Genomic DNA, 57671 nt, shown 5'->3' on the forward strand with positions numbered 1-57671 from the left:
CAGCAGGAACCCGAGCCCCTGGTGGTCGATGATCCGCTTGCCGAACGTCTGGCGTTCCTTGGCGTAGGCCACGGCCTCGTCGAGCGCGGCCTGTGCGAGGCCGGTGGCGCAGGCGGCGATGCCGAGCCGCCCCGAGTCGAGCGCGCTGAAGGCGATCTGCAGCCCCTGGCCCTCCTCGCCGATCAGCCGGTCCTCCTCCAGGATCGCCCCGTCCCAGTGGGCGCTGGTGGTCGGTACGGCGTGCAGCCCCATCTTCTCCTCGGGCCGCCCGAACGTCAGCCCGTCGGCGGCCCCCGGCGCGAGGAAGCAGGAGATGCCCCGCGACCCCTCCCCGGTCCGGACGAAGAGCGCGTAGAAGTCGGCGAGGCCGCCGTGGGTGATCCACGCCTTGTTGCCGGTGATCCGGTAGCCGGTCTCCACCCGCTCCGCCTTGCAGGTCAGCGCCCCGGCGTCGGAGCCGGCCTGGGGCTCCGACAGGCTGTAGCCGCCGATCAGGCGCCCGGCCAGCATGTCGGGCAGCCACCGCTCGCGCTGCTCGGGGGTGCCGTAGGCGGAGACGGGGAAGCAGGCCAGGGTGTGCACGCTGGTGGCGACCGCGACGGCCGCCCACCGCATCGCCAGCTCCTCGATCACCTGCAGGTAGACCTCGTACGGCTGCCCGCCGCCGCCGAGCTCCTCCGGGTACGGCAGCCCGAGCAGCCCCGCCGCGCCCAGCGTGGCGAACAGCCCCTCCGGGTACGTCTCGGAGCGCTCGTGCTCGTCGACCCGGCGCGCGAGCTCCTTGTCGGCGATGTCGCGGGTCAGCTCGATGAGATCCCGGGCGTCCTGGTCGGGCAGCAGCCGGTCAACGGTCACGATCTCTCCTGGCTCGTAACGGGCTCGTCCAGCCGCGCGAGCGCGGCCTTGGCGCGGTCGCGGAACTCGGCGACCCGGGCGAGCTTGATGTCCTCGTACCCCCGGATCAGGTCGGGCAGGCCCGCGATCTCCGCGACCGTCTCGGCGCTGCCGGGCGTGAGCTTGTCCAGCGCGGTCCGCACCAGGTCGCGGTATTCGACGACCAGCTCGCGTTCGACGCGCCGTACGCGGGCGTGGCCGAAGACGTCGAACGTCGTGCCGCGCAGCACCCTGGCGGCCCGCAGCCCGCGGAACAGAACCCCGGCGGAACGGCGTACCTTGATCTTACGCTTGAGCCCCAGCGCCCGCAGCAGCGGCGGGTGCAGCAGCACCGACACGACCGCGTCCGGGCCGTACTCGCGCTCCCTCCGCTCCTTCTCCACGGGGTCGAGGTGCAGGCGGGCGACCTCGTACTCGTCCTTGTAGGCCATGAGCTTGTGCAGGGCGCGGGCGTACGCGAGCCCGATCCGGGCGCCCGCCTCCTCGCCCGCCAGCTTGACCGCGGTGTCCGCCACCTGCCGCACGTCCTCCTCGTACGAACGGGCGTAGGCGGCGTTCTGGTAGCCGGTCAGGTCGGCGACGCGGGTGGCCACCACCTCGTCCAGCCCCTCGGCGGCCGGCGACGGAGCGGGCTCCGCAGCGACCACGGTGGCGCGGCCCCAGCGGAAGGCGGCGAGGTTCTGCTCGACGGCGGCCCCGTTGAGCGTGATGGCCCGCTCGACGGCGGCGGCGGAGACCGGCAGGCAGCCGTGCTGGTAGGCGGCGCCGAGGAGGAGCAGGTTCACCGGCATGTGGTCGCCGAACAGACGCTCCGACAGCCCCTGGGCGTCCAGGCACTCGACGCGCCTGGCGGCGGACTCGACGCGGGCGACCGCGTCCGCGTGCCCCGGCACGACCGCGCGCCCGGTCACCATGGCGGCGGTGGGGACGACGGCGGTGTTCAGGATGGCGACGGTGCGTTCGGGCGAGGCCGTGGCCAGGTTCGACTCGGCCGCCGCGCCCAGCAGGTCGAACCCGATCAGCACGTCCGCGCTCCCCGGCGTGGCCCGCACGGAGCCCTCCAGGGGCCGCGCCGAGATCCGCACGTCGCTGACCACGGGGCCGCCCTTCTGCGCCAGCCCGGTCTGGTCGAGCCCGGACGCGTACAGGCCGTCGAGGTGGGCCGCCATCTGCAGGATCTGCGAGACGGTGACGACGCCGGTGCCGCCGATGCCGGGCATCCGGATCAGGGCCTCGACGGGCCGGCTCGCGGGCTCCGGCACCTCGGCGGGCGGCGGCGGGGCCTGGCGACGGCGTACGGTGCCCGGCTCCACCAGGAGGAACGACGGGCAGTCGCCCTTGAGGCAGCTCAGGTCGGAGTTGCAGGAGGCCTGGTGGATGCGGGTCTTGCGGCCGTACTCGGTCTCGACCGGCTGCACGGACAGGCAGGTCGACACCTCTCCGCAGTCGCCGCAGCCCTCGCAGACCCGCTCGTTGATCACGACCTTCTCCGTGGGCGTGGGCAGCTTGCCGCGCTTGCGCAGCCGCCGCTCCTCGGCCGCGCACCGGTCGTCGTGGATCAGCACGGTCACGCCGTCGAGGGCGGCCAGCTCCTTCTCCACCTCGGGCAGGTCGTCGCGGTGCCGCACCGACGCGATCCCCGCCAGCCGCACCCCCCGGTACGTCTCCGGCTCCGGCGAGGTGACCACGATCCGGCGCACACCCTCGATGGCCAGCTCGTGCGTCAGCGCCGGCACGTCCAGCCGGCCCTCGGCGCGCTGGCCGCCGGTCATGGCCACGGCGTCGTTGTAGAGCAGCTTGTACGTCATCGTCACCCCGGCGGCGACGGCGGCCCTGATCGCCAGGGAGCCGGAGTGGTGGAAGGTGCCGTCGCCGAGGTTCTGCACGAAGTGCCGGTCCTCGGTGAACGGCGCCAGCCCGAACCACTGCGCGCCCTCGCCGCCCATCTGCGTGAGGCCCACCTGGGTGCCGCGCCCGTGGCCGTCCAGGGCGATCATGGCGTGGCAGCCGATGCCGACACCGACCAGCGTGCCGTCGGAGGTGCGGGTGGAGGTGTTGTGGGGGCAGCCGGAGCAGAAGTACGGGGTGCGCGCGGCCACCAGGGGCAGCATGCGCCTCGGCCGGACCTTCGCGCGCGGGGCCAGGTCGATGTCCAGGCAGGCGGCGACGGCCTTGGCCACGTCCTCGGCACCCAGGGTGCCGCGGGCGGTCAGCAGGTCCCGGCCCACGACCGCCGGCATGCGCTCCCGCCCGTACAGGGCCTGCTTGAGCTGCCCCTCCAGGAACGGCACCTTGTCCTCGACCACCAGCACCTTGTCCAGGTCGGCGGTCATGGCGGCCAGGTCGTCGTAGGCGAGCGGGAACGGCATCCCGAGCTTGATCAGCCGGATCCCGCGCTCGTCCAGCGCCGCCTCGTCCAGGCCGAGGTCGGCCAGGGCGCGCAGGACCACCGCGTACGTGGTGCCGGAGGCCAGGATGCCCAGGGCGGTGTTGCCCGCTCCCGCCGTCACCCGGTTCAGGCCGTGCTCGCGGGCGTACTCGCGGGCCAGGTCGAGGCGGCGGGTGAGCATGTCGTGCTCGGCGTCCAGCGCGGCGGCGCCGAGCAGGAGAGGGGCCGCGCCGCGATCTCTCTTGTCGGGCATCGGGATGCCGGCGCGGAGCCGGCCGAGGTCCACCGTGGCGGACGCGTCGGCGATGTCCGCGACGATCTTCAGCCCCGCCCAGAGCCCGGTGGCGCGCGACAGGGCCACCGCGTGCAGCCCGAACTCGACGATCTCCGCGATCGAGCCGGGCGCGAGCAGCGGCATGGACAGGCTCTGGCACATGGGCTCGCACGTGCTGGGCAGCGTGGAGGACTTGCAGCCGGGGTCGTCGCCGATCCAGGCCACCGCGCCGCCCAGGGGCGCCGTGCCGGCCGTGTTGGCGTGCCGGATGGCGTCGGCGGCGCGGTCGAGGCCGGGGTTCTTGCCGTACCAGAATCCGGTGACGCCGTCGTGCCGGCGGCCCGGCACCTGGTCGAGCAGCTGGGTGCCGGCCACCGCCGTGGCGGCCAGCTCCTCGTTCAGGCCCGCCTGGAAGACCACGCCGGCCGGCTCCAGGAACCGCGCCGCCCGTTTCATCTCCAGGTCCACGCCTCCCAGCGGCGAACCCTGGTAGCCGGTGACGAACACACGCGTGTCCAGCCCGTGTTCCTCGTCCAGCCGGCGCTGCTCCAGCGTCAGGCGCACCAGGGCCTGGATGCCGGAGATGAGGACCCGGCCGTCATGTGCCGTGTACTTGTCGTCGAGCGACACTGTTGGCTCGCTCACGCTCGAACCTCCTGGCCTCGTACTTGTGTGCCAAGCACAGCAACGCGGGATGATATGCGCAAGTATTAGATGAGAAAGTGCCCGGAAGACGCAAACTATGTGAACACTTGGGCTTGGCGGCTGAGGTTCTTTGCGCCGGACGAAGGGGTTCTCGCATGCCTGATGTGGACGACGTCGACCACCGCATCCTCCGGCTGCTGCGGGAGGACGGGCGCAGGACGTTCTCGGAGATGGCGGACCTGGTGGGGCTGTCGGTCGCGGCGGTGAAGCGGCGGGTCGACCGGCTCAGGGATCTCGGCGTGATCACGGGGTTCACGGTGCAGATCGACTACGGCAAGCTGGGGTGGGGGATCGAGGCGTTCACGGAGCTACGTTATCCGGGCACGACTCCCGTGAGCGAGATCGTCCGCACCGCCACGGACGTGCCCGAGGTGCAGGCGGTGTTCACGATCGCGGGCGATCCGGACGCCCTGATCCACGTGCGGGTACGCGACCTCGGGCACCTGCAGCAGGTCATCGACCGGCTGCGGCGGGCCGGGGACGTGACCGGGACCAAGACGCTGCTGGTGCTCGGCTCGTGGACCCGCGAGGCGCTGTCCCCTCGCGCCCGCTGAGCCTCACCGCTTCTTGCCCGCTTCGGCGGGAGCCCGGTTGCGGGTACGGTCCCGGGCCTGCTCGCGGCGGGAGAAATGCCATACGAGCAGGCTGATCGCCAGGAGGACGGCGAAGCCCAGGCCGAGCCCCCAGCCCGACACGCCGGCCAGGGGGAGGTCGTCGGCCTCCGACTCCGGTTCCTCGCCGCCGGACTCCGGCCGGGACCCGCGATGGGCGGGTCCCCCGCCGACCCCCACCTGATATCCACCCTCATGGAGACCTTCCGGGTACGGCACCTGGCCGGGCCCGGCCTTCTCCCCGGGGCCCGGCTGACCGGGACCCGGCTGGACCGGCCCCTGGCCGGGGACGGGCTGGAGCGGATCCTGGCCGGGCAGGGGCGGAACGTAACCCTCACCGGGGACGGGCTGCGGAGGCCCGGCGTCGTCACCCGAAGTGGGGCCCGGAACGGGGCCCGGCTCCGCCGTGGCGGACGGCACCGGATCGGCCGTGGGCGCGGGGTCCGGTTCCTTGGGGGTGTCGGGGCTCGGCGTCGGCCGCGGAGCCGGGGCCGGATCGGGTACGGCGGACGCGCAGCCGCCACCCCCGGCGGGGCCCTCCACCGGCGCGTCCTCGGAACCGCCCGTGTTGCCGGGGGCGCAGTCGTCGACGGCGCCGCCGTCCGGGCCTGCGGCCTCCGGACGGCCCCCGACCCGCGCCCGGGTCGGGCTGACCATCCGCGTCGTGCCGCTGCCCATCCCCCAGGCCGTGACCTCGGCGCGGTTGAGGACGTGCGCGCCCTCCGGGATTCCCGGGTCGATCATGACCGGGATCTCGTAGCTCACGCTCTGCCCCGCGGGGAGCGTCAGCCCGGGCCCGCCGCAGGCGACGGCGCCGCCGTGCCTGATGAGGGCGCAGTCGTCGGGGATCGGGCCCGGGATCGCGTTGCGGTCCAGCGTGTCGATGACCGTCACGTTCTGGGCGGCCCGGTCCCCCGCGTTCGTGACGGTGACCGAGTAGACCGACTCCCCGCCGATGACCATCGGCTCCGGGCTGACGGTCCCGATGATCCGCAGGTCCGGGCTCCCGGGCACGTGGAACGCGGCCGGAACCGCGCCGGACAGCGGCGGCGGGGCGGAGCCGTACACTCCGGTCCACCCGCCTACGGCGAGGAGCGCGATGACCGCCGCGATCCCGGGCATGCCCATGTCGTCCCCCCGCCTGACCGCGCCGTGCCGCTCGACCGGGGACGATCCTCCTCTCACCCGCCCCGCCCACGGGGCGGCCCGACCGGAACCATGCGCCGCCATGGCGAACCCTTTGCCCGCCCGGCAGGCGTTCCGCGCTCGACGAACACCCGCCCGCCGCGGATCGAGGACGCGTACCGTCGGGGTCATGCCCGATGTCGCGCGCTACGACGAGATCGCCGACTTCTACGCCGCCGGCTGGACCGACGTCATCGACGACCCGGCCTCCGCGCGCCTGCTCGACCTGCTGGGGCCGGTCGGGGGCACGCGGGTGCTGGAGATCGCCTGCGGCCACGGCCGGGTCAGCCGCGAGCTGGCCCGCCGGGGCGCCGCCGTCGTGGGCGTGGACGTCTCACAGGCCCTGATCGCGAAGGCGAGGGCCGCCGAGCGCGACGCGCCGCTGGGCATCCGCTACCTCCACGCGGACGCCTCCCGGCCCGGCCTGCCGGATGCGTTCGACGCGGTGGTCTGCAACTTCGGCCTCTCCGACATCGACGAGCTCGAAGGCGCCGTCACGGCCGCCGCCGGCGCGTTGCGGCCCGGAGGGGTCTTCGCCTGCTCGATCCTGCACCCGTGCTTTCCCGGCGGCCCGGGGGTGTCCGGCTCCTGGCCGGGGGACGCGCGCTACCACGCCGAGGGCTGGTGGCGCGCCGACGGGGAGCTTTCCGCGCTGCGCCGCCAGGTGGGCGCCAACCACCGTACGCTCTCGACGTACGTCAACACCTTCCGCCGCCACGGCCTGTGGGTGGACGAGTTCGCCGAGCCCGAGCCGGCTCCCGAATGGGCGGCGAATCGACCGGAAGCGGCCCACTTCCCCGTGTTCCTCGTCATAAAGTGCGTCAAGGAATTACGGGAAACGGGGGCGTTGTCGTGAGAAATCCGGAGACCGCGGCTCAGTTGGCGGCGCACGGGACGTACAGGGTCGCGTGGATCAGCATGAGCGCCTTCACCGGCACCCTCGGAGCGTTCGCGATGCTCGCGAGCTTCATGCCGACCAATTACGACTGGGACCCCGAGATGCCGGATTACAGCGATCCGGACATGATGACGCTGGCGACCGCGGCGTCGGGTTCCGCCGTCCTCCTGACCCTGGCGGCGATGGCCTTCGTGTGGCGGAGCACGTCGGCGTTCGTCGTCTTCTCCCTCCTCCTCGCCGTCGACCTCTACCGGTTCACCATGCTGATCACTCACTGAGGCGGCGTGTAGGGCGGGAGGTTGAAGCGGGTGCGGATGGTCCGCTGGACCGTCGCCTTGTCCGACCGGGCGTCGACGGTCATCACGTACTCCTTGCCCCTGAACAGCTCCACCACGGGGTCGATCTTGCTGTGGTACTCGCGCAGGCGTCTGGCCAGGGCGTCCGGGGTGTCGTCGGCGCGGGAGACCAGCTCGCCGCCGCACACGTCGCAGCGGCCCTCCTCCGCCGGCCGGTGGGCGATCAGGTTGTAGTCCATGCCGCAGCGCGAGCACAGGCGGCGGGCCAGGACGCGGCGGCGCACCTCCTCGTCCGGCAGGTCCAGGTGGATCACCCCGTCGATGTCGTAGCTCTCCAGGAAGAACTCCGCCTGGCGGCGGTTGCGGGGGAAGCCGTCGATGATGAAGCCGTAGTTCCAGTCGTGCTGCTGGAGCCGGTCCCTGACCACGGCCTCCACCAGGTCGTCCCCCACCAGTTCGCCGGCCGCGACCAGGCGGCGGACCTGGGCGCCCAGCTTGGTGTGGTTCTTGACGTGCCAGCGGAAGATGTCGCCGACGCTGATGTGCACGAGGTCGAGGTCGCCGGCGAGCATGGCGCTCTGGGTGCCCTTGCCGCTGCCCTGGACGCCGAGGATCACGTATTTGCGCATATGCCCCACGTTCCCACAACCGACCCAGCGGGATCATGGTCGGGAAGGTGTGTGGTGTGGCGGCACCCGGAGCACACCACACCACACACGTCCATCACCGAGGGGTGAACTGCCAGTTTGCGGACATTTCCGAAATGTGTCAATGAATCATAGAAAGCTATCGGCCCTGGAGGCCGATGCCAACCGTAATAATCAGCCATAACTTGGGGAAACTCTCGCCGAAATATTTCGACACTCGTGAAACTTGCGCAGCGTGAGTTGATACGTAGATTTCCGGATGCTTCACACAGCGGTTGTGCCGGAAGGTGGGTTCATGCGCGCGCTGACCGTGTTCCTGTCCAGCCTGCTCCTCGCCACGACACTCTCCGCACCCGCCGGGGCGAAACCGCTCGCCCTGACGTCCGAGGTCGTCTTCCAGCGGGCCGACTTCGCCACCGGCACGTACGAGGGCACCACGGCCGGCGACGGCCTGTCGTTCGGCACGGCCGCCGGCACCGTCTCCTACACCGACGCGCTCGGCACCAAGAGCTGGGAGTACGCCCGCTGGACCGGCCCCGAGCGGACCATCGGGTTCGACGCCACCGAGCTGATCGCCTCCTGGACCGCGGACGTGCCCCCGGGCAGCTGGATGCAGGTCGAGGCCCGGGCCAGGAACGCCGAGGGGCTGACCAAGTGGTTCTCGCTCGGCCGCTGGGCGTACGCGGAGGGCGACATCCGCCGCACCTCCGTGCCGGGGCAGGGCGACGCTGACGCGAACGTCTCGGTTGACACGCTGGTCGCGGCGGCGGGCAAGCCCATCACCGCCTACCAGCTGCGCCTCACCCTCTACCGCGCGCCCGGCTCCGCGGTCACGCCGCGCGTGCGCACCTCCGGCGTCATGGCCTCCAACGTGCCCGACCGCAAGACCGTGCCGGTCAGCCCGGGCGGGGGCGCCTGGGGGACGGAGCTCGCCGTGCCGCGCCGCTCCCAGAACGTGCACCAGGGCCACTACCCCGAATGGGACGGCGGCGGCGAGGCCTGGTGCAGCCCGACCTCGACCACCATGGTCCTCGGCTACTGGGACAGGTGGCCGAGCGCGCAGGACACCTCCTGGGTCGACCCCTCCGACCCGAACCCCGAGGTCGACTACGCCGCCCGCTACACCTACGACCACGCCTACCAGGGCGCCGGCAACTGGCCGTTCAACACCGCCTACGCCGGACGCTACGGAATGGACGGGTTCGTCACGCGGCTGCGGTCGCTGACCGAGCTGGAGCAGCTGATCAAGGCGGGCATCCCGGTCATCACCTCGCAGTCGTTCAAGAAGGGCGAGCTGCCCGGCGCCGGCTACGGCACCAACGGGCACCTCATGGCGATCGTGGGCTTCACCTCGTCGGGTGACGTGATCGCCAACGACCCGGCGTCGTCCGGCAACGCCGCCGTGCGGCACGTCTATCCCCGGGCGGACTTCGAGAACGTGTGGCTGCGGAGCTCCAGCAGCGGCGGCGTGACGTACATCATCCACCCGCCCGGCCACGCTCTGCCCGCCACGACGCCGGGGCTGCCCGCCAACTGGTGATCCCCGGCACGGGATCTCGACGGAAGGTCGGAAGGGTGCGTACTCTGGCAACCGGGAGTTGTCGGGGGATCACGAGGCGCGCTCGGAGTGGCGCCTCCTAGTTCGTGCCGCCCGCCGACCTTCCTCGCCGTGGAGCGCCGGATGACCGACGACGAATCCGCAACCGTCGAGAGGCCTAGACCGCGCTGGAACGGTCCATCTCTTCTGCTGTCGTCCGGCGGCGCCCGTGTCCTGGTGGCGGGCACGGGGACGCATCGGCCCGGGTCGCCGCTGCCGGCGGTGCCCGCCGTGCCGACTACGGTCGCGGACGTCGGGCGCTGCCTGGTCGAGCGCGGCGGGCTGGCGCAGGCCCACCTGACCGTACGGCTGGACCCGGCGACCCCCGCCGACCTGGGGCAGGCGCTGGACCGGCTGGCCCAGGAGGCGACGTCCGTCCTGCTGTTCTACTACGTCGGCCACGGCCTCATCGGCCCGGACAACGAGCTGCACCTGGCCACCCGCGCCACCGTGGACCTCGGCCGCGGCGCGCCCGGGTACCAGGCGCTGCCGTACGGGGTCGTGCGCCAGATCCTGTCCGCGTCGCGGGCCGAGCTCGTCGTCGTGGTCCTCGACTGCTGCTTCGCCGGCCGCGCCCGCGGGGCGTCGTCGCAGGCGGTGGAGCGGGTGTTCGACTCGATGTGGCAGGGGGCGTACCTGCTCACGTCGTCGAGCAGGGACGAGAACTCCTGGGCGCTGCCCGGCGTCCGGCACACGGCCTTCAGCGGCGCGCTGCTGCGGCTGCTGAACGCGGGCGATCCGGCGGGGCCCTCGGTGTTCACCCTGGATCACGTCTACCACAGCCTCGCCCGCAGGCTCCCCGACGCCGGTTTCCCCCGGCCCCGCCGCCAGGCCACCGACCTGGGCGATCGCCGCGCGTTCGCGGTCAACCCGGCCTACCTGGCCCCGCGCTCCCGGCCGGTCCCGCCGGTCGCGGAGCCCGGCGACGAGGCCGGCCCGTACCGGGGACTGGCCGTGTACGGGCCCGAGGACGCGGAGGTGTTCTTCGGGCGGCAGGAGCTGACCAGGTCGCTGGTGGCGCGGGTGCGGGAGGCGTTCGGGAGCGGACGCCCGCTGATCGTGACGGGTCCTTCGGGGGCGGGGAAGTCGTCGGTGCTGCGGGCCGGGCTGATCCCGGCGCTGCGGCACCAGATGGCCGAGGAGCTGTCGTGCGTCGTACTGGCCCCGGGCGCGGATCCGCCGGCGGAGCTGGCCCGCAGGGTGGCTCCGGGCGACCGGCGGTTACTGCTGGTGGTGGACCAGTTCGAGGAGGTCTTCACCGCGTGCGCGGACGAGCCGGCCAGGCGGCGCTTCGTCGAGGAGCTGGTCGCGCTCTCCAGGACTGCGGCCGTGGTGGCCTCCGTCCGGGCCGACTTCTTCGGGCACTGCGCGTCGTACCCGGGGCTGCTGGAGGCGATGCAGCGGCCCGCGATCGTCGGGCCCATGACCGTGACGCAGTTGCGCGCCGCGATCGAGGGCCCGGCCGCGCGGGCGGGGCTCTCGCTGGAGCCGGGGCTCACCGACCTGCTGCTCGAAGACGTCGGAGCCGGTGACGTGGAGCGCTCCGGCGGCGTGCTGCCGCTGCTGTCCCACGCGCTGCTGGCCACCTGGCAGCGCCGTACGGAGCGAACGCTGACGATGGCCGCGTACCGGGCCTCGGGCGGCATCGCGCGGGCGCTGGCCACGAGCGCCGAGGAGACGCTGCGGCACCTCGGCGCGGACGTGGAGCCGATCGCACGGGACCTGCTGGTACGGCTGGTGCACCTCGACGAGCAGACCGACGACACGAGGAAGCGGGTGGCCCTGGCCGACCTGGCTCCCGCGGGCGTCCCGCGGCGGGTCCTGGACGAGTTCGTGCGCACGCGGCTCCTCACGGTGAACGAGGACGAGGCGGAGATCGCCCACGAGGCCCTCATCCGCGCCTGGCCCAGGCTCCGGAACTGGATCGAGACCAACCGGGTCGACCTGCTCGTCCGCCAGCGCCTGGCCGAGGACGCGGAGACGTGGCAGCGGCAGGGCAGGGACCCGGCGTACCTGTACGCGGACAGCCGCCTGGCGGCGGCACAGGCTGTCGCGCAGGACGCGCGATCGGCGACCGAGCGGGCGTTCCTCGACGCGGCGCTGCGGCGGCGCAGACGGCGGACCTGGATCGTCCGCCAGGTGATCGCCGCGCTCACGGTCCTCCTCCTCGCCGCCGTGACCGCCGGCGTCCTGGCCCTGCGGCAGACCTCCGAGGTGACCAGGCAACGTGACCAGGCCGTCTCCACGCAGGTCGCCGACTCCGCCAACGGCGCCGCCGACGCCTCGCTCGGCGCCCAGCTCTCCCTGGTCTCCTACCGCATCGCCGACACCCCGGAAGCCCGCGGCGCGCTGCTCGGCACGCTGGCGCACCCGGTCGGCGCCCGCCTGATCGGGCACCGGGGCCCGGTCGAGTGGGTGTCCTACCGCCCCGACGGCCGCATGATCGCCACCGCCTCCAGCGACGCCACCGCCCGGCTCTGGAACGTCTCGAACATCGCCCGCCCCAAGGCCGTGAGCGAGCTCAAGGGCCACGCCGCGAGCGTGGTGCGAGCGGTGTTCAGCCCGGACGGGCGGGTGCTCGCGACCGCGTCCGTGGACCGGACCGCCCGGCTCTGGGACGTCTCCGACCCGGCCAGACCACGGGTCCTCGCCACGCTCAAGGGCCACACGAACAAGGTGAGCTCGGTCGCGTTCAGCCCCAAAGGAGGCGTCCTGGCCACCGTCTCCTTCGACGGCACCACCCGGCTGTGGAACATCGCCGACCCCGCCCGGCCCGCCCAGATCGCCCTCCTGCGGCAGAAGTACGTGCTCAACGACGTCGCCTTCAGCCCCGACGGGCGGCTCCTGGCGACCGCGGCGGGCGACGGAAGCACCACGATCTGGGACGTGCTGGACCCAGCGCGGCCCGGCGACCCGACGGTGCTGAGCGCGCCGGACGGCGGCAGCACCTGGAGCGTGACCTTCGACCCCGCCGGCCGCCGGCTCGCCACCGCCTCCACCACCGGCACGCTGTACCTCTGGGACGTCACCGCGGCCAAGCGCGTCGGCACCGCGCGGGGCCAGGGCTCCTTCGTGTACGACGTCACGTTCAGCCCCGACGGCAAGCTGCTGGCCAGCGCCGCCACCGACGCCACCGTCACCCTGTGGGACGTCTCGAACCCGGCCGAGCCGCGGCGCACGACCGCCCTGACCGGGTTCGCGAACACGGTGACCGCCGCCGCGTTCAGCCCGGACGGCCGGACGCTCGCCACGTCGTCGGCGGACACCATGACCAGGCTGTGGAACGTCTCCGACCCCGCCCGCGTCTCCTACCGCGCCGGCCTCGGCGAGCACACCGGCCCCGTCAACGCGCTCTCGATCTCCCCGGACGGCCGCATCATGGCCACCGCGTCCGGCGACAAGACCGTCAAGCTCTGGGACGTCTCCGACCCGGGCCTGGCCAGGTCGCTGTCCACGCTGTCCGGTCACACGGACATCGTCCAGACGGTCCGTTTCAGCGCGGACGGCCGCATGCTCGTCAGCGGCTCCTCCGACAACACGGCCAAGCTGTGGGACGTCTCCCGGCCGGCCACGCCGAAGCTCCTGGCGACGATCAGGAAGCACGTGAACGTCGTGGAGGCCGGCGCCTTCAGCCCGGACGGGCGGACGGTGGTGACGACGTCGCGGGACGGCCGCACCTACCTGTGGGACCTGGCCGATCCCCGGGCTCCCAAGCTGGTCTCCTCGCCGGGCGACGCCGACAACTGGCTGAACGCCGCCATGTTCAGCCCCGACGGCCACATGCTCGCGATCGGCTCGGGGACCGGGGCCATCCGGCTCTGGGAGGTGTCCAAGCCCGCCGCTCCGCGACTGCTGGCCAACTACCCCGCGCACATCAACAGCGTGCTGGGGCTGACGTACAGCCGGGACGGGAGGACGCTGGCGTCGGTGGGCTCCGACGGGACGGCCCGGCTCTGGGACCTCACCCACCCCGAGCGGCCGGCGCAGGTCGCGGTCCTGCTGGGGCACACGGGCGCGGTGGGCAGCGTGGCCTTCGCCGCCGACGGGCGCAGGCTGGCCACGGGGGCGCGCGACGGCACCATCCGGATCTGGAACCTCGCCGACCGGACCCGGCCGGTCACGTGGGCGGTGCTCGCCGGGTCCAACTGGGTCAACGGAGTGGCGTTCACGCCAGACGGGAACGTGCTGGCCAGCGCGTCGGGCAACGGGACGGCGCAGCTCTGGAGCATGGACGTGGAGCAGGCGCGGCAGCACGTCTGCGAGGTGTCCGGAATGACCATCACCCGGAGCGAGTGGGCCCAGTACGTGCCCGGGCTCCCGTACAGCCCGCCCTGCCAGGCCGGGTGACGCCGGCCGTGGAGATCGCGCGTCTTGCGCCCGCGGATCTCCCTGGCCATAGACTTCGGTGAGATGGCGTAATCTCCCATGATCCACCCGCACTGCTCCGTCTGCCGAAAACCGTGAAGGGCCGACCTTGTCGCGAAAAGTAAGCACAAAAGGCGTGCTCACCGACGACGAGCGTGTCACGATCCGCGACGTGGCCGCCCGGGCAGGCGTGTCGGCCACCACGGTCTCCAGGGTGATCAAGGGTGACTACCCGGTCGCCCAGGCCACCAGGACGCGGGTGCTGCGGGCGATGCGCGACCTCGACTACGTGCTCAACGTGCACGCCCGCGCCCTGTCGGGGGCGAGCACGAAGACGGTGGCGTTCGTGCTGGACGACGTCACGGGGCCGTCCTTCGCATACGTGGCCAAGGGCGTCGAGCAGCAGGCCACCGCCGAGGGTCGGCTGTGCATGGTGTGCACCACCCACGGCGACCCGGCCAGGGAGCTGGCCGTCGTGGAGGCGATGCGCGAGCAGCGGGCCGACGCGGTGATCCTGGTGGGGGGCGGCTCGCTGGACGACACGTACCGCGAGCGCATGTCCCACTTCGCCCACGCCCTCGACAAGGCGGGCTCCCGGCTGGTGCTGTGCGGGCGGCCGCCGCTCGGGGACGACGTGCCCACGACCGTCGTCGAGTACGACAACGAGGGCGGCGCCTACGCCATGACCAGCCACCTGCTGTCGCAGGGCCACCGGCACATCGCCCTGCTCGGCGCCTCGTCCCCCGCCGACCGCAGCACCACGAAGGTCGACCGGGAACGCGGGTTCGTGCGGGCGCACGAGTCCTTCGGGGTGCCCTATGACCCCGACCTGGTCATCCCGGCGGGCTTCGGCCGGGCCGACGGCTACGAGGGCACGCGCCGGCTGATCGCGCTCGGGACGCGGTTCACCGCGGTGTTCGCGGCCACCGACATGGTGGCCATCGGGGTGCTGGCGGCGCTGCGGGAGGCGGGGCTGCGGGTGCCCGACGACGTGTCGCTCGTCGGTTACGACGACATCCCGTTCGCCGCCGACCTGGAGCCGGGGCTGACGACGGTGCACATCCCGACGGAGGAGCTGGGGCGGACGGCGGTCCGGCTCGCGCTGAATCGCGAGGAACGCCAGCACGTGGTCCTCGGCACCCACATCGTCGTCCGCAACTCCGTCCGTCCCCCGCTGCGAGGGCAGTAGGTGGGCCGGCTGCGCGAATACGCCGAAGACTGGCAGGGCCGCTTGTTCGACGCCCCCGACCACCGCGAGAACTGGGGGCTGGTGCAGTTGATCAGCCTCAGTGCCCGGTGACCTGTTATCCGGCCGGGGCCCCGGCCCACGCGTGAGGGCCACGATCGGTTCTGCCGGATCGAAGGCCGGCGTCCGGCACGGGACGCTCGCGGGCGAAGCCGCGCGTGCCACCTGATCTTTGGGTAACGCGCCGCGTCCTGGATCAGAGGCGGATGTCGGCGGCGATCGGTAGGTGATCGCTGCCCGTCCTGGGCAGCGATCGGATCTTGGTCACGGTCATTCCGCGGGTCAGGATTTGGTCGATGCGCGCCATCGGGACGCGCGCCGGCCAGCTGAAGGCGAAATCGCGAGGTGGGGCTGCCATCAGCGAGGCGACCGGGCGCAACCCCCGGTCGTCCACGGTGCTGTTGAGGTCGCCGAGCAGAAGGATGCGATCGACCGGCTCGGCTGCCAGCACGGCGCCGAGCCGGGAGGCGCTCTCGTCTCGGCGTACGGAATCGAAACCCCCCAGACCGATTCGCACCGAGGGCAGGTGAGCGACGTAGATCGCGATGTCACCCTGCGGGGTGCGGGCTACCGCGCGCAGGCCGCGGTTCCAGTCTGGGCCGACGCCGTGCGGACGGATGTCCACCAGAGCCGCCTCGGCGAGGGGGTAGCGGGACCAGAGTCCGACCGTGCCTTGCACCGTCCAATACGGGTACTCGACGCCCAACGCGGCGGCCCAGGCCGGGCGCGCCGCCGGCACGAGCTCCTCCAGGCCGATGACGTCCGGCCGGGCCGCGATCAGCTTGCGCGCGGTGCCGGCCGGGTCGGCGTTCTCGTCACTGACGTTGTGCTGTACCGCGACCAGGTGATGCGGCTGGTCCGCGCGGGGCAACAAATGCCCGCCGAACTGGGCAAGCCAGGCGACCGTCGGCACCAGCGCGGCCAGCGCGCCCACCATGGAGCGCCGCCACCAGGCCAGGCCGAGCAGCACCGGGACGGCCAGCGCGAGCCACGGTAGGAACGTCTCGGCCAGGCTGCCGAGGTGACCGATCGCATTCGGCACGGATCGGGGGAAGGCGATGACGGTCGCGGTCAGCGCCGCGAGTGCGACCAGGAGTAAACGGAAGATCGGCACGGCGAGATCCTTGCAGGCTTTGGTGCGATCCGGATCCCCTCTTGATCATGTCGCGCGTATTCACGGCCATCCGGTGGCAAGGCCCTCCGCAGGTGAGTCCCGCATGAGCGGAGGTCGTCCGGCGGTGTCCCACCAAAGCGTGGTCCCTCTCGACACGTTAGGTGGCACCTACCGCTTGGCCGACGAGGTGATCGACGATCCGGCCGGGGCTGCGGAGTCCGGCACCCCCGCGTAGTCGGGCAGCTCGATGCCGTTGATCGCGCGCCCGACCAGCTCGGTGAACCATTCGCCGGCGAAATCGGGGCGCGGCTCGGCGCCTACCCCGGGGACGTCGCGGCTGCGGGCGTTCAACCGGCCGATCTCCTGGTTGGCCTCGACGAACGAGCGCATCCGCGCCTCGTAGCGGGCGAACCCGGCATCGGGGTCCCATCCGGCGGCGGCCAGCTCTCCGGCCAGCACGTAGGCGCCGACCAGCGCCAGCCCGGTGCCCTGCCCCGACATCGGCGAGGAGCTGAACGCCGCATCCCCGAGCAGCCCCACCCGTCCACTCGACCAGCGCTCCATCACCACCTGGGCAACCTGGTCGAGGTAGAAGTCCGGGGTGTCGTCCAGGTGCGCGAGGATGTCCGGGGTCAACCAGCCCAGACCCGCCATCCGCTCACGCAGCAGGACCTTCTGGGCCGCGACGTCACGGTAGTCGACGTCGACGTCGGCCGAGGCGAAGTAGAACATGGCCATCGCCCGGGTGGCGTCCTGGATGGGCCGCAGGAGGGCAGAGCGCCCGGACTCCTGATCCTGGTACTCGAGCAGCCAGCGGTCCAGCCCGAACTCGTTGGGCACACTGTAGAAGGCCAGCACGTGCCCGAGGTGGCGGAGGAACCGCTCAGGCGGCCCGAAGACCATCGCTCGCAGCTCCGAGTGCAACCCGTCGGCCCCGACCACCAGGTCGAAGCGCCGCCGGTCGCCGCCCGCGAAGACCACGTCGACCCCGTCCGCGTCCTGGGCGAGCTCCGCGATTCGGTCGCCGAAGACGTACTCGACGCCGTCGCGGGTGTTGTCGTAGAGCACCTGGGCCAGGTCCCCGCGCAGGATCTCGATGTCCGCGATGAACCCGTCGCCACCGTCGTCGTCGGCACGGAAGGTCTCCAGCACTTGCCCGTCCGCGTCCACGGTGTGCGCGCCGGCGGTGTCGGTGCACGCCGCGCGCACCGCCGCGTCCAGCCCCATGCGCCCGATGACCTCCCTGGCGACCCCGCGCGCGTCCACCCCCTGCCCGCCGGGACGCAGCTCAGGAGCCCGCTCCACCACGGTCACCTCGGCCCCCCACCGGCGCAGCCAATGGGCCAGCGCGGGTCCCGCGATGCTCGCCCCCGCCACCAACACCCTGGGACCGCTCACCCGCGTCCCCTGCCCGCCGGTCCGGATGGTGTGCTCCTGCTTGGAGTCGTCGACGCTCATCACTGCCTCCATATGCTTCTGTCGGTGTGTCCAGCCGTATCGACCACGGGTCCGCACAAAACTCATCGGCACGACCGAAATCGCGTCCACGCTCCCGCAAACACCCTGAACTCGGCATGTGCGTGCGACGTGCATGGTCATGATCAGGCCGTCAGCTAGGCCGCCACCTGAGAATTCGCCAGATCTGCGCGCAACACAGTGAGACGCTGCGGCCACGGCGTCTTCGTTACTCATCTACAGGATCGCGATGATGCGGGGATCACGCCGGCGTGTGCCACGCCATGCCGGCCACGTCTCCGTCGTCGGCCCAACATTCCTCGTCCCTCAGGAGAAGGCCATGGCAGTCACCCTCTACGAGACCTCCAGCGGCCTGCTCATCCTCGCACGCTGGGACGAGGTGGCATGGTCCCTTCAGATCGCCGACCGGACGAACCTGATGGGCCGATTCGCCGAACACGCCGAGGCTTGGACCAGTGGCGATTGGGAGCCGAACGAGACCGACGGTTGGCATCCCGCGAGCGTCGACGACCTCGACAACCTCGACAACCTCGACGACCTCACGGTCATAGCAACGTGGGATGCAGTCCATGGCGTGACACTCCAGGTCCACCGGCACGAGCTTGGCGACGCGGCGCAGGACTACCTGCCTTCCCTCATCGTGAAGAGCTTCACTTACACCCGCGAGAACGCCAACCCGGCCTGGGGCATCGACGTCATCACCATCACGGCCTCCGGAACGGAGGTCATCGAAGAACACACCGTCGACGGCGTCACGCGCAGCGACAGCCATCGCCGGAGCTTCGTCGATGAGTTCGAGGTGGAGCTGCACTTGCGCAGGCGCGACGTTGATTACGCCGGCGAAGGCTACGAGGGTGTCGTTTCCCGCTGACATCGCATGACGAACAACACCACGCGAGACTCACTCGCAGTAACTGATCACCAAAAGTGAGTCATGGCCCACCTACTGCCGTGGTGGGGCGGTGGACTCGCGGATGATCAGGCGGGGTGGGACCAGGGAGATGTCCGGTTGCGGCTGGCCGCTCAGTTCGGCGAGCGCCGCGTGGAAGCATGCCCGGCCCAGCCCCACGAAGTCCATGCGTACGGTCGTCAGCGCCGGGGTCCAGAAGGCCGAGCCGGGAATGTCGTCGAAGCCCACGATGCTGACGTCCCCGGGAACGTCCTTGCCCGCGTCGTAGAGCGCCCGCCGTACCCCCTGCGCGATGTCGTCGTTGCCGCACAGGATCGCCGTCACCCCGGGCGAGCGGGCCAGCCGCTCCCCCGCCGCGTACGCCGACTCGATGTCCCACCCGCACCCCAGCACCGAGGGGATCTCCGCTCCCGCCTGCCGCAGCGCGTCGCGCCACCCCGCGTGCCGCCCGCCGGCCCGGCCCTCGGACGGGATGGCCACGTGGTGGACGGTACGGTGCCCCAGGTCGAGCAGGTGCTGGGTGGCGTCGGCGGCGGCCCTGCGCTCGTCCAGCGCGATCGCCACCCGCCCCAGATCGGGTGCGACCGGCTCGGCGGCCACCACGGCCGGGATGTGCGGCGGCAGCGCCTGCGCCACCACCGTACCCAGCGGGTCGAACGCGATCACCACCAGGCCGCCCGCGCTCGGATCGCTGACGTAGTCGACCGTCTGCCGGACCTCGGCCGACTCCACGACCCTGATCCCCAGCGCCACGCCCTCGGTCCTGGCGGCCTCCTCGATGCCCTGGAGGGTGGAGGCGTACCCGTACAGCATGGTGTTGGAGGTCACGACGGTGACGCCGCTGGCGCGGCCGAGGCCGAGCGCCCGGGCGGCCCGGTTGGGGCGGAACCCCAGCCGGTCGATCGCGGCCAGCACCGCGGCCCGGGTGTCGGGCCGCACCCGGGGTGAGTCGTTCAGCACGCGGGAGACGGTCTGATGCGAGACGCCGGCCGCGGCGGCGACGTCGCGGATGCTCGGGACGGCCCCTTTACGGACATGTCGGGGGCTCGTGGTCACGGTCACATGGTAGTCGGGCCCAAGAGCGGAGGTCGGGAGGCTCCAGGTCCCCCGGAAGTGCCGGTCAGTCGGCTCGTACGGGCTGCTGGTAGTTGTTCAGGAGGGTGAAGTGCTCCCTCGACTCCGCCGGGATCGGGCCGATCTCCACGGGAGCGGAGGGGGAGATCAGGTCGGCGCGGTAGAGCTTGGCCGTGGCGGGGTCGTCGTTCTCGTTGGCCGCGATGATCAGGGAGCGGCGGTCCCGGGAGACGGCCGCCGTGATGATCGACGACTCGGTCGCCGGGGCGATCTCGTTCTTCACCTTCACCTCGGTGTGCTGCACGTAATCGATGTCGTTCCGGGCGAGCCGAGGGTTGATCCGCGCGGTGTAGAAGTCGTTGCTCCCGCCGGCGCAGAGCAGGTCGGTGGCGTTGATCCAGGCGAGCGGGTCGCAGTGGCGAAGGCCGCCGTCGCGTACGACAATCTTCATGCCGAACGGCAGTTGGAGCGGAGCGTCCTCATAGCGGTCCACCGTGTTCCCGAGGATGTCCAGTTCGGCCCCTTGGACCAGGTTGATCCCCACGGCCGCCCGGCTGGGGTTCGCCGCGAACCTCCCGGAGGGATGGACGGTGCCCGGGCACATGACGGCGACCGATCCCGCGACGCGGTAGAAGGTGTCGTCGTTGCTGTTGATGAAACAGGCCAGGCTGATCTTGCGCGGAGTCAGCCGGCCGTTCGGGTCCGCCGAGAAGTACTGCTGGGAGTCGCGCAGGAACCAGAACGACCCGTCAGGCGCGAATCCGGGGTACTTGTCGGAGAACGTCTCCTTGACGTATCCCTTCTTGTTCGATCTGTCGGTGAGGTCCGTGAACGTCCCGGTGCCGAGGTCGAGCCAGCCGACGTGCGTCGGGTCGCCGCTGGACCGGAAGTCCACCTGGATGGCGACCCGGCGGCCGTCCGGCGAGACCGGGCTGACGCCGGGATCTCCCTCCTCACCGCACAGGCTGCGCACGACGGCCTTCTCTCCGCCCGCCGTCGCGGCGATCTCGGTCAGGAGCGGCGCGAGCGTCACGCTGGAGAAGCTCGCGACACCGGTACGGAAGGCGTCGTCGTAGGCCGTGGCCCGCCACCCGTCGTCATTCCACGAGCAGGCGACCGGCCCCTGGGCGGCGAGCACGGCCGGAAGGCTCTTCGCCGCCTCGGCCAGCGCCGTCTTCCTGGCGTCCGGAGTGGGGGCGGAGGCGCGCGGGCTCGGCTGGGACAGGGCGACGGGGCCGGAGGCCGCCGAACAGCCGGTTGCCGCCAGGAGGAGCGCGACCGCCGTCGCCGGCCAGCCACCGCTACGGGAACTCATCCAAGATCTCCTTCACGCCTTCAATGATGATCCTTAAAAGAGTGAATATCATTAACCATGTGTCGCCCATTCACCGCAAGTGGCCGCGGCAGGCGAGACCAGACAAGATGGTCGGGTGACAGCGTTGACGCGACGGGAACGACTGCGGGCCGAGCTCGAACGCGACGTCAAGGCCGCCGCCCGCAGGATTGCCGCGGAGGAGGGCATCGAGGGCCTCACCCTCGCCGCCGTGGCCCGCGGCGTCGGCGTGACGCCCCCGGCCCTCTACCGCTACTTCAACGGCAGGGCGGGCCTCATCCGCGCCATCTACGACGACATCACCGCGGAGTTCATCGACACCGTGGACCGGGCCGCGCGGCGCCAGGACCCTGACGACATCAGCGCCCAGCTGCACGCCGCCACCCAGGCCGTGCTCGACTGGTCGCTGGCCAACAAGGTCGAGTTCGACCTGCTCATGGGCGCCGGGTTCGCCAAGATCGCCGAGTCGGAGGAGGGCATCCCGGTGGTCATCGCGCGCGAGCTGGGCGGCCTGTTCGGGAAGCTGTTCGCCCGCCTGTGGAACGAGGGGCGGCTGACCTGCCCGGCGGACGAGGAGATCGACCCCGTCCTGGCAGCCCAGTTGCGCACCTACCGCTCGGAAGTCGGCCTGGAGTTCCCCATCGGCGTGGTGTTCCTCATGGTCGTCTGCTGGCGGCAGATCTACGGGCTGCTCTGCATGGCCGTGTACGGGCACCACAAGTTCGCCTTCGACGACCTGCAGCCGTTGTTCGAGCACATGATCGACGACCTGCTCGGCCTCCTCGGGCTCAAGCGGAGCCCCAACCTGCGCCTGCGGTGAAAGGGGCTCCTCCCGCAGGTGACCTCAGCCGGCGGGTTGAGGTCACCGACGCCGGGCAGCCGGATCCCGGCCTTCTTGCGAGCAGGTCAGGCCGGTCGGCTCGGTAGGCGTCAGTGTGGACAAGGTAGGGAAGACCTCCGCCCCAACAGGCAGGTAGGCATGACTGAACATGAGTGATCTTCCCGCCACATTAGAGGCATGAAGAGATTGCTCGCCGCCGCTGTCGCCGGCTGTCTGGTCATCGCCCCTGTGGCTCCCGCCTTCGCTGCCGCCGCAACGCCCTCGCCGCAGTCCCGCCTTGACCGGCTCACCACCGAGGACGGCATGGCGGGCGCGTTGAGCCAGGTACGGACCCCGGGCGGCACGACCGTGACCCTGCATTCCGGCACCGCGGAGCGGGGCACCGGCCAGCCGATGATCGGCCCGGAGGGCCGGTTCCGGATCGCCAGCGCGAGCAAGCCGATCATCGCCGCCACCGTGCTGCGGCTGGTCGATCAGAAGAAGATCGACCTGGACGCGCCGGTGGAGCACTATCTGCCCGGCGTGCTGCGCGGCAGGGGCGACGGTGCGGCGATCGACGGGCGGAAGATCACCGTGCGGATGCTGCTGCAGCAGACCAGTGGCCTGCCCGAGTTCCTCGACGCGATCGAGTGGAAGGAGCCGCTCCCGGACTTCCTGCGGGTGGCGCTCGCGCTCAAGCCCACGCCCCGCGGCTCGTTCGCCTACGCCAACACCAACTACCTGGTCCTCGGCATGATCGTGACCGAGGTGACCGGCAAGGACTTCCGGCAGGCGAGCCGAGAGCTGATCTTGAAGCCGTACGGGATGCGGGACACGTACTGGCCGGCCAAGGGCGACTACGGCATCCGCGGCCCGCACGCCCACACCTACGGGGTGCACCCCGGCCGCCCGCAGGACGGCGAGGTGGATCTGACCGACCGGCTGCCCACGTACGAGTTCGGGCCCAGCGGCGGTCTGGTCTCCACCCCGGAGGACCTCAACCGGTTCTGGCGCAAGGCCCCGCTGGGCAAAATGATGGCAAGCACGGTGCCGGTCGAGCAGGAAGGCTGGCCCGAAGGCGCCCGCTACGGCTACGGGGTGGCCCGGATGGAGTCGGGCTGCGGCCATGCCTACTTCGGCGCCGGCGACATGCCGGGGGCCGCGGTGTTCAGCGGCCGGGACCGGGCCGGGCGCGCGGCCACCGTCTACGTCACGGGCGTCCCCGAGAAGCGGCAGCACCTGATCGACGCCTTCGTCGCCGCCATGTGCGATCGCTGAGTCTGTCCGCCGGTTCCTCAACCCCGCACCAGGTGCAGCTACTTTGGAGCTCGTCACACGAACCCGAGTAAAGGGCCCGGATTCGAGCTGAAGGCTTCATCAGGATGAACCCATGAGTGTTCGGCCTTCATAGGCCGTATGGGCCCTTAGGTTCGTGGCGACTCGCGGGGTCCTGGTCTTCGGCGCGGCCATCCGTCGATGGCATGCCTTTACGGGGCATTGCGGGAACGCCCATTTCCCTTTTGCATCGCACCATATTGTTATTCTGCGGTGATAAAACTCTGCCAGGATTCTTCGGCCAAGATCAATGAGAGGAATCCTGTGAGACTGTTAACTAGGGCCGGGCACCGGATCAGTGCACTGGTGGCCGTTGTCGCCCTGGCTTCCGGTGCGTTCGCCTCGGGTGCACAGGCCGCCCCGGAATCGATAGTTTTCGGGGCCGCTTCCGCGGCGCCGAAAAGACACACGGGCACCTGCCCGGTGAGCGTGACGCTGTCCACCACGGTGAAGGTGAAGGCGCCTGTTGCGCTGAAGTACCAGTGGACCTTCAGCGACGGTGACAAGAGCAAGATCAAGACGTACCGGATCGGTGGCAAGGGCGTCAAAACCATCCGCCTGTCCACATCGCTCAAGGTCGGTGGCGATGTCACCGGCTGGGGTGCCGTCCGTGTGATCAGCCCGGCGACGAAGACCTCCAAGAAGGCGTCGTTCGCCGTCACCTGTAACGATGGCGACGAGAACACCGGCGACGTCTTCGACAGCGTGAACACCTCCGTCGAATACGTCAATGCCAACGCCACGCCGACCCCCACGTCGAGCCCGAGTCCGACCTCGAGCCCGGCTCCGACTCCGACTCCGACTCCGACCGGGACCGAAACCCCGCTCCCGAACCTGGTGCAGAAGGCCCGCATCGCCTTCGAGCGCACCACCGCGTCGAAGTGCCCGTTGACCTTCAAGCTCCACGGTCGGCTTGAAGGGATCCCCGCGGGTGCGCAGTCGATTCAGTACCGCCTCGTCGGCGCCAAGGACTGGAAGACGCTCAACGTGCCGGCCGAACATGGCCCCGTCTACAACGCCGTGCTTGAGACGCTGAACTGGGACCAGGAGTCGACCACGTACTCGGTGCAGATCGAGTTCAATCAGGCCAGCAGGCTCAAGACCAACATCATCTACTACTTCGAGTGCGCCGGGCCGAAGGCGAGCACTCAGATCGGCGACGCCGCCGGCGACATCAAGCGCGACAGCTGGGGCAGCGGCCCACTGGCCGAGCTGGTGGCCGACGCCATGCTCGAATCGGTCCAGCCCGTGTCCGGCGCGCAGATCGCCCTGGTCAGCAAGTACGCGGTCCGCTCGCCGAACGCCGAGATCAAGAAGGGTCCCGTCACGTACGGGCAGCTGTACGCCACGCAGCCGAACGGGCTCCACGTCGACACCTGGTCCATGAGCGGCTCCCAGCTCAAGTGGCTGCTGGGGCACGCGAGCAAGGAGCGGGGTGTGCTGACCCCGTCCGCCGGGCTGCGCTACAGCCTGGCGAACGGAGAGATCACGGAGATCACGCTGAACGGCGCGCCGGTGACCGATACTCAGGTGATCAAGGTCGCCGCGAACTACATCCTGGCCGGCGGCTGGGAGGGGTTCCCGCAGTGGAAGTGGCCCAACAACAGCGTGGCGCACAGCGGGCCTGACGACCGGGGTGCGCTGGCGTCGTACTTCGCCGACCACTCGCCGATCAGCGCTCCCAAGGGGGACCGCGTCACGGTTCGCGGATGAATTTCCTAGGCGTACGCATTCCTTAGGCGTAGCGTGCGCTGTTCTCCGGGCGGAAAGCATTCCGTCCGGAGAAAGCCTGGCTTCTGACCCGGGGCCCGCGCCACGCGAAGATTCCGCGCCACCATTGGCGCCGGCTCCGGCCTGCTCGTTTTCGCCATCTGCGCCAGACGAATATGGCCCCTCTCGACTACGCAACGGTCAACTCTGGGGTTATTTCACAGTCCGGGGTGGGCATCGGCAGGCCCACCCCGGTAACCAGGCGACGGGAGGGTGGCGCCACCTACCCCTGGGTGAGCCGGAGGACGCCCCAGTGGCTGGTGTCCAGGTAGCTTCGGCCAGTGTTGTCGTTCCAGGTCACGGCGCTGGTACGGGCGGTGCCCGTGGCGTCGTTGACCTGGGCGTCGAAGCCCAGCAGCGTCCCCGGCGCGAGTGTGATCGTGGGCAGGTCGATGGCCGCCTCGACGACGTACCCGCCGGGCACCGTCCTGGTCACCGCCTTCACGTGGTCCTTCACCCCGCCCGCGTCGAACGTCCCGCCGACCGTGATCCGGCCCGAGAAGCTGATCCGGTACTGGCCGTCGTCGTCCTCGTAGCCCTTGGTCTTGCCGTTGCCCGGGTCCACGAAGATCTCGACGGAGTCCTGCTCCCACGAGTTCGGGGACTCCTCGCTCAGTGTCGGATCGGCGACCTGGGCGAGCACGTACAGCGTGGATCCGCTCCACAGCGAGCGCACCTTGGCGGTCGCGCCGGACGTGCCCTGGATCCAGGTCGCGGTGCGGATCTCCGGCGCGGCCGTCCAGGCCCGGTCCACGGCGCCGTCGAGCACGGGCGTGCGGTGGGCGGCGGAGGCGAGCTTGACCGCAGGTGCGGCGGTCACCTTCCCCGTCCAGGAGGTGCTCGCACCGGCGGAGTCGCTCACGGTCACGTCCGTGTTGGTGCCGGTCGCGATCAGGGCCTCGACGCGGTAGCCGGTCGGCGTCGGCCGCACCGCCGCCTTGGGGCCGCCGGTCCATCCGACGGCGTACGAGGTGCCGGTCCGCTCGACGACGTACGGGGTGCCGGTCCCCTGGACGACGTACGAGCCGCCGGTTCGTTTGACGACGTACGAGGTGCCGTCGACCGTGAACGTCACCCGATCGTCCTTGCCCGCCGTCGGATCCGTGACCTCGGCGAGCACGTACAGCCCCTTGCCCGACGAGCGCGCCTGGAACCCGGCCGACACGTCGCCCACCCGCGCGATCGGCGAGTCCGGCAGCAGGTCCCACTCGAGGTCCCGCCTGCCGTCCACCTTGGGCGTCCCGGCGGGCGCCTCCAGCCGGCGCACCGGCGGGGCCAGCCGCGACGGGTCCACGACGCCCCAGTAGGCGGGTTTGGCCTGCAGGTCGTCGTCGAACAGCAGCGGCGCGTTCAGCCGCGGGATCGGCCACGACCGCAGCCAGCTCACGTCGTCGGACTCGCCCCAGACGGTCACGGAGCTGAGCTTGGCGGCCTGCCGCCGGAAGACGTCGAACAGCTCCTTGTAGCGGTGGCCCTGCTGGACGAGCAGCTCGGGCGGGATCGTGTCGTACGACGACACGAAGTCCGTGTAGACGCTGACGTCCAGCTCGGTGATCTGCTGGTCCACCCCCAGCGTGGCGAAGCGCTCGATCGTGGCCTCGACGGAGGAGGCGGGCGGGTGCTCGATGTTCAGGTGGAGCTGGTGGCCGACGCCGTCGATCGGCACCCCTTCCGCCTTGAGCCGCTTGACCAGCGTGTAGAGGGCCTCGCGCTTGCGCGGGAACTCGGTGTTGTAGTCGTTGATGAAGAGCTTGGCGTCCGGGTCGGCCTCGTGGGCGACGCGGAAGGCGGTGCGGATGAAGTCGAGGCCGGCGATCTCGTACCACTTGGAGCGGCGCAGGCCGTCGGGCTGGTTCTCGTCCACGACCTCGTTGACCACGTCCCAGGCCGCGATCTTGCCCTTGTACCTGGTCACGAGCGTGCGCACGTGCGTCTCCAGGCGCTTGAGCAGCAGCTCCTTGTCGGCGTTCTGGAAAACCCAGTCGGGGGTCTGGCTGTGCCAGGCGAGCGTGTGGCCGCGGATCGTCATGCCGTGCCGGGTGGCGAAGTCCACCAGGAAGTCGCCGTCGGCGAAGGTGAACTCGCCCTCACGGGGCTCGGTGGCGTCCCATTTGAGCTCGTTGCCGGGGGTGACGCCGCTGAAGTGCCTGGCCAGCAGCTCGCCGTGTACGCCGAGCGCGTCGGGCCTGGTGAGCGCCGAGCCCATGACGAACGGCACCTTGTCCTTGAGCGCGGGGATGTCGGTCTGGATCGGCTTGGGCTGGATGTACTTCATGGAGAAGTCGTCCAGGTAGAAGGGGAACGTGCCGGTGTCGGACTCGACATAGACGCTGAGGAAGTCGACGTCGTACGCGAGCGTGTACGTGCCGGACAGCTGCACCCACTCCCCCGCCGGCACGTCCTTCGGCGAGACGACGCGCTCGTAGCTGGGGGTGCCGCCGGTCCTGCGCTCGATCGACAGGCCGAGCCGGCCCGCCGTGGCCTCCGGTCCGAGCCGCACCCACACCGACAGGGCGTATTTGTCGCCCTTGGCCATCCGGCCGAACACGTTGAGGGCGGGACCGTCCCAGGAGGCAGAGCGGCCGCTCACGGCCAGCGAGCGGCTGCCCGCGTGGGCGGCCTCCGCGCTCGGCAGGAGGGTGGCGGCGGCCCTGGGCGCCCAGTCCTGCGCGGTGCCGTCCTCGAAGTCGCTGCTGACGGGCTCGCGCGTGGGGTCGCCCAGCGGGGTGACGACGATGTCGTCCAGGTAGAACTCGCCGGTGGCGTCGGAGCTCTCGGCGTAGAGCTGCACGTCGGCGGACTCGGCGGTGAACAGGTAGTTGCCCGACAGCCGCGTCCACCCGCCGTCGGTCACGGTGGCCGCCGCGACCCGCTCGTACGTGGTGCTGCCCCCGGTCGGGGTGCGCTGGACGGTCAGCGCGATCGTGGCGGCGGGCCGGCCGCTCACCTGCCGCGCGTACGCGGTCACGGTGTAGCCGACACCCCGGACGAACGGCGCGGAGATGGACGCGCCGTGCCACGTGGCGGTCCGGCCGGCGGTCAGGAGGCTGCTCGTGCCCCCGTGGGCGGCGTCCGGCGTCACCGTGACGGAGACGCCATCGCCCCGTGGCCCCCATCCCTGGGTGGTGCCGTTCTCGAAGTCGTAGGCGAGGTCCGCCGCCGCGTGCGCGGAGAGCGCGGGAACGAGGCATAACAGGGCGGCGGCCACCAGGGCTCGAAGGGTGCGCACGATGCTCCCGATGAAAGTTTCAGCGAAGCGCCGATAAATATCAGGCGGACTGTAGATCGGCGCGCTCCCATGGTCAAGATCACCCATAATCTTGCAATCGCTTGTTGCAGCGCGGTGCAGTTTCACTGCAGGGCATTGACGGAGTGAGGCGGCTGGGTCAGCGTTTCATGCAACCGCTTGCCGCGCCCTATCGGCGAGGTCGCCTCATGCGCTTCCTGTTACTTCTCCCCCTGCTCGCCCTGCCTCCTGTGACAGCGGCCCCGGCGCCCGCCGCCATCGTGGTCGCGGCGGACGGCCCGGGCGACCACACGACCGTGCAGGCCGCGGTCGACGCCGTCCCCGCCGGCAACACCCGTCCGGTCACCATCCTGGTCCGCAAGGGCACCTACCGGCAGCGTCGAGGGCGACGTCGACTTCGTCTTCGGCCGCGCCACCGCCGTCTTCGACCGCTGCCTGATCAAGGGCAGGACGCGCGGCAGCGCGGACAACAACGGCTACGTCACCGCCGCCAGCACCGAGCTGAGCAACCCGTACGGCTTCCTGATCTACCGCAGCCACCTCACCAGCGACGCGCCCGCCCGCACCTTCCATCTGGGCCGCCCGTGGCCGGCCGGCGGCTCCACCACGGCCCGGGGCCAGGTGCTGGTGCGCGAGTCGTGGCTGGGCCAGCAGATCAAGGACGCCCCCTGGACCGACATGTCCGGCTTGAGCTGGCGGGACGCCCGCCTGTCCGAGTACCGCAACCACGGGCCTGGCGCCACCGTCAACGACGACCGGCCGCAGCTCACGTCCGACCAGGCCGCCGCCTTCACCCCGGAGCGGTACCTGGCGGGCGCCGACGGCTGGAACCCGGTCCGCCGCCACCGCCCCGTCCCGCGCGAGCCCGGCCGCGAAGTGCTCCCCCGCGACGACGGCTGGGCGGCGGCCACCACCGGCACCACCGGCGGCTCCCTGTCGGTGTTCGACGGCACCGCGATCACCGCGAAGGGCAACCTGGTGGACGGCGCACCGGCCGACGTGGTGGCCGCGTACAACGCCGCGCACGGCACGGCCATCGGCTCGGACGCCGGCTGGACCCCGGCGCTGTTCACCCGCGTCCACCCGCCGCAGGCGCTGCGCGCCCTCGTCCCGGCCAGGGCCGGAGGCGGCCGCCTGCGCTGAGGCGGCCCGAGCCCGATCAGGTGACGGGGCCGAAGGTGGGAGTGGCGCGGCCACCTTCAGCCCCCCTGGCACCCCCGGGCCTCGCCTAGCCTCGAAGACATGGACAGGGAGAACCCACTCGGCCAGTTCCTGCGGGCCCGCCGCGAGCTGCTCCAACCGGAGGAGGCCGGCGTGCCGGTCACGACCCGGCGCCGCGTGGCGGGGCTGCGCCGCGAGGAGGTCGCCCGGCTCGCGGGCGTGAGCACCGACTACTACGTACGGCTGGAGCAGGGCCGCGAGCGCCACCCCTCCGCACAGGTGGTCGACGCGCTCGCCCACGCCCTGGCCCTGGAGGAGGACGCGGTCGCGCACCTGCACCGGCTGGCCCAACCGGTCCGGCGCAGGCGGGCGTCGGCCAGGCGGGAGCGGGTCAGCCCGAACCTGCTGCGCATGATGGAGGGCTGGCCGCACACCCCCGCGGTGGTCCTGGGCCGCTGCCTGAACGTGCTGGCCGCCAACGCGCTCGGCAGAGCCTTGTTCGACGGCCACGCCTACAGCGGGGACCTGGTCCGGCTGGTGTTCCTCGACCCGGACGCGCGGGAGTTCTATCCCGACTGGGACCGGGTGGCGGTCAACACGGTCGCCGGGCTCCGCGCCGGCGCGGGCGCCGACCAGGACGACCCGCTGCTGATCGAGGTGGTCGGCGAGCTGTCGGTCAAGAGCGAGGCCTTCCGCAGGCTGTGGGCCCGCCACGACATCCGCCAGAAGACCCACGAGACCAAGCGCTTCCGCCACCCCTTGGTGGGCGAACTGACCCTGCACTACGAGTCGCTGACTGTGAACAGCGCTCCCGGGCAGCAGCTCGTCGTCTATCAGGCCGACCCGGGCAGCCCGTCGGAAGAGTCGCTGTCCCTGCTGGGCTCCCTGACCGCCGGCTGAACAACCCTTCACCGACCGCGCCCCGGCCGGGGCGCCATTTCGCCATGCCTATCTACCTGGAGATATATCACCATGTCCGTCTGGTTCATCACCGGCTGTTCCACCGGCCTGGGCCGCGCGCTGGCCACCGCCGTATTGGAAAGCGGCGGCCGCGCGGCCGTCACCGCCCGCGACCCCCGGCAGGTGGCCGACCTCGTCGCCGAGCACGGCGACCGGGCCGTGGCCCTGCCGCTCGACGTCACCGACAAGGCCCAGATCGCGGCGGCGGTCGAGCGGGCGGAGTCCGCCTTCGGCCGCATCGACGTCCTGGTCAACAACGCCGGGTACGGTTACCTGGCCGCCGTCGAGGAGGGCCGGGACGACGAGGTCCGGGCGCTGTTCGACGCGAACGTGTTCGGGCTGGTCGACGTCACCAAGGCCGTCCTGCCGGGCATGCGCGCCCGCGGCAGCGGCCACGTCGTCAACGTCTCCTCGCTCGGCGGGCTGGCCGCGTTCGGGGCGACCGGTTACTACCATGCGACGAAGTTCGCCGTGGAAGGCCTGTCGGAGTCGCTGGCGGCGGAGGTCGCGCCGCTGGGCATCAAGGTCACGATCGTCGAGCCCGCGGCGTTCCGTACGAACTGGTCCGGCCCCTCCATGCGGCAGTCTCCCGTCCGCATCGACGACTACGCGGAGACCGCGGGCACGCGCCGCGCCTCCACCCTGGCCACCTACGGCCACCAGCCCGGCGATCCGGTGCGCGCGGCCGAGGCGATCATCACCGCGGTCGGGGCGGCCGAGCCGCCGCTGCGCCTGCTGCTCGGCCGGGCCGCGTACGAGATCGCCTCCGCGCGGCTCGACACGCTCAGGACCGGATTCGAGGCGTGGCGCCACGTCACGCTCAGCACCGACTACCAAGGGAACTGACTGATATGACGAAGATCGTCCTGGTCACCGGCGCCAGCAGCGGCATCGGCCAGGCCACCGCGATACGCCTCGCCCGCGAGGGCCACCACCTGGTCATCGGCGCCCGCCGCGAGGACCGGCTGGCCGCCGTCGCCGAGAGCATCAGGAACGAGGGCGGCAGCGTGGAGGTGCACCGCCTCGACGTGACGGACCGCGCGGACGTCACGAGGTTCGTCGACACGGCCGCGAAGCAGCACGGCCGGGTGGACGTGATCGTCAACAACGCGGGGGTGATGCCGCTGTCCCGGCTGGACTCGCTCCTGGTGGACGAGTGGGAGCGGATGATCGACGTGAACGTGCGCGGCCTGCTGCACGGCATCGCCGCGGCGCTGCCCCACTTCCAGCGGCAGGGCGGCGGCCACTTCGTCACCGTCGCCTCGATCGGCGCGCACGGGGTGGTGCCGACGGCCGCGGTCTACTGCGCCACCAAGTACGCCGCCTGGGCGATCACCGAGGGGCTGCGCCAGGAGCTGGACCCGAGCATCCGGGTCACCACGGTCTCCCCGGGCGTCGTGGAGTCGGAGCTGGCCGACACGATCACCGAGCCGGGCGCGCAAGAGGCGATGCGCGCGTACCGGGCGGCTTCGATCCCGCCGGAGGCCATCGCCGACGCCATCGCGTACGCGATCGGCCAGCCTGTGGAGGTGGACGTGAACGAGATGATCATCCGCCCGGCCAGGCAGCGCTGACCAGGTGGGGGCGCGCGGAGGCGCGCCCCCACCGCGACGTCACGGACCGTAGGCCTTGACCTCCAGGAGGCCCACGGAGCTGCTGCCGTTACCGGTGAGCAGGACCCGCAGGCGGGTCGTGCTCGTGGCGTTGAAGGTGACGCTGTTGTAGGCGTTCTTGGTCAGCGTGTACGCCGAGGCGCCCGGCACGTCCACGTACGCGCTGCCGTTCCAGTACTGCAGCTTCCACGACGCGGGCATGTCGATCCCCTCGTCGTCGTCGAAGAAGTACACCTCGGCCCGGTTCAGGTTCTGGGCCGAGCCCCAGGTCAGGTCCACCCACTGCTGCCCGGTCTCCGGCCAGCAGCCCCAGCGCGGGTTGACGGTGTCGTTGGACGACGGCGGGTCGATCCCGTCGTTGATCGCGGCCACGCTCTCCCACGACGAGGTGTTCGACGCCGACGGCGTGGCCGACGACGCCAGGTTGGTGGGATTCGGCTGCTGCGTCCCGCCCCGGTTGAACACCTTGATCTCGGTGAGCCCCGTCCTGGCCCCGGAGGCGGCCGTGACCAGCACCCGCAGGCGCTGCGTGCTGACCGCGGAGAACTGCACCACGTTGTAGTTGGCCCGCGGCGCGGACGGTGTCTTGGCCTGGCCGGGCACGCTCACCCAGGCGCTGCCGTTGTAGTACTGGATGTCGTACGACGCCGGCGCCCGGTAGGTGGCGCTGGCCGGGCGGCTGTCCTTGAAGTAGAGCCGCACCTCGTTGACCGTCTTGGCGGAGCCGAAGTTCAGCTCGTACCAGTCCTGCCCGGCGGTCGTGCCGCCCCAGAACGGCTCGTTGATCGGGAAGCCGTCCACCGCGCCCGCGGTGGTGCTGCCCGAGGCCGTGGTGGAGGCCGTGGCGGTGGCGCCGGCGGCGAGGTTGGTGAGGTTGGCGGTCAGGTCGACGCCGGCCTTGGCCAGCATGTCGACCATGCGGGCGCTGTTCTGGGTGACCTGCGCGGGCGCCTGCAGCCCGGGCACCGCCACGTGGTAGGTGACGGACCCGCTGGTGGTGACGTCACCGGTGGCCGGGTCCCACGTGAACGGCACCAGCGACGACACCGTGGCCGCCCGGTTGCCGTTGATGTAGATCGAGTAGCCCTCGGGCACGCCGGGGTAGCGCACGACGCCGTCGGACGGGTCGTCCCAGACGATGGTCAGGTCGGCGTTGCGGTAGCGCAGGTTGTTGACGGTGAAGTGGGTCCAGCCGATGTTGATCGGCGAGAGCTCCACCTTGGCGTCGTTGCGCGGCCGCAGGCCGGCGACGTCCTCGACCACGGTCCAGTTGCTGCTGCCCAGGATGTTGTGGTGGATCCACGAGCGGTACGTGATGGACGAGCCGTTCCAGTCGGCCCAGAACTCGTTGGCGTCCGGCCACTGGGTGTTGCCGTTGATGTACTGCGCCCAGGCGTTCCAGTAGAGCAGCTTCTTGTACCAGGTCGGGTCGATCCACTCGTTGGGGTAGTTCCGCAGCACCGAGGAGAGCAGGCGGAACTGCACCGTGGAGTTGATCGTGGAGAAGTTGTTGCTGCCGGTGCCCGAGGCCGCCTTGTCGGCCTGGTTGGCGGTGTAGAAGGGGAAGATCGGGTACTGCGCCGGGTCGTCGAACAGGCGCAGGGCCTGCTTGTAGGTGGAGGTGTTGGGGATCGCGCCGACGGCGAACGGGTAGTAGTTGTTGATCTCCTTCCACGGCACCCATTCGTTGGTGGACTTCAGCCGGTGCTCGAAGAGCTGCCTGTTCGGGTTCCACAGCACGTTGACGATGGCGTTCTGGATCTGCGTGGCCAGCGTGCGCATCTCGTTGGCCTTGGCCGTGTTGCCGATCGCGTCGTACGCCTGCGCGGCGGCCAGCGCCCCGCTGTACTGGTAGGCGGACTCGGCGCGGTCCATGTTGCCCGGCTTCCAGTGGAAGGACACGGCGTCGGCGTCGTTGCCGGTCAGGGCGCCCCAGTCGTACTCGATGAGCTTGTTGTTGTCGTGGTCGTAGTAGGAGAGCTGGCCCTTGACGTCCTGCTCGGCGTAGCGGGCCAGGTTCGCGGCGATGGCGGGCTGGCCGCCGTGGATCTGGTAGCTCTTCCAGGCCGCCTCGCCGATGTACTGCGTGTAGCTGTTCGACCAGTTCTCCGGGTCGCCGGGGTTGTCCAGGAAGCGGCCGTTCTTGGAGATCTGCCCGACGCTCAGCCAGTCGCCGTACGAGTAGATCGGGTTACGCAGGTACTTGAGGTCGTCGATGTGCATGGGCTGGGTCAGCGCGATCGCGTTGTTGTAGCCCAGCGCGCCCTCGACGGAGGTGGGGAACTGGAAGGTCTGTCCGGGGATGTCCGCGTCCAGGTTGTTGAAGCGCATCAGCCACCAGCGGTAGTAGATGTTCTTCTTGATGCCGGGCTCGGGGACGTCGATGTAGGGGATGTTGTCGGCCCACCACTTGTTGTAGGCACGCACGTGCGTGGCGAACGCGGTGGCGGGCGTGTAGCCGGCGTAGGCGTCGTAGTCGGTGCGCGAGGCCGGGATCTCGTTGGTGACGAAGCCCATGACGACCTTGACGGTCGTCGTCGCCCCGGCGGCGATCGTGACGGACCTGTTCAGCCCGCCGCTGGAGACGGTGAACCCGTCACCGGTCAGCCTCGGATAGAGGGTGGTGAGGTTGTTGTAGGCGTTCACCTGGCCGGTCAGCTCGCTGCCACTGCCGGAGGTGGCGTACGGCGAGGTGGCCCGCAGCTGCAGCGTCGTCGAGGCGGAGCCGCCGTTGGTGATGGCCAGGTTGGCCACCGCCACGTTGTTGTCGGTGATGAACTTCGTCTGGTCGATCGTGATCGAGCCGCTGGTGTGCCGGCTCTTCCAGTAGCTGGGCGCCTGCCAGCGCGAGTTCACCTGTTCGGTGAACGTGCCGGGGGTGACGGCGACGGTGAAGGCGTTGTTGTTGTTGATGCTCTCCCAGTACGCCACCTGCCCGGCGAAGCCGAGCGTGCCGGGCGTGTGGGTCTTCATGAACAGCGCCCGGCCGCGCGTCATAAGCCACGTGCCGGCCGGGTCGTTGCCCGAGCGGGCCAGCAGCCGGTCCATCCAGAAGTCGGTGCCGGAGCTCTCGGCGTCGTAGATGGCCTGCATCGTGTTGCCGGTCGTGTACGACCCCGGCGGAGCGGGGACGGCCGGGCCGCTGAAGGTCGGATAGCCGATGGTCTGGTCCGCGTGCGCCGGCGCACCGGCGACGACCAGTCCCGCCACCAGCAGCAGGGCTAATAGGGCGCGCCTCATGAGAAGGCCCTCCATTCGAGCACACCGGTCGAGAAGCCGGACTTGGAGGTGATGTTCAGCCGCAACCGGGTTGTGTTGACCGAGGTGAACGTCGTGGTGTTGAAGGTGTTGCCCGCCACGCCGCAGGACGACTGGCCGGGCACGTTGACGTAGGCGCTGCCGTTCCAGTACTGCACCTGGCAGGAGGCCGGCAGGTCGATGCCCAGGTCGTCGTCGAACCAGTAGGTCTGGATCTTGGAGATGTTCTGGGCGCTGGGCCAGCGGTACTCGATCCACTCAGTGCCCTGGTGGTCCCAGTTGCCGTAGGCGCCGTGGCTGTGGTCGGCCGAGTTCGCCGGGGTGTAGCCGTCATTGATCGCCCCGAGCGTCTCCCAGGACGAGACGTACGAGGTGTACGGGGTGGCGCTGGTCGCCAGGTTGCCCGGGGTGGTGGGGCCGCCGCTGGTCTGGACGACCTTCTGCATGGTGCCGTCGGCGTTGAAGTAGAGCTTGTCGATGGTCACCGAGCGGCGGAAGTTGCCTCCGCCCGGGGCGGCGGCGTTGTGGTAGACCATGTACCACTGGCCCTTGTACTCGATGATCGCCGGGTGGTTGGTGGTCGAGCTGACCTGGTCGAGCACGACGCCGCGGTGCGTCCAGGGGCCGAGCGGGTTGCCGGCGGTGGCGTACCTGATGCAGGCGTAACCCGGCGCGGAGCAGGCCGAGTCGTTGGCCGCGTAGGCGAGGTAGTAGACGCCGTTGCGCTTGAACATCCAGGGGGCCTCCCAGAAGTTCGACACGCCGCTCGGGGTGACGACCGAGCCGTTGAGCGAGGTCATGTTGGCGTTGAGCTTGGCGGCGCGCAGGCCGTAGTAGGAGCCCCAGTACATGTAGACCTGGCCGTCGTCGTCGGTGAAGACGGTGGGGTCGATGTTGAGCGGCGAGGAGTTGGGGGTGCTGTCGCTGATCAGCGGGCCGCCCTTGGCGTCGCGGAACGGGCCGAGCGGGCTGTCGCCGACGGCCACGCCGATGTCCATCCAGCCGGCGCCGTTGCCGTTGACGGGGACGTACCAGTAGTACTTGCCGTCGGCGCCGCGCTCGACCTCGCCCGCCCAGGCGTCGGCGCCCGCCCAGGAGAAGTTCGAGATCGAGAGCTTGGCGCCCTGGTCGGTGAAGTTGGCGGCGTCGGTCGAGGTGAAGACGTGCCAGTCGCGCATGACGAAGTTCGTGCCGCCCGCGGGGGCCTCGTCGTGGCCGGTGTAGAGGTACAGGGTGTCGCCCACGACCAGCGCGGCCGGGTCGGCCGTGTAGATCGAGGTGGTGATCGGCGCGCCCGCGTACGCGGGCGTCGCGTTGCCGAGGATGAGCACGAGTGCCGCGGTGAGGGCCGCTGCCCAGCGTCGTCTCATGTGTTCGCCCCTTACAATCTAGCGATTGCTTTTGTTAGCGCTAACATCACGGACAGGGATCGAAGCGGTGAACCTAAAAGGTTTTCGGGAAAGTAGAACGACCCGACGGGGGCTGTCAATCGGCCACTGCAACTGTGTGCATGGCCTTCCAACTGGGCCTATCTGGCCCGACGGTCGCTGATCAGCTCGCGAGCCGCCTGGTTACAGTTTCATAACACAGAAAAGGTTTTCGACTCGACTATCATCGAGCGCAGGACGCGCCTCCGCTGAAAGACCGCCCTCCCGTGAGAAGTTCGTCTGAGTGCAGGAACGCCAGAAGGAACTCCAGTGGGACACGATCACGAAGGTCAGCGGGTCAGCCGGCGGCGGCTGATCACCGGCATCAGCTCGCTCGGGCTCGGCGCCGTACTGTCGGCGCCCGGCGCCCGGGCCGGGGCGGCGTCGAGGACGGCGACCGGGGATCTCGCCTCGCTGCTCGCCGGCTCGCGGGTGTGCAAGCTGACCCCGACGGCGACGCAGGGCCCCTACTACTTCGACGCCGACAAGATCCGCAGCGACATCCGGGAGAACAAGCCGGGCGTGCGGCTGCGGATGGGCATCAGGGTGCAGGACAGCGAGACGTGCTCGGCCATGGGCAACGCCGTCGTGGAGATCTGGCACTGCGACGCCGCGGGGGTCTACTCGGGGGCGGAGAAGGAGTCGAAGGACGACGCCGCCAGCGGCCCTCCCCCGGGCGGCTTCACCGACGTGGCCTTCATGAGCGACATGAAGCCCTCGGACGAGTACCGCTACCTGCGGGGCGCGCAGGTCACCAACGCCGACGGCATCGTGGAGTTCACGACCATCTGGCCGGGCTGGTACCCGGGCCGGACGGTCCACATCCACACCATGGTCCACTTCAGCGACCGGCGCGTGCTGAACACGCAGATCATGTTCGACGACGCGCTCAACGCCAAGGTGCTGGCGATGCCGCCCTACGCGGCGCACACCGGGCGCGACACCTTCAACAGCGCCGACAACATCTTCCGGGACGGCATGATGCTGCAGGTCATCGAGGACGGCGACGGCTACCTGGGCACGATCATCCTGTCCGCCGACTCCGATACGGACGGCGGCTGACCCCGTTCCCGACTCATGAGAACTTCATCCGCGGTAAAGGAGGTCCCAAGAGGTCCCGTCCTACGGTGAGGTCCGGAACACCACAGCATCCCGGACAAGGACACCATAGTGGGACACGATCACGAAGGTCAGCGCGTCAGCCGGAGGCGGCTGTTCGCCGGCATCAGCTCGCTCGGGCTCGGCAGCCTGCTGGCGGCCTGTTCGAGCGCCGAGGGCACGGCGACCGTCACGACGTCCACGGGCGCGAGCGTGACGCCGGCCGCCACCACGGCCAAGGACCTCACCTCGCTGTTCGACGGGGCCGGCACCTGCAAGCTGACCAGCACGACGACGCAGGGCCCCTACTACTTCGACGCCGACAAGATCCGCAGCGACATCCGCGAGGACAAGCAGGGCGTGCGGCTGCGGGTGGCCGTCAAGGTGCAGGACAGCGAGACGTGCAAGCCGCTGGGCAACGCGGTCGTGGAGATCTGGCACTGCGACGCGGCCGGGCTCTACTCGGGGGCCGAGGCGGCCTCGACCGGCGGTGGCGGCGGCAACCCGCCCGGCGGAGGCAATCCCCCGAGCGGCGCGCCCACCGGCGCCCCGCCGAGTGGCGGTCCCGGTAACGGTGGGGGCGACATGGCGGACCTGACGCCCACCGACGACAAGCGCTACCTCCGCGGCGCGCAGGTCACCAACGCCGACGGCATCGTGGAGTTCACCACGATCTGGCCTGGCTGGTACCGGGGGCGCACGATCCACATCCACGCCATGGTCCACTTCAGCAACCAGCGCGTGCTGACCACGCAGATGATGTTCGACGAGAAGCTCAACAGCGCGGTCATGGCGAAGTCGCCGTACTCGGAGCACACGGGGCGCGACACGTTCAACGGCAACGACAACATCTATGACGACAGCATGCTCATGAAGATCACTCAGGAGGACGACGGCTACCTCGGGGCCATCGTCTTCTCCGCCGACTCCGACAAGGACGGCGCCTAGACCCGCCGGGCCGGTTGTCCGGGTAGGTGGCGATCGGGAGGGTGCGGGGAGATTCGCCGGACCAGCCGCGTGGTAGCGTGCCGGACCCCCTAGGGTGGTTTCCGTTCTCGATGAGAGGAAGATCCGGTGAGCGGTACCGGTGGGCGTACGATCCCCGCGGTCGTCGACAGCCCGACCCCTCCAGCGCCCCCGTCCAACGGTCTGGCGCGCTGGTTGCTGCAGCTTCGCGTGCAGCCGACCGGCCCGGAGACGACCGAGGCGCACGCCGAGCCGCAGGCCTGGTGGAAGGTCATGTGCCTGACCGGCGTCGACTACTTCTCCACGCTGGCCTACCTGCCCGCCATCGCCGCGCTGGCGGCCGGCGCCTTATCGCCGCTGGCCACGCTGCTCATCGTGGCGCTGACGCTGCTCGGCATGCTGCCGATGTACCGGCGGGTGGCCCGGGAGAGCCCGCACGGGCAGGGCTCGGTGGCGATGCTGGAGCGGCTGCTGCCGTTCTGGCGGGGCAAGCTGTTCGTGCTGGTGCTGCTGGGGTTCGTGGCCACGTCGTGGATCATCACGATCACGCTTTCCGCGGCCGACGCGTCCGTGCACGTCGTGGAGAACCCGTTCTTCCCGAGCTTCCTGCACGGCCACGAGGTCCTGCTGACCTCGGTGCTGCTGCTGGTGCTGGGCGGGGTGTTCCTGCTCGGGTTCAGCGAGGCGGTCGGCGTGGCCATCCCGCTGGTCGCGATCTTCCTGGTGCTGAACGCGGTCGTCGTCGCCGTCGGCCTGGGCGACGTCTTCACCTCGCCGGACGCGCTCTCCCGCTGGACCGACGCGCTGACCAGCGGCACGGGCGGCTTCGGCGGCCTCATCGGACCGGCCGTCCTGGCCTTCCCGCTGCTCGTGCTGGGCCTTTCGGGGTTCGAGACGGGCGTCAGCATGATGCCGCTGGTGGCCGCCGCCGGCAAGACCGCCGAGGAGCAGCTGGAGTCCCGCGTAGCCAACACGCGCAAGCTGCTCACCTGCGCCGCGCTCATCATGAGCGTCTACCTGATCGCGACCAGCTTCGTGACGACGGTGCTCATCCCGGCCGAGAAGTTCCGGCCCGGCGGCGAGGCCAACGGCAGGGCGCTGGCGTACCTGGCGCACGAGCGGCTCGGCGAGATGTTCGGCACGGTCTACGACATCAGCACGATCCTCATCCTGTGGTTCGCCGGCGCCTCCGCGATGGCCGGCCTGATCAACATCGTGCCGCGCTACCTGCCCTCGTACGGCATGGCGCCGGACTGGGGCCGCGCCGTGCGGCCCGTGGTGCTGGTCTACACGGGCATCTGCGTGGTGCTCACCATCGCCTTCGACGCCGACGTGGACGCCCAGGCCGGCGCGTACGCCACGGGCATCCTGGCCATGATGGTCTCCGGCGCGGTCGCCGTGACGATCTCGGCCATCCGCCGCCGCCAGCGGGCCGCCACGGCCGGCTTCTCGGTGCTCACCCTGGTGCTGGTGTACGCGCTGGTGGAGAACATCCGGGAGAAGCCCGACGGCATCGCCATCTCCGCGCTGTTCATCCTGGGCATCATCGCCATCTCGCTGGTCTCGCGCGTCTCGCGGACGACCGAGCTGCGGGCCGACCGGATCGAGTTCGACGAGGCGGCGCGGCGGTTCATCGCCGACTCGCTCGACTACGACGGCGCGCTCAACATCATCGCCAACCGCCGCCAGGCGGGTGACGCGGCCGAGTACGCCGAGAAGGAGGCCGAGCAGCGCGGGGTCAACCCGGTCCCGGGCCGGGCGGACATCATGTTCCTGGAGATCGACGTCATCGACCCGTCCGGCTTCAGCGACGTGCTCCACGTGCGCGGCGTGGAGGTGGACAAGTACCGCATCCTGCGCGCGGAGAGCCCGGCCGCGCCCAACGCCATCGCCGCCGTCCTGCTCGCGCTCCGCGACGCCGGGGGTGTGCGGCCGCACTGCTACTTCGCGTGGGCGGAGGGCTCGCCGCTGGTGCACCTGTTCCGCTATCTCATCCTCGGCCGCGGCGACACGGCGCCGGTCGTACGCGAGATCCTGCGCAAGAGCGAGCCCGAGCCCGCCAACCGGCCCGGTATCCACGTCGGCGGCTAGCGGGCCCCTTCACGCCCAGCGGGCGCCGAGCCAGGCGAGGGTGGCGCGGCGGGAGTGCGCGCCGCTCCCGCAGGTGCGGCGCGTGCGCCGGTCCGGGAAGCACCGCGGTACGCGTCCAGTAGCCCAGGAGCGTCACCAGCAGGGCGTCCACGCCCTCTGGTGCCGCCCGCCGCCCGAGCGGGTGCCCGGCGAAGACCTCCTCCGGGTCGGGATCCCCGAGCTCGGACTCCAGCAGCAGGCAGACGAGGTCCACCCAGTCCGGTCCCACGCAGGCCCGCCCCCAGTCCACGAGCCGGGCCGTGCCGCGCTCGTCGATGAGGATGTTGTCGAACCGCGGATCGAAGTGGAGCATCGTGTCGCCGGTGACCAGCGACTCCCATTCCCGCTCGACCTCCGCCAGCCTGGCCAGGTGGCCGCGTTCCCACGCGCCGAGCCGGGCGGTGCCCGGGTCCTGCCACAGCTCGCAGCGGCCCTTCATGCGCGCGGCGACGGTCGGGAGGCCGTCCACCGGCGCCGGGGTCAGCTCCCTGGCGCAGACCGTGAGCAGGTCCAGCGCCGCCGCCAGCTCCTCGGGGCGCCACGGCTCGTGCGGCACCCGCCCGGGCGCCAGTTCGGAGCAGATCAGCAGCCAGCCGTCCCTTTCGTCCGTGAACAGCAGGCGCGGCGCGGGCACCCCGGGAGGCAGCGCCGCGCTGACGGCGGCCTCCTCCCGGTAGCCGGCCGCGTCCCCGCCGTCCGCCGGGACGGCCTTGACGAACACGCGTTCCCCGCCGGCGAGCGCGGCCACGCCGAGCACGCCGTCCGAGAAGCCGCCCCGCCGCTCCTCGAAGCCGCGCACGGCGCCCAGCCTGCGCTCCACCTCGGCCACGAGCGACGGGGGCAGCTCGGCGAAGTCACGCCGCCGGATCGGCCTCATCCTCCCTGTCCATTTCCGCCCTGCCCACTTCCATGGGGCCCCGATCGAGCGCCAGCTTGGCAATGCGGAATCGGGCGCAGCGCGCCTCGAGCTCGTACACGTCCTGCGGAGTCCACCATTCGATCATGGGCACCAAGGTCATCCCATGCCACCCGTTGAAGCGATCGACTTGGCGGAGACTTTTCACGCCAGCAACTCGACCGTGCCCCGCTCGCCGTCCACCCTGATCCGGTCGCCGTCGCGCACCCGCATGGTGGCGTTGCCGGTGCCGACCACGGCGGGGATGCCCAGCTCGCGCGCCACGATCGAGGCGTGCGACAGCGGCGCGCCCATGTCGGTCACCACGGCCGCCGCGCGGGGGAACATCGGGGTCCAGCCCACGTTCGTGAGCGTCGTGACGAGGATCTCGCCCGGCTTGAGCCGGTCGCCCTCCTCGGGCCCCGAGATCACCCGGGCGACGCCCTCGACGATGCCGGGAGCGCCGGGGAAGCCCTGCACGGTGTCGCTCACCGGCACGACCGTGCCGCGCGCGTCGTAGACGTCGACCCGCCGGGCGGGGTCGGCGGCCCAGCGCACGGGGTCGAAGTGGCCGACGATCAGCGCGGGGTAGAGCGGCAGGGCCGCGTACCGCTCGTAGGTGGCCCGCCGCACCGGCACCCGCTCCAGCGCGGCCGGGTCACCCCGAAGCAGGGCCAGCAGCTCGTCGAGGTAGAGGAAGAACACGTCGTCGCCCCGGCCCGACAGCTCCCCGGCCCGTACGGCGAAGGCCCGCAGCACCCAGAACGCCCGCATGTTCTCCGAGCGCGCGGACTCGCGGTCCCGCACGACGGCGTTCCACCGCTGGACCCTGGCGCGCATCCTGGCCTCCTGGCGCGGATAGCGCCCGGCGAAGCGCGCCCACGCCTCCTCCCTGGCCTTCCGCTGCCGCGCGAGCAGCGCCTCGGTGTCGGCCCGCAGGTCGCGCAGGCCCGCGAGCTGGGCGTCGATCCAGGCGTCGTCCTCGCCGGGCCGCGGGATCGACACCTCGAACTCGTGGGGGCCGCGATGCCCGTACCCGCGGGCGAACTCGTCCCTGGTGATCTCCCCGCGCGCCAGCCTGGACAGGCCCATCACCGGCCCCAGGCTGGCCAGCTCGCCATCGGTGTTGACGCCGGTCAGCATGGCCTCGGCGTCGACCTCGCCCACCATCTTGCGCAGCCGGTCGCGGGTCCAGACCAGGGTGGCGCCGCCCTGACGGCCGGCGGCCTCCAGCATGCGGCAGGAGGTGACCATGTGAGGCTTGATCTCGCGTTCCCACAGCTCGGCCAGCTCGGGGCCCGACCCGGTGGCGGCGATCGTGGCGCGCAGCTCCTCGCAGCGCCGCTGCGAGGTGTCCAGGAACGCTCGCATGCCCTTGAGGTTGGTACGCACGCGGCGCCGGACGCCGACCGCCATGGGCAGGACCCGCTTGATGATCTCCCAGCGCGACACCGGCACCATCGGCACGCCGAGCCCCGGCGGCAGCTTGCCGAAGATCTGGTCGACCGTGCTCAGCCTGCCGCGCATGCCCAGAGCGCCGGCGATGGAGTGGACGACGCTCAGGTTCATGTAGAAGCGGCCGCCGATGTTGCCGACCATGTCGAAGCCCGGCAGGGCCGAGGCGGACATGGCCTCGTGGATGAACAGCCGCACGAACGACCACGTCATGGGCGTCATCACGTCGGGGATGGCCTCGCCCAGGTTGCCGCCGGTCCACAGGTATTCGCCCTTGAGACTGTCGTTCCACTCCTCGACCTGCGGCTTGAGGCCGGTGATCGGGCGGGCCTGGACGATGGCGAACCTCCCGTCGCGCCTGGCCCACTCGACGTCCATCGGCGTGCCGTACAGGCTCTGGATGCGCGCGCCGATCGCGGCCAGCTCCACGGCCTGCGCGGCGTCGAGCACGGCCGCGCGCCGCAGGTCCTCCGGGACGGGCCGCTCGCGGGTGCCGTCGGGGGTGCGGACGGTCATGACCGTCTTGTCGCTCACCTGCTCCTGCGTCACGGCGCCGCCGGACACGACGACCGTGTCAGGGGTGACCTGGCCGCCGACGACCGCCTCGCCGAGCCCCCAGGAGGCGTTGACGACGGTCTCGTCGCGGGCGCCGCTGACCGGGTTCGCGGTGAACATGATGCCGGCCGCGTCCGCGTCCACCAGCTCCTGGACCACCACGGCCAGCGCCACGTCGTCGTGGGGGACGCCGTTCTGGTCGCGGTAGGCGACGGCGCGCGGGTTCCACAGCGAGGCCCAGCAGCGCCTGACAGCGTCGAGCAGGGCGTCGCCCCTGATGTTGAGGTAGGTGTCCTGCTGGCCGGCGAACGACATGTCCGGCAGGTCTTCGGCGGTGGCGGACGAGCGCACGGCCACCGGCACGTCGTCGCCGAGCGCCTCGTACGCCCGGCGGATCTCCGCGGCAAGCCCGGCGGGCATGTCGTGCTCGGCGAACAGCGTCCGCGGGTCCTCCGCGTGCGGGATCTCGTCCAGGAAGGCCGACACGAACGCCCGGTAGGCCTCGGTCGTGATGTGGAACCCGGCGGGGACGGGCAGCCCGGCCCTGGTCAGCCTGGCCAGCGACGCGCCTTTGCCGCCGACGGTCGCGAGGTCGGCCGCCGCGTCGTCGAGAGGGAGTACGGTCTTCACGTCACACGCTCCTTTGCGCCTTTTGCGACCCGCCCATGGAGGCCGCCAGCCGCTGCTCGGCGATCTCCTGCGCGGCGGCGAGGAAGTCGAGGGTGGCCCGCGCGACGGCGTCCGCGTCGTCGCCGGACAGGGTGCGGCCCGTGCTCATGGCCCGGTCGATGGTGTCGGCCACCAGGAACGCGATCCGGTCGGCGGACTCCTCCGCCTCCATGCGCAGGCCGTCCGGCACGAACAGGAACCCGTACAGGACGGCGTTGGCCACCATGGCGTGGTCGCCCGGCTCCTCGCGCACCGCGCCCAGCTTGACCAGCTCCGCCACGTACGCCTCCAGGGGCAGGCCCATCGTCGGCGACTGGCCCGCCTGCTGCTTCTGGCGGGTGAACTTGCCCAGCAGGTCCGAGTCGCCCCGCATGAGCGCCTGGAGCAGCGGCCTGCGCAGCAGCACGCGGGCGTACCCGCCGTACAGCTCGCCCAGCGTGGCCGGCGTGCCCTGGCGGACCTCGGCCAGCATGAGCACCCGCTCGCGGCGCAGCAACGCGGCGAAGAGCTCGTCGCGCGTCTTCCAGTGCAGGTAAATGGTGCCCTTGGCGACGCCTGCCCGCTTGGCCACGTCGTCGATCGTGGTCTTGCCGTAGCCCCAGCGCAGGACCAGATCGGCGGCGGCGTCGAGGATCCGGTGGGCCCGCTCCATCTGCCGGGCCGGATCCTGCGGTGGCCGCCCTACCTTGACCATCCGTCTCACCTCATTTGTTTGACCAGATGAGACTAATCGGTCATTAAATTAATGACAAGTTCACTCAAGGGTGGTCGAGAGTGGTGAAGCGCGCGTGCGCGCCGAGGTCGCCCAGCCGGTCGAGCGCGGCCAGCCAGCTCGCCCCCGCCGCGCCGTCCCGCGCGGTGACCACCTCCCGCCCGGCCAGCAGCGCCATGACCGCCGTGCGTACCGGGCCGTCGGCGGCCAGCACGCCGCCCGCCAGCACGATCGGACCCTCCCCGTGCACGCGGCCCGCCGTCGCCGCCAGCCGCCGCGCGGCCTCGCCGACGATCTGCGCCGCGCGCTCGTCCCCGGCCGCCGCCGCCTCGGCCACGAGCGGCGCCGCGGCCCCCACCAGCATGCGGTCGGCCTGCGCCAGCCGCACGATGCGGTCGGCGCGCCGCCGCGGCTCCCCCGTCGCGCCGAAGTGCGCGCCGACCAGCTCCACCAGCGGCCCGCCCGGCAGGCCGCGATCGAGCGCGCGGACGGCCGCGCGCACCCCGGCCCGGCCGATCCAGAAGCCTCCGCCCTCGTCGCCGAGCAGCCACCCGAGCCCGTCGGCGACGGCCGCCACCGCGCGACCGGAGAAGCGGGCGGCCGCCGCCCCCGTCCCGGCCAGCAGCAGCGTGCCGGACGGCGCCGGGGTGCCGGCCGCGTAGGCGACGTCCACGTCACTCGCCGGTCTGGGCGGGGAGGCGATGCCGCACGCGGTCCAGACGCGCCGCAGCACCTCGGTGAAGCCGTCGTCCGCGCCCGCCACCCCCGCCACCGAGGCGGCCACCAGCGACGGGTCCAGGCCGTCGAGCGCGCGGCGCAGGGCCTGCTCGATCGCCGCCCCGGCCGCCGGGCCGCCGTGCGCGGCCGGGTTGCCGGGGCCGGCGGTGCCGTATCCGAGCCTGGTCCCGTCCGCCGCGTGGAGGGCGGCCCGGGTGGTGGTGCCGCCGGCGTCGACGCCGGCGAAGAGCATCATCGGACCAGTCTCGCCGCGCCGGGCGCAAGGGTGAAGGCCGTGCCGCACGCCTCGTAGGCGCCGGTCGCCGGGTCGAAGGCCTCGGTGATCCCGTCGAGCGTGACCTCGGCCGGCTCGTCGTGACGGGCGTTGCAGACGAACAGCAGGCCCTCGCCGTAGTGGCCCACCAGGACGTCGCCGTCGTGGTCGGCCGACGTCCAGCCGGACAGCTCCGCCGCCACCGGGCGCAGCCAGCGGGTGTTGAGGTCGCGCACCATGCCGTAGCGCTCGGTCGGCACGCCGTCCCCGTCGATGAGCGCCGGCCGGAAGCCCTCGCCGCGCGCCGGGTCGGGCGTCCAGTAGGTGAAGTACTGGATGCCGGTGTAGCCGTAGGCGAGCGCGGTGTTGACCTGCCAGGCCAGCTCGGCGGCCGTCGGCTCGCGGTGCCCGTCGTAGGCCAGCGTCTGCACGTACATCCAGGCGGGCAGCCCTGCCCGGCGCGCGTGCTCGCGCACGGTCGCCAGGTCGGCGAGGTAGCCCTCGTCGAAGCCGTCGGCCAGGAACGGGTAGCGGTCGAAGGAGAGCACGTCGGGGCGGACGATCCTGGCGAACTCCCCCACGTACGCGTCGTAGGGGCCGGTGGCGTGGCTCGGGAGGAGGTTGGCGTAGGCGAAGGCGCCGGCCGCGCGCACGGCGGCGACCCCGGCCGCCACCCTGGCGAACTGCTCGGCGTGCGGCTCGTCCATGAGGCTGACGCCTCGGAAGGAGCGGAACGGGCGGTAGTCCTCGACCACCCGGCCGATCAGCGGCGCGGGGTCCACGTCCAGGTCGCGCATGAGCACGTCCACGCGCGGGTCCGAGGCGACCAGCACGCCGAGCCCCGCCTCCTCGGCGCAGGCCAGCGCGTGCCGCAGGATGACGCGGTCGTTGAGGTAGTTGCCGGTGATGACCAGGTCGATGCCGGCTTCGGCGATCTCCCGGTAGCGGGCGGCCGTCGTCTCGTGGGGCGGCGGCGGCCAGAAGGCGGCGATCGTCAGGTTCACAGCGCTCCCGTCCTGATCCGCCCGGCGTAGCGGGCCACGAGGGCGTCGTTGTGCGCGTCGGCGCCGGGGATGTTGGCCGACAGGTAGACCGGCGGGACCGTTCCATCCGCCTGGAGCAGGCCGATCGCCTCGGCGATCATCAGCTGCACGACCAGCGCCGAGGTGATCGAGGAGATGCCGCAGACCGGGCCGTGCTCGGTCGGCAGGACGGCGTCGCCGTACGGCGCCAGGTTGTCGATCACGATGTCCGCCAGCTCGAACAGCCGCTCCCCCGACGGGTGGCGCGAGGTGATGGCGCCGGAGTGGGCCAGGGAGGTGATCGCGATCAGCGGCAGGCCGCGCTCCTTGACCAGCCGGGCCATCTCCACGGTCGAGCCGTTGCCGCCCGAGTTCGAGGCGATGACGAAGACGTCGGACTTCTCGATCGTGTGCAGGGCCAGCACCTGGTGCGCGGTGCGCGGATCGCGCTCGGCCAGCGGGTCGAACTCGCCGGGGTCGGCCGAGCCCAGCACCACCGGGTCGCGCAGGGTGAGCCGGTTGGTCGGGATGAGACCGCCCGCCCGGCCCGCCACCTCCAGCGCCACCGCCTCCGAGTGGCCCGTCCCGTACGCGTGCACGACGCCGCCGGCGCGCACGGCCTCGGCGATCAGCGCCCCCGACCGCCGGATGGCGGGCAGCTGGCCGGTCAGCAGCCGGTCCAGGCGGGAGCGCGCCTCGTCGGCGAAGGCCATCACAAGATCCATGGATTGTTTCCTCAACGGTTCATGCCGGCGGTCAGCCCGGCGACGATCTGGCGCGTGGCCAGGACGAAGAGCACGACCAGCGGGATCGTCGTCATCACCAGGCCGGCGAAGAGCGTCCCCCAGTCGTTCTGGAACTGGCCGAAGAAGTGGGTGAGGCCGACCGGCAGGGTCAGCTTGCTCTCGTCCCGCATCAGGACCAGGGGGTAGAAGAAGTCATTCCAGATCGGCACGAACTGGAAGACCACCACCGTCGCGAGCGCGGGCCGGACCAGCGGCAGCATCACGTGCCAGAAGGTCGCGAACGGGCCGGCGCCGTCCAGGGACGCGGCCTCGTCCAGCTCGTACGGCAGCTGGCGGAAGAAGGCGGTCAGCACGAAGACGTTGAACGGGACCGACCCGGCCGCGTAGACCAGCACCAGCCCGGCCAGCGAGTCCACCAGCCCCATGCTCTCCAGCAGGTAGAACAGCGGCAGCACGCCCAGGTGGGCGGGCAGCGTCATGCCGGAGATGAAATAGGCGGCGAACATGCCGCGGCCGCGGAACTCCCTGCGGCCCAGCGGGTACGCGGCCAGCAGCGAGACCCCGGCGCCCAGCAGCACCGCGCAGACCACGACGACCGCCGAGTTGACCACGTACGTGGAGAAGGACGCCTCCGTCCACGCCTTGACGTAGTTGCCGAACCCGGTGGGCCGGCCGAGCGGCTGGTCGAAGATCTCGCTGGTGGGCCGGAACGAGCTGAGCACCATGACGAGCAGGGGCGCCATGGAGAAGGCGGCGTAGCCCCAGAGCAGGATCTTGATCGCCAGTGCCCTCATGCCTTCCTCCTCAGGACCCGCTCGAGCAGCAGCGTCGAGCCGAAGATGAAGGTGAACATGAAGACCGCCAGCGCCGAGGAGGTGCCCAGCGCGTTGACGTCGCCCGAGGCGAAGGCGGTCCGGTAGAACAGCAGTCCGAGCACGTCCGTCGCGCCCGCCGGGGCGCCGTTGGAGCCGCCGAGCGCGTAGACCAGGGCGAAGGTGCCCATGCTGCCGATGAAGCTGAGGATCGTGACGGTGGCCATGGCCGGCTTGAGCAGCGGCAGCGTGATGCGCCAGAACACCTGCCAGGAGCCCGCGCCGTCGGTCCTGGCGGCCTCGCCGTACTCCTGGGGGATGCCGCCGAGGGCGGCGCTGAACAGCAGCATCGGAAAGCCCACCCACTGCCAGGTGGTGATCATGATGACGGTCGGCAACGCGGTGTCCGGGTCGCCCAGCCACGGCATCGCCAGGCCGAGCGGCTTGAGGAACGCGTTGACCGGGCCGAAGGCGGGGCTGAGCAGCAGGGTCCACAGGTAGCCGATGACCAGGGGGTTGACCAGGTACGGCAGGGCGAACATGGTCTGCAGGGCCCGCTTGCCGCGCCGTACTCGGGACAGCGCGAGCGCGAAGGCCAGGCCCAGCGTGTTCTGCACCAGCATGGTGCCCGCGAAGAGCAGGAAGTTGTGCCCCAGCGCCGGCAGCAGCTGGTCGAGGAAGGTGCCCGACAGCAGGCCGGCGTAGTTGTCCACCCCGGCGAAGCCGCCGCGCAGCGTGCCCTTCCAGGAGAAGAAGCTGTAGGTCAGGCCGGTGAACAGCGGGTAGACCACGAAAGCCGAGTAAAGGAGGAAGGCGGGGATCAGGAACAGGTACGACGATCCCCGCCCCCGCCGCGTGCCTAGAGCCATGTGGACACGCTCTTGTCGAGCCGCTCCGCCGCTTCCTTGGCGGTGATCCGGCCCAGCAGCATCTCCTGCAGCGCCTTGGAGAACACGGCGGCCGAGGAGGGGTTGCCGTAGGCGAACTCGTTCATGAAGTAGGCCGCGCCGTGCTGCTTGAAGGTGGTGGCGACCTCGCCGAGCAGGGGGTCCTTGGGCGTGACGCCGGGGACGGCGGAGAAGATGCGCAGGGTGTCGGTGTAGAGCTGGCCGTAGTCCTTGGAGGCCAGCCAGGCGGCGAACTTCAGCGCCTCGGCCTTGTGCCTGGTCTTGACGTTGATGCCGTAGGAGCCGTCGGTGAAGCCGGGCATGAGGCCCTGGCCTTCCGGCGAGGGCGGCGTGAAGACGCCGAGATCGACGCCCTTGGCGTTCTCGTTGAAGAAGTTCAGCTCCCACAGGCCGCCGGGGAACATGGCCGCCTTGCCGGAGGAGAACAGGATCTGCGCGTCGGTGTAGGAGACGCCGGCGGCGTTCTCGGGGAAGTACGGCTTGAGCTTGCCGAGCTGCTCGATGCCCTCGACGAAGCGCGGGTCGGCGAACTTCTTCCGCTTGGCCTTGACGTCGGCGAGGAACTCGTCGCCGCCCCACTGGGCGGTGCCGAAGATGCTCGCCACGATCGGCAGCATCCAGTCGTCCTTGCCGCCGAAGGCGAACGGGATGATGCCCTTGGCCTTGAGCTTCTCGGCGGAGGAGATCATCTCGTCGTACGTCTTGGGCGGGGTGACGCCGTTGTCGGCGAAGATCTTCTTGTTGTAGATCACCTGCAGGGTCTGCACGGCGAACGGGACGCCGTACACCTTGCCGTCCTTGTCGCCCTTGGCGGCGCGCAGGACGCCCTCGTCGTAGCTCGCCAGGCCGGGCACGTCCTTGGCGTCGAGCGGGAGCAGCCGGCCCGCCTCGACCAGCGGCTGCAGCTGGGCTCCGGCGCGCAGCCAGGCCAGGTCGGGGCCGCTGTCGCCGGCCAGGCCGGTGGACAGGATCGTGTCGTACTCGGTGGCGGTGGTGAAGGAGCGGGCGTCGACGTCGACGCCGGGGTTGAGCTTCTCGTACGCGGCGAACATCTTGTCGTAGTTGGCCTCGGGACCCCACCCCCAGACCGAGAGGGTGACCTTGCCCTCGCCGGCACTGGTGGTGGTCGAAGGGGCACAGGCGGTGAGGGCTGTCGCCAGCGCGACAGCGGCGGCGAGGCGCATGGGGGGCTCCTAGCGTGGGGGCAGGCGGTGCTTGGCGACCGCGTCGGTGGCGGCGGTCAGCAGCTGGTTGCTGGTCTGATGGGTACGTTGGACGACGCCGATGTAGAGGCAGTCCAGGACGAGCATCTGGGTGTGGCGGGCGGCCACCCCGCCGGCGCGGAAGGGGGTGTCCTGCGCGGCGGTGGTGAGGACGATGTCGGCGGCCTCGGCCAGCGGGCTGCGGGGGAAGTTGGTGACCGCGATCGTGGTGGCGCCACGTTCTTTGGCGATGGTCAGCGGCTCGACGACCTCGGCCGTGGTGCCCGAGTGGGAGATGCCGAGCGCCACGTCGTGGCCGTCGCGCGCGTTGGCGCTGCAGACGGCGTTGTGCACGTCGGTCCACAGCGCACCCGGCCGGCCGATGGCGTGCAGCCGCAGGTGCAGGTCCATGGCCACGCCGGCGCTGCCGGCGACCGCGAAGAAGTCGATGAACCTGGCGCGCACCAGGGCGGAGGCCGCCCGGTCCACCGCCTCGAGGTCGAGCTGGGCCGCCGTCTCCTCCATCGCGCGCATGTCGCTGGCCAGCAGGCTGCGCAGCACCAGGCTCGCGGGGTCGTCCGGCGAGAAGGCGATCAGGCTCTGCTCGCGCGGGGTGGCGTCGTTGCGGCCGAGCTCGGCCGCCAGCGCCAGCCTGAGCTCGGGGTAGCCGGCCAGGCCCAGCTCGCGGCAGAAGCGGGTGACGGTGGTGAGTGAGGTGCCGCACCGCTCCGCCAGCTCGCCGATGGTCGAGGCGGCCACGGCGGCGGGGTCCGCCAGGATCGTCTCGGCGATGCGCCGGTGGGTCGCGGTGAGGGTGGGCTCGACCCCCCGGATTCTGGCCAGGATCGGTGACATGGGAGGAACCCTCCCGCTTTCCTACATGTATGTCAATAGTTCACATTCAACAGACGATGTTAGAAAATTTCCCCCTTGTGTGATCTGTTGGGAGTATGTCACTTTCGAGGCCATGCGGAACTTCCTCCTGGCGCTGGTGCTCGGGAGCGCCGGCCTGCTGCCCACCCGCGCCGACGCGGTGGACATCCAGTTACTGGCCTTCAACGACTTCCACTCCGGCTTCCCGACCAGCTTCGCCATGACGCCGTCCGGCCCGGTCCCGGCGGGCGGCGCCGAGTACCTGGCCGCCCACATGGACCGGCTCCAGCGCGACAACCCCCACGGCACGCTGCGGCTCGCGGCCGGCGACAACATCTCCTCCAGCACCATGAACGCCACCGCCCTGCACGACGAGCCGGGCATCCAGGCGCTCAACCTGATGCGCCTGGACGCCTCCAGCGTCGGCAACCACGAGTTCGACGAGGGCCTGACCGAGTTCCGCCGGATGGAGGACGGCGGCTGCCACCCGATCGAAGGGTGCGCGCTCCCGGGCTTCAAGGGCGCCGACTTCCCGTACCTGGGCGCCAACATCGTCGACACCACCACCGGCAAGCCCGCGATGACCCCCTACATCGTGAAGGAGGTCAAGGGCGTCAAGGTCGGCATCATCGGCGTCAGCTACAAGAACACGCTGAACGAGGCCCCCGGCCCCACCGCGCCGCTGGAGGGACGCGACGAGGCCGAGGCGGTCAACACGTACGCGGCCGAGCTCAAGGCCAAGGGTGTGCGGACCATCGTGGTGCTGATCCACCAGGGCGGCGGCCAGACCGGCGGCGGCCTGCCCAACCAGTGCAACAACCTGGCCGGGCCGATCAAGGACATCGTGCAGCGGTTCGACCCCGAGGTGGACGCGGTGATCTCGGGGCACACGCACAACGCGTACAACTGCGTGATCAACGGCATCCCGGTCACCCAGACCTCGGGCCACACGCGCGAGCTCACCAGGATCTCCCTCACCGTGGACCGGGCGACCGGCAACCCGACCGCCTCCAAGGCCGAGAACCTCACCGTCACCCACGACGTCAAGCCGGACGGCCAGATCGCCGCCCTGCGCCGCAGGACCGACGAGCAGGGGCAGAAGCTGCTGGACCGGCCGGTCGGCCTGCTCGCCCGCGACCTCACCGCCCAGCGCAACGCCGCCGGCGAGTCCACCGTCGGCCACGCCCTGGCCGACGCCCGGCTCTTCGCCACCTCGGCCTCGGAGAACGGCGGCGCCCAGATCGGGATCCAGCCGCCCTACGGCGGCGGCATCGGCGGCGACCTGATCGTCAACCCCACCGGCAACGAGATGTCGAACCTGGTGACGCACGGCAAGGCGCTGCGCGTGCAGCCGTTCAGCAACATGCTCGTCACCATGACGCTCACCGGCGCCCAGCTGGAGCGGCTGCTGGAGCAGCAGTGGTGCGGCCAGGGCACCGCGCGCGTGCTCGGCGTCTCCCAGGGGCTCACGTACACCTACGACAACGCCAAGCCCGCCTGCGACCGGATCGACCCGGCCACCGTCAAGCTCAACGGGACCGTCGTCGATCCGGCCGCGAAGTACCGCCTGACCGCCAACTCCTTCATCGCGAACGGCGGCGACGGCTTCTCGGTGCTGACCGAGGGCACCGACCGGGTGGAGAAGGTGCGCGACATCGAGGCGTTCGAGTCCTACATCCGGGCGAAGAGCCCGCTGCAGGCCCCGGCCCTGGGCCGGGTCACCCGCCTGAACTAGGACCAGGGCGGTCCCGGGCCGCCACGATGATGAGCGCCCCGGAGACCGTCCCGGCGAAGAACGGGGACGGCACGAGCAGGACGCCGCCCAGCGCACACCACGCCGCGACACCCCAGCCGAGTCCGGCGGGCACCGCCACCCCTCGTCCGGCCAGGTGCCAGATCAGGCACCCCAGGAGGAACAAGGGGACGGCGAAGCCCCCCGGACCGGCCCAGAAGACGAGCTTGTTCTGCAGGGACTCCACCGTCTGGCCGCCGCCCGTGAATTCGAGCGGGACGGCCGCCCACAGCCCCCGATCCGCCCAGCCGGCGACGTCGCCCCAGGCGAAGAGCGCCAGCAGGGACAGGTGCCCCGCGCCCAGCACCAGCATGATCCCGCTCGCCCAGCGGAGCAGCCGCTTCTTGGAGTCCATCGTGACACCCTTCTATGTTGACCGACACAGGCTATATCGCCTGGCATATGCTCTGTCATCCGGCATACCTGGTTAGATGGCCGCATGGCCACGCGACGTATCGAGAGCGCTCAGGAGAGCCGCCGGCTGCTGGTGACGGCCGCGGCCGAGCTCTTCGCCGAGAAGGGATACCGGCAGACGAGCTTCATCGACATCGCCGACAAGGCCGGCATCAGCCGCGGCTCCATCCCCTGGCACTTCGGCAACAAGCTCGGCCTGCTGGAAGCGGTGGTCGACGACCAGGTCCAGGCCGTGCCGAGCGGCTTCCCCGCGCCCGCCGGTGATCCGCTCGACCAGGTCATGGGCTTCATCCGCCGGCCCGCCACGCGGCTGTTCATCACCCTGCTCGCCGAGGCCGTGGAGGTCGGCTCACCGATCCGCGAGCACTACGCCCGGCTCCACGCGGCACTCCGGCAGGGGGTGCTGGCCCGGATACCGGCGGACGCGCTGCCCCCGGGCACCGACCCGGAGGCGTTCGCGGTCCTGCTGGTGGGGGCCGTCATCGGCGTCCACGCCCAGTGGCGGGTCGCTCCCGAGGCGGTGGACCTGGAGTCCGTCCAGGCCACGCTCCGCGCCCTGCTGCCGGCGGGCCTCGGGCACGCCTGACCTGGCTTACCCGATCTTGGCCAGCAGCGACGAGGCCGTGGGGACGAAGGACGGGTCGCCGGTCTCCACCGCCGTCCGCAGCAGCCGCCGGGCCAGCTCCATGTCACCCCGCGCGTACCTGATCTCCCCCATCCGGCAGGCGGCCTCGGCCACCAGGTCGGCCTGCTCGGTCAGCCCCAGTGTGAGCTCGTAGTAGCGCAGGGCGCCGTCGTGGTCGCCGAGCCAGTAGCACAGCTCGCCGAGGTGCGCCGCGGCCAGCCCCGACTCGGCGTCCCCCGCGTCGATGACCCGCTGGTACCAGGTGAGCGCCTCGGGGAAGTCCCGGTTCCGCTTGGCCAGCGCGCCCAGGTACATCGCCGCGAGCGCGCTGAAGTGCCCCTCGGCCTCCTCGACGCCCCGCAGGTACCACTGCCGGGCCCGCTCCTCGTCCTCCTCGTGGTACGTCTGCCCCAGCGCGATCGTCGCCCGGGCCGCGAGGTCGGCGTCGCCGGCGTCGAGCACCCGCAGGTACGCCTCCCGCCCCTCGTCCACCAGCCCGGCCCCGACCAGCGTCTGCGCCAGCGTGGCCAGCGCGATGGGCTCGCCCCCGGCGGCGGCCGCCCGCAACGTGTCCAGGGACGCCTCGGTCTCCCCGCGGTTGCCCTGCAACATGCCGAGCAGGCTCCCGAACACCCCGCGGATGGGGCTGTCGGCGTCGGCCGCCGCCCGCTGCGCGACGTCGAAGAACGCCTCGGTGTCCCCCTCGTCGTCGAGCAGTTCGAGCAGCCTGCCGCCGGCGACGAACCGTACGTCCGCGTCGTCGTCCCGGCTGAGCCGTTCGTAGATCGCCCGGGCCTCGGCGTGCTCGCCCAGCTCGGCCAGCCGGTCGGCGACGTCCAGCTCGGTGAACGTCCCCCGCCCGGCCAGCTCGAAGTACGCCCGCACGGCGGCCGGGTCCTCACACCGCTCGCCCAGTTCACGCGCCACGGCGGCGGCCTCGTCGCCCATCAGCCGGAGGATCCGCACGGCCAGGTCGTGCTCGCCGCGGTCGGACGCCTGGTGGGCGAGCACCCGCAGGTTGCCCGCCGCCACCTCGGAGCCGGCGCCCGCGGCGGCCGCGAACGCCTGGGCGGCGCCCATGTGGTCGTCCTCCTCGTACAGCCAGATACCGAGCTGCACGCCGCCCCGGTCCACCGCGTCGGGCGCGCCGGACTCCATGGCCAGCCGCACCTCCCGGACGGCGCCGGCCGTGTCGCCCAGCCCGCGCAGGGCCTTGGCGAGGTCCACGCGGATGCCGGCCGAGGTGCCCGGGAAGCCGGTCTCCACGCCCCGCCGGTACATGAGGGCCGCGTTCTCCAGGTCGTCCCGCGCCTTGTACGCGTCGCCCCATGCCCAGTAGCCCATCGACACGGTCTCGGGGTCGCCGGTGCCGACGGCCCGCTCGGCCTCCTCCACCACCGCGTCGTGGTCCTCCATGAGGAGCAGGTGGGCGATCAGGTGGCGCTCGCTCTCGAGGTCCCCGGCCGCCGCACCGGCGGTCAGCGCCTCGCGTACGCCCTCGGCGTCGCCCCGCGCGTTGAGGAGGTCGGCCAGCACGACGGCGGTGGCGGGCATCGCGGCGCGGGCCGCCTCGATCGCCCCGTCGAGGTCGCCGCGGCGGTGGCGGAGGATGGCGATGTTGCGCCAGGCCATCTCGGCCGTGCGCGGATGTCCGGTGGCGGGCAGGGTGCTCAGCTCGGCCCGGCAGTGCTGGCCGCGCTCGGCGAGGACCACGCCGAGGTCCACCGCGGCCTGCGCGGCGAGGTCGGGCTCGCCCAGCTCGACGACCACCCGGCAGAGCGCCGCGGCCGCGTTCTCGTCGTCCAGCCCACGGGCCCGCTCAAGGGTCTCGGCGAGGGGTTCCCGCCGGTCCTGCGGGTCCGCCGCGGCCACCAGCCGGCGTACGGCCTTCGCGTCGTCCTCTTCGAGCGCGAGCAGCACCTCGGCCATCAGCTCCGACCCGGCGAACTCGGTCAGCGCCGCGACCGCCCCCTCCCGGTCGCCGTCGTCGGCCAGCACCCATCCGCGTTCTTTGGCCGAGGCCGTGCCGAGCCGGACGCGCGCGACGGCCGTGAACCATTCGTCGTCGTCCAGGGCGACGACCCGTTCGTAGGCGGAGCGGGCGTACTCGTCGTCGCCCGCTTCGGCCAGCGTCCGGCCCGCCCACACCAGCGCACCGGACGCGGACTCGGGGTCGGCGGCCACGGCCCGCTCGAACGCCTCCCGCGCCCCCAGCACGTCGCCCGTCCTGGCCAGCAGCTCCCCGAGCACCTGTTCCTCGAGCGTATCGCCCGAGCCGGGCGTCAGGAGGGACAGGGCGGCGCTCAGGTCGCCGTGGTCGCGGAGAACGACGGCGAACTTGAGCCGCCCGGCCGCGCCGAACTCCTCCGTCATCAGCTCACCGGCCTCCTGCGCCGCCCCGCTCGCCACGAGCACCTCGGCGAGCCGCACGGTCGCGTCCTTCCTGCGCGCCTCGCTCAGCTCCCCGAGCGCTCCCCGGTAGGCGGCGGCCGCCTCGACCAGCAGCCCGAGCTCCTGCCGCACCTGCCCGATGTCGCGCAGCGTGATGGCGGCCAGGCGCTCGTTGTCGCCCTCCGCGACCTGCTCCCACGCCTCCAGAGCCCCGCGCTTGTCCCCCGCCTCGTTCCGCAGCGCGCCGAGGTAGCAGCCCGCCTCCTGCCGGTAGTTGGGGTGCCCGGCGGCCAGCACCAGCGAGAGCGCCGCGTCGGCGGCGGCGATCTCGCCGCGCCGCTGCCAGGCGTGCGCGCTCTCCATGGCCAGCATGCTCACCAGGAACGCGTTGCCCTCGTCGTCGATCTCCGCCAGCGCCTCGGCGGCGGCGTCGAGGTCCCGGTCGAGCAGGAACTGGGCAAAGCGCCCCATCTCCTTCGGCTCCCCCGTCGCCAGGTCGAAGGCCGCCCGCGCGGCGGCAAGGTCGTCGACCCGCACCCGGTGCAGCCCGAGCAGCCAGGCGCTGCGCGAGCGGTCGTCCGCGGAGGTCTCCTCCTCGATCTGCCTCTCGTGCAGCCGGCAGACGGCCAGCAGGTCGCCCTGCCGCTCCAGCACCGTGAACAGCGAGGCGGCCGCCTCGATCCGCAGCCCGCGGTTACCGCCGTCCATGGCCGTCGTGTACGCGGCCCGCGCCTCGCCCAGGTCGTGCTCCGTGACGAGCCCGCCCAGCGCGTACCCCACCCACGGCGCCAGCACCGGATGCCCCTCCGC

General features: G+C 71.3%; 43 protein-coding genes (2 of these 43 cut by a window edge). 19 read left to right on the plus strand and 24 right to left on the minus strand.

The features are described from left to right. Both AB0J87_RS20120 and AB0J87_RS20125 read right to left on the minus strand, forming a co-directional pair. Positions 1–855 carry the 5' portion of an acyl-CoA dehydrogenase family protein gene (locus AB0J87_RS20120; RefSeq protein WP_363967167.1) on the minus strand. Its footprint begins 285 nt before the window's first position, so only the first 855 of its 1140 coding nucleotides appear in the window; the start codon lies at positions 853–855; its stop codon lies beyond the left edge, outside the window. Beyond that, positions 852–4202: an indolepyruvate ferredoxin oxidoreductase family protein gene (locus tag AB0J87_RS20125; protein ID WP_363967168.1), complete on the minus strand. Its 3351-nt coding sequence runs from the start codon at positions 4200–4202 to the stop codon at positions 852–854. The genes AB0J87_RS20120 and AB0J87_RS20125 overlap by 4 nt, the downstream gene beginning before the upstream one ends. A gap of 155 nt (positions 4203–4357) precedes the next feature. Between AB0J87_RS20125 and AB0J87_RS20130 the strand changes: the two genes are divergently transcribed. Next, positions 4358–4816: an Lrp/AsnC family transcriptional regulator gene (locus AB0J87_RS20130; RefSeq protein WP_363967170.1), complete on the plus strand. Its 459-nt coding sequence runs from the start codon at positions 4358–4360 to the stop codon at positions 4814–4816. A gap of 3 nt (positions 4817–4819) precedes the next feature. Here the strand turns inward: AB0J87_RS20130 and AB0J87_RS20135 are convergent, their stop codons facing one another. Continuing rightward, positions 4820–6058: a hypothetical protein gene (locus AB0J87_RS20135; RefSeq protein WP_363967172.1), complete on the minus strand. Its 1239-nt coding sequence runs from the start codon at positions 6056–6058 to the stop codon at positions 4820–4822. Between the two features lie 130 nt (positions 6059–6188). On the opposite strand from AB0J87_RS20135, the gene AB0J87_RS20140 reads away from it, so the two are divergent. Both AB0J87_RS20140 and AB0J87_RS20145 read left to right on the plus strand, forming a co-directional pair. Beyond that, complete coding sequence (locus AB0J87_RS20140; protein WP_363967173.1) at positions 6189–6914, plus strand: class I SAM-dependent methyltransferase; 726 nt, start codon at positions 6189–6191, stop codon at positions 6912–6914. Between the two features lie 62 nt (positions 6915–6976). Next, on the plus strand, positions 6977–7234 hold the full coding sequence (locus tag AB0J87_RS20145) for a hypothetical protein (protein WP_363967175.1): 258 nt from the start codon (positions 6977–6979) through the stop codon (positions 7232–7234). Here the strand turns inward: AB0J87_RS20145 and AB0J87_RS20150 are convergent. Beyond that, positions 7228–7881, minus strand: coding sequence for a nucleoside monophosphate kinase (locus tag AB0J87_RS20150; RefSeq protein WP_350725282.1), 654 nt, complete (start codon positions 7879–7881; stop codon positions 7228–7230). The genes AB0J87_RS20145 and AB0J87_RS20150 overlap by 7 nt on opposite strands. A 313-nt stretch (positions 7882–8194) precedes the next feature. On the opposite strand from AB0J87_RS20150, the gene AB0J87_RS20155 reads away from it, so the two are divergent. From AB0J87_RS20155 to AB0J87_RS20165, 3 genes are all read left to right on the plus strand, one after another. Continuing rightward, positions 8195–9439: a C39 family peptidase gene (locus AB0J87_RS20155; protein ID WP_363967177.1), complete on the plus strand. Its 1245-nt coding sequence runs from the start codon at positions 8195–8197 to the stop codon at positions 9437–9439. A 141-nt stretch (positions 9440–9580) separates the two neighbouring features. Next, complete coding sequence (locus tag AB0J87_RS20160; RefSeq protein WP_363967179.1) at positions 9581–13843, plus strand: hypothetical protein; 4263 nt, start codon at positions 9581–9583, stop codon at positions 13841–13843. A 154-nt stretch (positions 13844–13997) separates the two neighbouring features. Next, positions 13998–15050, plus strand: a complete 1053-nt coding sequence (locus AB0J87_RS20165) for a LacI family DNA-binding transcriptional regulator (RefSeq protein ID WP_363967181.1) — start codon at positions 13998–14000, stop codon at positions 15048–15050. Between the two features lie 253 nt (positions 15051–15303). Here the strand turns inward: AB0J87_RS20165 and AB0J87_RS20170 are convergent, their stop codons facing one another. Both AB0J87_RS20170 and AB0J87_RS20175 read right to left on the minus strand, forming a co-directional pair. Continuing rightward, entirely contained in the window at positions 15304–16221 is a 918-nt protein-coding gene (locus tag AB0J87_RS20170) for an endonuclease/exonuclease/phosphatase family protein (RefSeq protein ID WP_363967183.1), read from the minus strand. 168 nt (positions 16222–16389) lie between these two features. Then, the gene (locus tag AB0J87_RS20175) at positions 16390–17679 is read right to left on the minus strand and encodes an FAD-dependent monooxygenase (RefSeq protein WP_363967185.1); all 1290 of its coding nucleotides are present in this window, start codon (positions 17677–17679) and stop codon (positions 16390–16392) included. Positions 17680–18016: 337 nt separating this feature from the next. Between AB0J87_RS20175 and AB0J87_RS20180 the strand changes: the two genes are divergently transcribed. Beyond that, a complete protein-coding gene (locus tag AB0J87_RS20180; protein ID WP_363967187.1) occupies positions 18017–18568 on the plus strand; it encodes a hypothetical protein in 552 nt (183 codons plus the stop codon). A gap of 72 nt (positions 18569–18640) precedes the next feature. On the opposite strand, the gene AB0J87_RS20185 is transcribed toward AB0J87_RS20180, so the two are convergent. Continuing rightward, positions 18641–19663, minus strand: coding sequence for a LacI family DNA-binding transcriptional regulator (locus tag AB0J87_RS20185; RefSeq protein ID WP_363967189.1), 1023 nt, complete (start codon positions 19661–19663; stop codon positions 18641–18643). A 64-nt stretch (positions 19664–19727) separates the two neighbouring features. Continuing rightward, positions 19728–20996 carry a hypothetical protein gene (locus tag AB0J87_RS20190; RefSeq protein ID WP_363967191.1) on the minus strand — a complete coding sequence of 423 codons (1269 nt, stop codon included), beginning with the start codon at positions 20994–20996 and terminating at the stop codon, positions 19728–19730. A gap of 115 nt (positions 20997–21111) precedes the next feature. Here AB0J87_RS20190 and AB0J87_RS20195 point away from each other — a divergent pair, with 115 nt between their 5' ends. From AB0J87_RS20195 to AB0J87_RS20205, 3 genes are all read left to right on the plus strand, one after another. After that, positions 21112–21834: a TetR/AcrR family transcriptional regulator gene (locus AB0J87_RS20195; RefSeq protein ID WP_363967192.1), complete on the plus strand. Its 723-nt coding sequence runs from the start codon at positions 21112–21114 to the stop codon at positions 21832–21834. A 198-nt stretch (positions 21835–22032) separates the two neighbouring features. Next, on the plus strand, positions 22033–23112 hold the full coding sequence (locus AB0J87_RS20200; RefSeq protein ID WP_363967194.1) for a serine hydrolase domain-containing protein: 1080 nt from the start codon (positions 22033–22035) through the stop codon (positions 23110–23112). A 270-nt stretch (positions 23113–23382) separates the two neighbouring features. Further along, the gene (locus AB0J87_RS20205; RefSeq protein WP_363967196.1) at positions 23383–24882 is read left to right on the plus strand and encodes a 5'-nucleotidase; all 1500 of its coding nucleotides are present in this window, start codon (positions 23383–23385) and stop codon (positions 24880–24882) included. Positions 24883–25162: 280 nt separating this feature from the next. Here AB0J87_RS20205 and AB0J87_RS20210 read toward each other — a convergent pair whose 3' ends face one another. After that, the gene (locus AB0J87_RS20210; protein ID WP_363967198.1) at positions 25163–28168 is read right to left on the minus strand and encodes an endo-1,4-beta-xylanase; all 3006 of its coding nucleotides are present in this window, start codon (positions 28166–28168) and stop codon (positions 25163–25165) included. A gap of 453 nt (positions 28169–28621) precedes the next feature. Here AB0J87_RS20210 and AB0J87_RS20215 point away from each other — a divergent pair, with 453 nt between their 5' ends. The 4 genes from AB0J87_RS20215 to AB0J87_RS20230 all read left to right on the plus strand — a co-directional run bounded on the left by AB0J87_RS20215 (position 28622) and on the right by AB0J87_RS20230 (position 31881). Continuing rightward, positions 28622–29329: a hypothetical protein gene (locus AB0J87_RS20215; protein WP_363967857.1), complete on the plus strand. Its 708-nt coding sequence runs from the start codon at positions 28622–28624 to the stop codon at positions 29327–29329. Positions 29330–29428: 99 nt separating this feature from the next. Then, positions 29429–30247 (plus strand): helix-turn-helix transcriptional regulator, encoded by an 819-nt coding sequence (locus AB0J87_RS20220; RefSeq protein WP_363967200.1) that lies wholly within the window; start codon positions 29429–29431, stop codon positions 30245–30247. Between the two features lie 72 nt (positions 30248–30319). Beyond that, a complete protein-coding gene (locus AB0J87_RS20225; protein ID WP_363967202.1) occupies positions 30320–31153 on the plus strand; it encodes an oxidoreductase in 834 nt (277 codons plus the stop codon). Positions 31154–31158: 5 nt separating this feature from the next. After that, complete coding sequence (locus tag AB0J87_RS20230) at positions 31159–31881, plus strand: SDR family oxidoreductase (protein ID WP_363967204.1); 723 nt, start codon at positions 31159–31161, stop codon at positions 31879–31881. A gap of 39 nt (positions 31882–31920) precedes the next feature. On the opposite strand, the gene AB0J87_RS20235 is transcribed toward AB0J87_RS20230, so the two are convergent. Beyond that, positions 31921–35160, minus strand: coding sequence for a hypothetical protein (locus tag AB0J87_RS20235; protein ID WP_363967206.1), 3240 nt, complete (start codon positions 35158–35160; stop codon positions 31921–31923). Beyond that, positions 35157–36548, minus strand: coding sequence for a glycoside hydrolase family 43 protein (locus tag AB0J87_RS20240; RefSeq protein WP_363967208.1), 1392 nt, complete (start codon positions 36546–36548; stop codon positions 35157–35159). The genes AB0J87_RS20235 and AB0J87_RS20240 overlap by 4 nt, the downstream gene beginning before the upstream one ends. A gap of 327 nt (positions 36549–36875) precedes the next feature. Between AB0J87_RS20240 and AB0J87_RS20245 the strand changes: the two genes are divergently transcribed. From AB0J87_RS20245 to AB0J87_RS20255, 3 genes are all read left to right on the plus strand, one after another. Beyond that, positions 36876–37667 (plus strand): intradiol ring-cleavage dioxygenase, encoded by a 792-nt coding sequence (locus tag AB0J87_RS20245; RefSeq protein WP_363967210.1) that lies wholly within the window; start codon positions 36876–36878, stop codon positions 37665–37667. A gap of 108 nt (positions 37668–37775) precedes the next feature. Beyond that, a complete protein-coding gene (locus AB0J87_RS20250) occupies positions 37776–38651 on the plus strand; it encodes an intradiol ring-cleavage dioxygenase (RefSeq protein WP_363967212.1) in 876 nt (291 codons plus the stop codon). Positions 38652–38777: 126 nt separating this feature from the next. Further along, entirely contained in the window at positions 38778–40760 is a 1983-nt protein-coding gene (locus AB0J87_RS20255; RefSeq protein ID WP_363967214.1) for an amino acid transporter, read from the plus strand. Here the strand turns inward: AB0J87_RS20255 and AB0J87_RS20260 are convergent. The 11 genes from AB0J87_RS20260 to AB0J87_RS20310 all read right to left on the minus strand — a co-directional run bounded on the left by AB0J87_RS20260 (position 40660) and on the right by AB0J87_RS20310 (position 51621). After that, positions 40660–41676 (minus strand): phosphotransferase, encoded by a 1017-nt coding sequence (locus AB0J87_RS20260; RefSeq protein ID WP_363967216.1) that lies wholly within the window; start codon positions 41674–41676, stop codon positions 40660–40662. The genes AB0J87_RS20255 and AB0J87_RS20260 overlap by 101 nt on opposite strands. Beyond that, positions 41654–41803, minus strand: coding sequence for a hypothetical protein (locus tag AB0J87_RS20265; protein ID WP_355207907.1), 150 nt, complete (start codon positions 41801–41803; stop codon positions 41654–41656). The genes AB0J87_RS20260 and AB0J87_RS20265 overlap by 23 nt, the downstream gene beginning before the upstream one ends. Before the next feature lie 56 nt (positions 41804–41859). Continuing rightward, positions 41860–44334 (minus strand): PEP/pyruvate-binding domain-containing protein, encoded by a 2475-nt coding sequence (locus AB0J87_RS20270; RefSeq protein WP_363967218.1) that lies wholly within the window; start codon positions 44332–44334, stop codon positions 41860–41862. Position 44335: 1 nt separating this feature from the next. Further along, positions 44336–45067, minus strand: coding sequence for a helix-turn-helix domain-containing protein (locus AB0J87_RS20275; protein ID WP_363967220.1), 732 nt, complete (start codon positions 45065–45067; stop codon positions 44336–44338). A gap of 64 nt (positions 45068–45131) precedes the next feature. Further along, positions 45132–46058, minus strand: coding sequence for a BadF/BadG/BcrA/BcrD ATPase family protein (locus tag AB0J87_RS20280; protein ID WP_363967222.1), 927 nt, complete (start codon positions 46056–46058; stop codon positions 45132–45134). Beyond that, entirely contained in the window at positions 46055–47080 is a 1026-nt protein-coding gene (locus AB0J87_RS20285) for a hypothetical protein (protein ID WP_363967224.1), read from the minus strand. The genes AB0J87_RS20280 and AB0J87_RS20285 overlap by 4 nt, the downstream gene beginning before the upstream one ends. Next, positions 47077–47823: an SIS domain-containing protein gene (locus AB0J87_RS20290; protein ID WP_350725226.1), complete on the minus strand. Its 747-nt coding sequence runs from the start codon at positions 47821–47823 to the stop codon at positions 47077–47079. Before AB0J87_RS20290 ends, AB0J87_RS20285 begins: the two co-directional genes overlap by 4 nt. Positions 47824–47834: 11 nt before the next feature. Then, positions 47835–48638, minus strand: coding sequence for a carbohydrate ABC transporter permease (locus AB0J87_RS20295; RefSeq protein ID WP_355207921.1), 804 nt, complete (start codon positions 48636–48638; stop codon positions 47835–47837). Beyond that, positions 48635–49525 (minus strand): sugar ABC transporter permease, encoded by an 891-nt coding sequence (locus AB0J87_RS20300; RefSeq protein WP_350725222.1) that lies wholly within the window; start codon positions 49523–49525, stop codon positions 48635–48637. The genes AB0J87_RS20295 and AB0J87_RS20300 overlap by 4 nt, the downstream gene beginning before the upstream one ends. Next, complete coding sequence (locus AB0J87_RS20305) at positions 49516–50748, minus strand: extracellular solute-binding protein (protein ID WP_363967227.1); 1233 nt, start codon at positions 50746–50748, stop codon at positions 49516–49518. The genes AB0J87_RS20300 and AB0J87_RS20305 overlap by 10 nt, the downstream gene beginning before the upstream one ends. 9 nt (positions 50749–50757) lie before the next feature. Beyond that, the gene (locus AB0J87_RS20310) at positions 50758–51621 is read right to left on the minus strand and encodes a MurR/RpiR family transcriptional regulator (protein ID WP_350725218.1); all 864 of its coding nucleotides are present in this window, start codon (positions 51619–51621) and stop codon (positions 50758–50760) included. Between the two features lie 112 nt (positions 51622–51733). Here AB0J87_RS20310 and AB0J87_RS20315 point away from each other — a divergent pair, with 112 nt between their 5' ends. Next, positions 51734–53374, plus strand: a complete 1641-nt coding sequence (locus AB0J87_RS20315) for a bifunctional metallophosphatase/5'-nucleotidase (RefSeq protein ID WP_363967229.1) — start codon at positions 51734–51736, stop codon at positions 53372–53374. Here AB0J87_RS20315 and AB0J87_RS20320 read toward each other — a convergent pair. After that, on the minus strand, positions 53358–53786 hold the full coding sequence (locus tag AB0J87_RS20320) for a DUF6463 family protein (protein WP_363967231.1): 429 nt from the start codon (positions 53784–53786) through the stop codon (positions 53358–53360). The two genes, AB0J87_RS20315 and AB0J87_RS20320, sit on opposite strands and share 17 nt — an antisense overlap. Positions 53787–53870: 84 nt before the next feature. Between AB0J87_RS20320 and AB0J87_RS20325 the strand changes: the two genes are divergently transcribed. Continuing rightward, positions 53871–54431 (plus strand): TetR family transcriptional regulator, encoded by a 561-nt coding sequence (locus AB0J87_RS20325; protein WP_363967233.1) that lies wholly within the window; start codon positions 53871–53873, stop codon positions 54429–54431. 6 nt (positions 54432–54437) lie between these two features. On the opposite strand, the gene AB0J87_RS20330 is transcribed toward AB0J87_RS20325, so the two are convergent. Continuing rightward, positions 54438–57671, minus strand: partial view of a tetratricopeptide repeat protein gene (locus tag AB0J87_RS20330; RefSeq protein ID WP_363967235.1) — the 3' portion only. Its footprint extends 1722 nt past the window's final position; only the last 3234 of its 4956 coding nucleotides appear in the window; the start codon falls outside the window, past its right edge — the gene reads right to left on this strand; the stop codon is at positions 54438–54440.

The organism is Nonomuraea sp. NPDC049625 (genome assembly GCF_040675285.1).
Classification (GTDB): domain Bacteria; phylum Actinomycetota; class Actinomycetes; order Streptosporangiales; family Streptosporangiaceae; genus Nonomuraea; species Nonomuraea angiospora_A.

Coding starts and splice junctions, on each gene's coding strand:
- AB0J87_RS20240 (WP_363967208.1), bottom strand. CDS start 36,548: ATGAGACGACGCTGGGCAGCGGCCCTCACCGCGGCACTCGTGCTCATC.
- AB0J87_RS20190 (WP_363967191.1), bottom strand. CDS start 20,996: ATGAGTTCCCGTAGCGGTGGCTGGCCGGCGACGGCGGTCGCGCTCCTC.
- AB0J87_RS20295 (WP_355207921.1), bottom strand. CDS start 48,638: ATGAGGGCACTGGCGATCAAGATCCTGCTCTGGGGCTACGCCGCCTTC.
- AB0J87_RS20315 (WP_363967229.1), top strand. CDS start 51,734: ATGCGGAACTTCCTCCTGGCGCTGGTGCTCGGGAGCGCCGGCCTGCTG.
- AB0J87_RS20260 (WP_363967216.1), bottom strand. CDS start 41,676: ATGAGGCCGATCCGGCGGCGTGACTTCGCCGAGCTGCCCCCGTCGCTC.
- AB0J87_RS20300 (WP_350725222.1), bottom strand. CDS start 49,525: ATGGCTCTAGGCACGCGGCGGGGGCGGGGATCGTCGTACCTGTTCCTG.
- AB0J87_RS20290 (WP_350725226.1), bottom strand. CDS start 47,823: ATGGATCTTGTGATGGCCTTCGCCGACGAGGCGCGCTCCCGCCTGGAC.
- AB0J87_RS20175 (WP_363967185.1), bottom strand. CDS start 17,679: ATGAGCGTCGACGACTCCAAGCAGGAGCACACCATCCGGACCGGCGGG.
- AB0J87_RS20150 (WP_350725282.1), bottom strand. CDS start 7,881: ATGCGCAAATACGTGATCCTCGGCGTCCAGGGCAGCGGCAAGGGCACC.
- AB0J87_RS20320 (WP_363967231.1), bottom strand. CDS start 53,786: ATGGACTCCAAGAAGCGGCTGCTCCGCTGGGCGAGCGGGATCATGCTG.
- AB0J87_RS20140 (WP_363967173.1), top strand. CDS start 6,189: ATGCCCGATGTCGCGCGCTACGACGAGATCGCCGACTTCTACGCCGCC.
- AB0J87_RS20230 (WP_363967204.1), top strand. CDS start 31,159: ATGACGAAGATCGTCCTGGTCACCGGCGCCAGCAGCGGCATCGGCCAG.
- AB0J87_RS20265 (WP_355207907.1), bottom strand. CDS start 41,803: ATGATCGAATGGTGGACTCCGCAGGACGTGTACGAGCTCGAGGCGCGC.
- AB0J87_RS20155 (WP_363967177.1), top strand. CDS start 8,195: ATGCGCGCGCTGACCGTGTTCCTGTCCAGCCTGCTCCTCGCCACGACA.
- AB0J87_RS20130 (WP_363967170.1), top strand. CDS start 4,358: ATGCCTGATGTGGACGACGTCGACCACCGCATCCTCCGGCTGCTGCGG.
- AB0J87_RS20310 (WP_350725218.1), bottom strand. CDS start 51,621: ATGTCACCGATCCTGGCCAGAATCCGGGGGGTCGAGCCCACCCTCACC.
- AB0J87_RS20235 (WP_363967206.1), bottom strand. CDS start 35,160: ATGAGGCGCGCCCTATTAGCCCTGCTGCTGGTGGCGGGACTGGTCGTC.
- AB0J87_RS20280 (WP_363967222.1), bottom strand. CDS start 46,058: ATGATGCTCTTCGCCGGCGTCGACGCCGGCGGCACCACCACCCGGGCC.
- AB0J87_RS20220 (WP_363967200.1), top strand. CDS start 29,429: ATGGACAGGGAGAACCCACTCGGCCAGTTCCTGCGGGCCCGCCGCGAG.
- AB0J87_RS20305 (WP_363967227.1), bottom strand. CDS start 50,748: ATGCGCCTCGCCGCCGCTGTCGCGCTGGCGACAGCCCTCACCGCCTGT.
- AB0J87_RS20180 (WP_363967187.1), top strand. CDS start 18,017: ATGGCAGTCACCCTCTACGAGACCTCCAGCGGCCTGCTCATCCTCGCA.
- AB0J87_RS20225 (WP_363967202.1), top strand. CDS start 30,320: ATGTCCGTCTGGTTCATCACCGGCTGTTCCACCGGCCTGGGCCGCGCG.
- AB0J87_RS20200 (WP_363967194.1), top strand. CDS start 22,033: ATGAAGAGATTGCTCGCCGCCGCTGTCGCCGGCTGTCTGGTCATCGCC.
- AB0J87_RS20325 (WP_363967233.1), top strand. CDS start 53,871: ATGGCCACGCGACGTATCGAGAGCGCTCAGGAGAGCCGCCGGCTGCTG.
- AB0J87_RS20145 (WP_363967175.1), top strand. CDS start 6,977: ATGAGCGCCTTCACCGGCACCCTCGGAGCGTTCGCGATGCTCGCGAGC.
- AB0J87_RS20275 (WP_363967220.1), bottom strand. CDS start 45,067: ATGGTCAAGGTAGGGCGGCCACCGCAGGATCCGGCCCGGCAGATGGAG.
- AB0J87_RS20160 (WP_363967179.1), top strand. CDS start 9,581: ATGACCGACGACGAATCCGCAACCGTCGAGAGGCCTAGACCGCGCTGG.